52 protein-coding genes and 1 pseudogene (2 of these 53 cut by a window edge) are annotated in these 57671 nt (G+C 58.1%); 8 read left to right on the top strand and 45 right to left on the bottom strand.

Features of this window, described 5'->3' with window-relative positions:
- The 3 genes in view from B5G42_RS03350 to B5G42_RS03360 are tightly spaced (at most 53 nt apart) and all read right to left on the bottom strand, a layout consistent with a single transcriptional unit that may run on beyond the window.
- A protein-coding gene (locus B5G42_RS03350; protein ID WP_087266598.1) for a hypothetical protein crosses the window boundary here: on the bottom strand, window positions 1-368 show its 5' portion. Its footprint begins 196 nt before the window's first position; the window shows 368 of its 564 coding nt (coding positions 1-368); the start codon lies at window positions 366-368; its stop codon lies beyond the left edge, outside the window.
- A 53-nt stretch (window positions 369-421) separates the two neighbouring features.
- Window positions 422-7915, bottom strand: a complete 7494-nt coding sequence (locus B5G42_RS03355) for an LPD11 domain-containing protein (RefSeq protein WP_162611030.1) — start codon at window positions 7913-7915, stop codon at window positions 422-424.
- A gap of 50 nt (window positions 7916-7965) precedes the next feature.
- Window positions 7966-8322, bottom strand: a complete 357-nt coding sequence (locus B5G42_RS03360) for a TnpV protein (RefSeq protein WP_087266599.1) — start codon at window positions 8320-8322, stop codon at window positions 7966-7968.
- Window positions 8323-8515: 193 nt separating this feature from the next.
- Here B5G42_RS03360 and B5G42_RS03365 point away from each other — a divergent pair, with 193 nt between their 5' ends.
- Window positions 8516-9079, top strand: a complete 564-nt coding sequence (locus B5G42_RS03365; RefSeq protein ID WP_087266601.1) for a hypothetical protein — start codon at window positions 8516-8518, stop codon at window positions 9077-9079.
- Between the two features lie 95 nt (window positions 9080-9174).
- Here B5G42_RS03365 and B5G42_RS03370 read toward each other — a convergent pair whose 3' ends face one another.
- From B5G42_RS03370 to B5G42_RS03415, 10 genes and pseudogenes are all read right to left on the bottom strand, one after another.
- The gene (locus tag B5G42_RS03370) at window positions 9175-9831 is read right to left on the bottom strand and encodes a YodL domain-containing protein (RefSeq protein WP_087266603.1); all 657 of its coding nucleotides are present in this window, start codon (window positions 9829-9831) and stop codon (window positions 9175-9177) included.
- Entirely contained in the window at window positions 9828-10427 is a 600-nt protein-coding gene (locus B5G42_RS03375; protein WP_087266606.1) for a hypothetical protein, read from the bottom strand. Before B5G42_RS03375 ends, B5G42_RS03370 begins: the two co-directional genes overlap by 4 nt.
- Before the next feature lie 2 nt (window positions 10428-10429).
- Window positions 10430-11233, bottom strand: a complete 804-nt coding sequence (locus B5G42_RS03380; protein ID WP_087266608.1) for a hypothetical protein — start codon at window positions 11231-11233, stop codon at window positions 10430-10432.
- Window positions 11234-11291: 58 nt separating this feature from the next.
- Complete coding sequence (locus B5G42_RS03385; protein ID WP_087266610.1) at window positions 11292-11609, bottom strand: hypothetical protein; 318 nt, start codon at window positions 11607-11609, stop codon at window positions 11292-11294.
- 1 nt (window position 11610) lies between these two features.
- Window positions 11611-12552 (bottom strand): ParB/RepB/Spo0J family partition protein, encoded by a 942-nt coding sequence (locus tag B5G42_RS03390; RefSeq protein ID WP_087266612.1) that lies wholly within the window; start codon window positions 12550-12552, stop codon window positions 11611-11613.
- The gene (locus tag B5G42_RS03395) at window positions 12509-13318 is read right to left on the bottom strand and encodes a ParA family protein (protein WP_087266614.1); all 810 of its coding nucleotides are present in this window, start codon (window positions 13316-13318) and stop codon (window positions 12509-12511) included. The genes B5G42_RS03390 and B5G42_RS03395 overlap by 44 nt, the downstream gene beginning before the upstream one ends.
- A 241-nt stretch (window positions 13319-13559) precedes the next feature.
- On the bottom strand, window positions 13560-13988 hold the full coding sequence (locus B5G42_RS03400; protein WP_207757853.1) for a replication initiator protein A: 429 nt from the start codon (window positions 13986-13988) through the stop codon (window positions 13560-13562).
- A gap of 381 nt (window positions 13989-14369) precedes the next feature.
- A pseudogene (locus B5G42_RS03405) lies at window positions 14370-14567 on the bottom strand (RNA polymerase subunit sigma-70); the annotation flags it as partial.
- Between the two features lie 71 nt (window positions 14568-14638).
- Window positions 14639-15787, bottom strand: a complete 1149-nt coding sequence (locus tag B5G42_RS03410) for a transglutaminase domain-containing protein (RefSeq protein WP_087266618.1) — start codon at window positions 15785-15787, stop codon at window positions 14639-14641.
- Between the two features lie 114 nt (window positions 15788-15901).
- Window positions 15902-16708: a MerR family transcriptional regulator gene (locus B5G42_RS03415; protein WP_087266620.1), complete on the bottom strand. Its 807-nt coding sequence runs from the start codon at window positions 16706-16708 to the stop codon at window positions 15902-15904.
- A gap of 75 nt (window positions 16709-16783) precedes the next feature.
- Here B5G42_RS03415 and B5G42_RS03420 point away from each other — a divergent pair, with 75 nt between their 5' ends.
- Window positions 16784-18130 (top strand): MATE family efflux transporter, encoded by a 1347-nt coding sequence (locus tag B5G42_RS03420; protein WP_242961117.1) that lies wholly within the window; start codon window positions 16784-16786, stop codon window positions 18128-18130.
- Between the two features lie 50 nt (window positions 18131-18180).
- On the opposite strand, the gene B5G42_RS03425 is transcribed toward B5G42_RS03420, so the two are convergent.
- From B5G42_RS03425 to B5G42_RS03495, 15 genes are all read right to left on the bottom strand, one after another.
- Window positions 18181-19008 (bottom strand): Cof-type HAD-IIB family hydrolase, encoded by an 828-nt coding sequence (locus B5G42_RS03425; protein ID WP_087266622.1) that lies wholly within the window; start codon window positions 19006-19008, stop codon window positions 18181-18183.
- On the bottom strand, window positions 19005-19952 hold the full coding sequence (locus B5G42_RS03430; protein WP_087187983.1) for a transketolase family protein: 948 nt from the start codon (window positions 19950-19952) through the stop codon (window positions 19005-19007). Before B5G42_RS03430 ends, B5G42_RS03425 begins: the two co-directional genes overlap by 4 nt.
- A gap of 3 nt (window positions 19953-19955) precedes the next feature.
- Window positions 19956-20801, bottom strand: a complete 846-nt coding sequence (locus B5G42_RS03435) for a transketolase (protein ID WP_087187982.1) — start codon at window positions 20799-20801, stop codon at window positions 19956-19958.
- A 239-nt stretch (window positions 20802-21040) separates the two neighbouring features.
- Entirely contained in the window at window positions 21041-22003 is a 963-nt protein-coding gene (locus B5G42_RS03440) for a phosphotriesterase family protein (RefSeq protein WP_087187981.1), read from the bottom strand.
- A 1-nt stretch (window position 22004) separates the two neighbouring features.
- Entirely contained in the window at window positions 22005-22889 is an 885-nt protein-coding gene (locus tag B5G42_RS03445; protein ID WP_087266624.1) for a 3-keto-5-aminohexanoate cleavage protein, read from the bottom strand.
- Between the two features lie 104 nt (window positions 22890-22993).
- A complete protein-coding gene (locus B5G42_RS03450; RefSeq protein WP_087187979.1) occupies window positions 22994-24007 on the bottom strand; it encodes an enoyl-CoA hydratase/isomerase family protein in 1014 nt (337 codons plus the stop codon).
- Window positions 24008-24047: 40 nt separating this feature from the next.
- A complete protein-coding gene (locus B5G42_RS03455) occupies window positions 24048-25064 on the bottom strand; it encodes an enoyl-CoA hydratase/isomerase family protein (protein ID WP_087266626.1) in 1017 nt (338 codons plus the stop codon).
- 47 nt (window positions 25065-25111) lie between these two features.
- Entirely contained in the window at window positions 25112-26284 is a 1173-nt protein-coding gene (locus B5G42_RS03460; RefSeq protein WP_087266628.1) for a thiolase family protein, read from the bottom strand.
- A gap of 1 nt (window position 26285) precedes the next feature.
- The gene (locus B5G42_RS03465) at window positions 26286-26936 is read right to left on the bottom strand and encodes a CoA-transferase (RefSeq protein ID WP_087266630.1); all 651 of its coding nucleotides are present in this window, start codon (window positions 26934-26936) and stop codon (window positions 26286-26288) included.
- 13 nt (window positions 26937-26949) lie between these two features.
- On the bottom strand, window positions 26950-27603 hold the full coding sequence (locus tag B5G42_RS03470; protein ID WP_087266632.1) for a CoA transferase subunit A: 654 nt from the start codon (window positions 27601-27603) through the stop codon (window positions 26950-26952).
- Between the two features lies 1 nt (window position 27604).
- Window positions 27605-28834 (bottom strand): L-lactate MFS transporter, encoded by a 1230-nt coding sequence (locus B5G42_RS03475; RefSeq protein WP_087266634.1) that lies wholly within the window; start codon window positions 28832-28834, stop codon window positions 27605-27607.
- Window positions 28835-28845: 11 nt separating this feature from the next.
- A complete protein-coding gene (locus B5G42_RS03480) occupies window positions 28846-29808 on the bottom strand; it encodes a 3-hydroxyacyl-CoA dehydrogenase family protein (RefSeq protein WP_087187973.1) in 963 nt (320 codons plus the stop codon).
- Window positions 29809-30076: 268 nt separating this feature from the next.
- Window positions 30077-30361, bottom strand: coding sequence for a hypothetical protein (locus B5G42_RS03485; RefSeq protein ID WP_087266636.1), 285 nt, complete (start codon window positions 30359-30361; stop codon window positions 30077-30079).
- The gene (locus tag B5G42_RS03490) at window positions 30342-31622 is read right to left on the bottom strand and encodes a DUF362 domain-containing protein (protein ID WP_087266638.1); all 1281 of its coding nucleotides are present in this window, start codon (window positions 31620-31622) and stop codon (window positions 30342-30344) included. The genes B5G42_RS03485 and B5G42_RS03490 overlap by 20 nt, the downstream gene beginning before the upstream one ends.
- Window positions 31623-31651: 29 nt before the next feature.
- Complete coding sequence (locus tag B5G42_RS03495; RefSeq protein ID WP_087266640.1) at window positions 31652-32923, bottom strand: MFS transporter; 1272 nt, start codon at window positions 32921-32923, stop codon at window positions 31652-31654.
- Between the two features lie 198 nt (window positions 32924-33121).
- Between B5G42_RS03495 and B5G42_RS03500 the strand changes: the two genes are divergently transcribed.
- The gene (locus tag B5G42_RS03500; protein WP_087266642.1) at window positions 33122-34075 is read left to right on the top strand and encodes a LysR family transcriptional regulator; all 954 of its coding nucleotides are present in this window, start codon (window positions 33122-33124) and stop codon (window positions 34073-34075) included.
- A 68-nt stretch (window positions 34076-34143) separates the two neighbouring features.
- On the opposite strand, the gene B5G42_RS03505 is transcribed toward B5G42_RS03500, so the two are convergent.
- From B5G42_RS03505 to udp, 16 genes are all read right to left on the bottom strand, one after another.
- Complete coding sequence (locus B5G42_RS03505) at window positions 34144-35481, bottom strand: MATE family efflux transporter (protein ID WP_087188949.1); 1338 nt, start codon at window positions 35479-35481, stop codon at window positions 34144-34146.
- Between the two features lie 160 nt (window positions 35482-35641).
- Window positions 35642-37039, bottom strand: a complete 1398-nt coding sequence (gene gltA, locus B5G42_RS03510; protein WP_087188950.1) for an NADPH-dependent glutamate synthase — start codon at window positions 37037-37039, stop codon at window positions 35642-35644.
- A 15-nt stretch (window positions 37040-37054) separates the two neighbouring features.
- Window positions 37055-37912 (bottom strand): sulfide/dihydroorotate dehydrogenase-like FAD/NAD-binding protein, encoded by an 858-nt coding sequence (locus tag B5G42_RS03515; RefSeq protein ID WP_087266644.1) that lies wholly within the window; start codon window positions 37910-37912, stop codon window positions 37055-37057.
- Window positions 37913-38101: 189 nt separating this feature from the next.
- Complete coding sequence (locus tag B5G42_RS03520; protein ID WP_087266646.1) at window positions 38102-39022, bottom strand: sensor histidine kinase; 921 nt, start codon at window positions 39020-39022, stop codon at window positions 38102-38104.
- Window positions 39023-39091: 69 nt separating this feature from the next.
- Window positions 39092-39838: a hypothetical protein gene (locus tag B5G42_RS03525; protein ID WP_087266647.1), complete on the bottom strand. Its 747-nt coding sequence runs from the start codon at window positions 39836-39838 to the stop codon at window positions 39092-39094.
- A 24-nt stretch (window positions 39839-39862) separates the two neighbouring features.
- Entirely contained in the window at window positions 39863-40618 is a 756-nt protein-coding gene (locus tag B5G42_RS03530; protein ID WP_087266649.1) for an ABC transporter permease, read from the bottom strand.
- A complete protein-coding gene (locus B5G42_RS03535) occupies window positions 40611-41531 on the bottom strand; it encodes an ABC transporter ATP-binding protein (protein WP_087188955.1) in 921 nt (306 codons plus the stop codon). Before B5G42_RS03535 ends, B5G42_RS03530 begins: the two co-directional genes overlap by 8 nt.
- Window positions 41532-41631: 100 nt before the next feature.
- Window positions 41632-42321, bottom strand: a complete 690-nt coding sequence (locus B5G42_RS03540) for a response regulator transcription factor (RefSeq protein WP_087266651.1) — start codon at window positions 42319-42321, stop codon at window positions 41632-41634.
- 24 nt (window positions 42322-42345) lie between these two features.
- The gene (locus B5G42_RS03545) at window positions 42346-44070 is read right to left on the bottom strand and encodes an Rqc2 family fibronectin-binding protein (RefSeq protein WP_087266653.1); all 1725 of its coding nucleotides are present in this window, start codon (window positions 44068-44070) and stop codon (window positions 42346-42348) included.
- Window positions 44061-44474 carry a Mini-ribonuclease 3 gene (locus B5G42_RS03550; RefSeq protein ID WP_087188958.1) on the bottom strand — a complete coding sequence of 138 codons (414 nt, stop codon included), beginning with the start codon at window positions 44472-44474 and terminating at the stop codon, window positions 44061-44063. Before B5G42_RS03550 ends, B5G42_RS03545 begins: the two co-directional genes overlap by 10 nt.
- A 61-nt stretch (window positions 44475-44535) precedes the next feature.
- A complete protein-coding gene (locus tag B5G42_RS03555; RefSeq protein ID WP_087266655.1) occupies window positions 44536-45078 on the bottom strand; it encodes a hypothetical protein in 543 nt (180 codons plus the stop codon).
- A 105-nt stretch (window positions 45079-45183) separates the two neighbouring features.
- Complete coding sequence (locus tag B5G42_RS18060; protein WP_158094694.1) at window positions 45184-45330, bottom strand: hypothetical protein; 147 nt, start codon at window positions 45328-45330, stop codon at window positions 45184-45186.
- 175 nt (window positions 45331-45505) lie between these two features.
- The gene (locus B5G42_RS03560) at window positions 45506-47395 is read right to left on the bottom strand and encodes an ABC transporter ATP-binding protein (protein ID WP_164475008.1); all 1890 of its coding nucleotides are present in this window, start codon (window positions 47393-47395) and stop codon (window positions 45506-45508) included.
- Window positions 47385-49127, bottom strand: a complete 1743-nt coding sequence (locus B5G42_RS03565) for an ABC transporter ATP-binding protein (RefSeq protein ID WP_087266657.1) — start codon at window positions 49125-49127, stop codon at window positions 47385-47387. Before B5G42_RS03565 ends, B5G42_RS03560 begins: the two co-directional genes overlap by 11 nt.
- A gap of 78 nt (window positions 49128-49205) precedes the next feature.
- The gene (locus B5G42_RS03570) at window positions 49206-49640 is read right to left on the bottom strand and encodes a MarR family winged helix-turn-helix transcriptional regulator (protein ID WP_242955454.1); all 435 of its coding nucleotides are present in this window, start codon (window positions 49638-49640) and stop codon (window positions 49206-49208) included.
- Between the two features lie 224 nt (window positions 49641-49864).
- The gene (gene udp / locus B5G42_RS03575; protein ID WP_087266660.1) at window positions 49865-50635 is read right to left on the bottom strand and encodes a uridine phosphorylase; all 771 of its coding nucleotides are present in this window, start codon (window positions 50633-50635) and stop codon (window positions 49865-49867) included.
- Window positions 50636-50883: 248 nt separating this feature from the next.
- Here udp and B5G42_RS03580 point away from each other — a divergent pair, with 248 nt between their 5' ends.
- The 5 genes from B5G42_RS03580 to B5G42_RS03595 all read left to right on the top strand — a co-directional run bounded on the left by B5G42_RS03580 (window position 50884) and on the right by B5G42_RS03595 (window position 56901).
- On the top strand, window positions 50884-51573 hold the full coding sequence (locus B5G42_RS03580) for a hypothetical protein (RefSeq protein ID WP_087266662.1): 690 nt from the start codon (window positions 50884-50886) through the stop codon (window positions 51571-51573).
- A complete protein-coding gene (locus B5G42_RS18065) occupies window positions 51561-51749 on the top strand; it encodes a hypothetical protein (RefSeq protein WP_162611031.1) in 189 nt (62 codons plus the stop codon). The genes B5G42_RS03580 and B5G42_RS18065 overlap by 13 nt, the downstream gene beginning before the upstream one ends.
- A 53-nt stretch (window positions 51750-51802) precedes the next feature.
- Entirely contained in the window at window positions 51803-53194 is a 1392-nt protein-coding gene (gene trkA / locus B5G42_RS03585; RefSeq protein ID WP_087266664.1) for a Trk system potassium transporter TrkA, read from the top strand.
- Window positions 53191-54627, top strand: coding sequence for a TrkH family potassium uptake protein (locus B5G42_RS03590; protein ID WP_087188965.1), 1437 nt, complete (start codon window positions 53191-53193; stop codon window positions 54625-54627). Before trkA ends, B5G42_RS03590 begins: the two co-directional genes overlap by 4 nt.
- A 132-nt stretch (window positions 54628-54759) precedes the next feature.
- Complete coding sequence (locus tag B5G42_RS03595) at window positions 54760-56901, top strand: sodium-translocating pyrophosphatase (RefSeq protein WP_343286686.1); 2142 nt, start codon at window positions 54760-54762, stop codon at window positions 56899-56901.
- A 46-nt stretch (window positions 56902-56947) separates the two neighbouring features.
- Here B5G42_RS03595 and B5G42_RS03600 read toward each other — a convergent pair whose 3' ends face one another.
- Window positions 56948-57671, bottom strand: partial view of an ABC transporter ATP-binding protein gene (locus B5G42_RS03600; protein ID WP_087266667.1) — the 3' portion only. The gene runs 1079 nt beyond the window's last position; the window shows 724 of its 1803 coding nt (coding positions 1080-1803); its start codon lies beyond the right edge, outside the window; its stop codon occupies window positions 56948-56950.

Below are 57671 nucleotides of genomic sequence, written 5' to 3' on the forward strand. Positions count from 1 at the left end.
ACAGCCTCCAGGTCGTGAAGCAAATTCTCCTTCGTGTTCAGGCCATACTGGAAGATGGCCTCCAGCTCCTGGCTGTTAAATCGAGTGAGATAGCGGCTCATGAGACGGAATGCCGTTATCTTGCCACTATCATTCCGCACTGGCTCATACCGCTGGGGCGTTCTGAGATACATTCCGTCCATCCCGGCCCCACCGATGTAGAAACCGTTCTCATCCTTTTCGCTCTCCAAAAGGGCCGTACCATCCGTGAGCAAGTACCCCGCCTCCATGCGGGGCTGGATCAGACCACAGGGGACACCTATTTGCCGGATAGCAATGATCTCTGCGGGCACTTCATCCAGGGTCATGGTGTATCTGCCGTCATCCATATCCAAACCTCCTTTCGATAAGCGGCACCCATGTCACTGGGTGCCGCTCATATCTAACGCTCCACCCCACGGCTGCGGCGAGGGGCGTTCCGGTCGTTCTGTTCTTCCATTTCCTCAGCCGATGGCTCGGCCATTTCATTGTCCCGCTGATCCATGTTTAGCAGGGCGTTCAGTTCCTCCAGACGGGCGGACTTGGTGGCCAGCTCCTCCTCCTGGGCAAAGGGCTTTTCCACCTCCACCTTGGCGGTTTCCAGCTGGGCCTTGGTGTCCTCCAGGGCTTGCTCATAGTCCTTCAGACGGCTCTCCAGGCCCTCCAGGGCGTTGTCTATACGCTGGAGGTTGCCATAGGTGTCCGTGCCCAATGTGACCGTGTGGCGCAGCTCATGGCACAAGGCAAGCTGGTATTCCCGCCGGAAGGTGTCAAAGGACAACTCCATGGTGAAGCCACGGTAGGCACCAATGACAACGGCCTCCGGGCTGGTCATGGCTTTACACGCTTCTAGGATCGCTGTGCCAGCGCCCTTTTTCTCGGTATATTCTGTTCCCTGAATCACCATGGGTGAGAAACCATCCGGGTTGGGCTTTGTTTCTTCGGCCAGGTGTGCCATGTCTTTTTTATAACCGGCAATCTGCTGTTCCAAACTGGCGATGCTCTTGGGGAAGCTCTTTAGGATCTGATCCTCCAAGCTGTATTTCTGACTGAGGTGGTTGGCCTTCAGTAGCTTCAGCCGCCCCACGTCAATGTCCAGATCCATCTTCTCCTTGATGTAGGGGTTGCCGGTACACAGGGCCTTGATTTCCGCATAGCTGAGGGCCGTTTCATCAATGTCATCGGCAGAGCGGACAGGGGATTTGCTGGTCATGATCTGGCCGATGAACTTCTGCTTGCTCTCTACCAGCTGGTAGAGATAGCTGTCAAAGGTGTTCTCCGTCACATAGGTGTAGATTTCAACCTCCTTGTTCTCGTTGCCCTGGCGGATGATGCGGCCCTCCCGCTGCTGGAGATCTGCCGGACGCCAGGGGCAATCCAGATGGTGTAAGGCCACCAGCTTCTTCTGGACATTAGTTCCGGCCCCCATCTTTGCAGTGCTGCCCAGCAGTATTCGGACTTCTCCGTTACACACCTTGCCGAACAGTTCCTTTTTCTGCTGCTCGGTGTTGGCGTTGTGGATGTAGGCGATCTGCTCGGCGGGGATGCCTTTGGCAATCAGTTTGTCTCGCAGATCATCGTACACGTTGAAGCTGCCGTCGTTTTTGGGAGTGGAGAGGTCACAGAAGGCAAGCTGGGTGGACTTCCAAGCAGCGGTGCGCTGCCAGATCTCATAGATGTTGTCGGCGCAGGCGCTGACCTTGCCAGTATCGCTGTCCGGCAGCAGCGGATTAACCAGCCGCTGATCCAGCGCCAGTTTACGGCCATCGTTGGTAATCATGAGCATATTGTCCTGGCTGCTGTCCACCATCTTATTGCGGACACGCTCGGCCCGCTCACTGAGGTCTGCCACCATCTCCTTTTGATGTTCGGAGGGTTTCAGCACCACATGGTGGTAGTTGGCCTTGGGCACGGGGAGATTGAGCATATCAGCCGTTTGAATATCTGCGATTTCTTTGAACATACTCATCAATTCCGGCAAATTGTAGAACTTGGCAAACCGGGTCTTGGCCCGGTAGCCGGTGCCCTCCGGGGCCAACTCTATGGCGGTCACTGTCTCGCCAAAGGTGGAGGCCCAGGAATCAAAATGCAGAAGATCATTCCCTTGCAGGGTATCGTGCTGGAGGTATTTCTGCATGGTATACATCTCCACCATGGAGTTGGAGATAGGGGTGCCGGTGGCAAAGACCACGCCACGGCCCCCGGTCAGCTCATCCAGGTAGCGGCACTTCATGTAGAGGTCGCTGGACTTCTGTGCTTCCGTCTGGCTGATGCCGCCCACATTACGCATTTTCGTGTAAGCGGCCAAATTTTTGTAATTATGTGCCTCGTCGATGAAAAGCCTGTCCACACCCAGCTCCTCAAAGGTCACGATGTCATCTTTGCGGCTCTGGTCGTTGAGCTTATCCAGCTTGGCCTTCAAGCCCTTTTTGGTGCGTTCCATCTGCTTGATGGAGAAGTTGTCCCCGTTGCTCCGCTTCAGGTCACTGATGCCGTCTAAAACCTCCCTCAGCTGCTCCTCCAGGATAGCCCGCTGCCGCTCCAGCGACATAGGGATTTTCTCCAGCTGGGAGTGCCCGATGATGATGGCGTCGTAGTCGCCGGTGGCAATGCGCCCGCAAAACTTCTTGCGGTTTTTCGGCTCAAAGTCCTTTTTTGTGGCCACGAGAATGTTGGCAGAAGGGTAGAGCTGGAGATATTCAGCGGCCCACTGCTCAGTCAGATGGTTGGGGACGGCAATGAGAGATTTGCTGCACAGCCCTAGCCGCTTGCTCTCCTGTGCGGCGGCAACAATTTCAAACGTTTTTCCAGCCCCCACTACGTGTGCCAACAAGGTATTCCCACCGTAGAGAATGTGGGCGATGGCGTTCACTTGGTGCCGCCGCAGGGTGATTTCGGGGTTGATACCCACAAAGTTCAGGTGACTGCCATCGTACTCACGGGGCCGGATGGAGTTAAAGGTTTCATTGTAGAGCTTGCAGAGCCGTTCCCGGCGCTCCGGGTCTTTCCAGATCCAATCGGCAAAGGCTTGTTTAATCAGCTGCTGCTTGGACTGAGCGATGGCGGTTTCCTTTTTATTGAGCACCGCCGTCTTATGGCCATCAGCGTCCTCCACATAGTCGAAGATCCGCACATCTTTCAGATTGAGGGTTTCCTCGACGATCTTGTAGCCGCTGATGCGGTTGGTGCCGTAGGTGTTGTTGGCCTTGATACTGGAGCGGTCGTAGCTTTTACCCTCGATGTTCCAGTTGCCGGTCATCTTGAAGTAATGCACCTTGATGTTGAAGCGGGCATAGTTGGGGGTGTCGAACAGCTCAAACATGAACCGTGCTACATCTTCCGGCGGGAGCCAGGTGGCACCAAGGCGCACGGAGATCTCACTGGCGGTAAGATCCACCGGCTGCACGGCTTTCAGGGCCTTGGCATTGACACGGAACCGGCTGTCGGCTTCCGCAGCCTCCTCCGCCTGCCGCAGCTTCTGCCGGACATTGCCGGAAAGGTATTCGTCCGCTGTCACATAGATAGGCTTCCCCTCATCATCCACCTTGTCGGGAAGCTGAAACATCACCCCATGAAGTTCTTCCACCAGGGTTGCCTCGTCTTTTCCGGTCAGGTTGGTCATATAGGGGATGTCAATGCAGGCTTTTTCTGCCAGAGACAGGGCCAGAGCCTCCGATGCGGTGTCCACCCGGCTGACATTGACCTTTTGCTTGATGGTGCGCTTGGTAAACATATCCGCTTTGCGGATGAAGTTGCCGTCGCTGTCCGTAACCTCCAGAGAGGTCAGGAGGAAATAGGAGTTATCCGAGTGGAAGGCGGAGTTATTGGCCCGCTGGGAGATACGGCCATACCTCTCCACAAAGGTGTCATATAGGCCGTTCAGCCGCTGCTGCTCGGCGCTGATGACGTAATCCGGGTAATCCTCGGTCTGGTACTCAATGAGCTGCCGCACACAGTCCCGCAGGCCGATCAAGCCTTTGATGCGCCCCAGGGCGGTGGTGGACACCTCCACCGGATTCATGCGGCTGTTTTCTCGGTAGTAGACCTCTCCATCCACGATAGTATAGGAGAAGTTGCGCACGGTGGGGTCTGCCGGGATGGAGCGATCCTCCTCCAGCTCGTCCGCCTCCTCACGCTCATACTCCTGGATGGAGCCGCCAATGTTGCCGATGGCAGAAGTCAGCAGGTCGGAGAGTTCCTGGCCCTCGAAGGGGATACAGGCCGTCTCAGGCCCATAGGGGCCGCTGACCTCCTGCATCTCACCCAGAATCATTTCCGGGTGGTCAATGAAATACTGGTTCATCTTGAGGCCGTTTTCATTGACACCAAGATGCACCCAGTCGGGTTCAATATCTATGAGAGAATCTCTCTTTTGCAGGAACAGAATATCAGACGTGACCTCCGTGCCAGCAGCGCCCTTGAAGGTGTCATTGGGCAGGCGGATGGCACCCAGCAGGTCGGCCCGCTGAGCGATGTATTTGCGCACCGCAGGGTTTTCCTTGTCCAGGGTGCCTTTGCTGGTGATGAAGGCCACGATACCACCGGGGCGTACCTTGTCCAGGGTCTTGCCAAAGAAGTAGTCGTGGATCAGAAAGTTATGCTTGTCATAGCGCCGGTCGGCCACCTTGAAGTTGCCAAAGGGGATGTTGCCGATGGCCACATCAAAGAAGCTGTCCGGCAGGTTGGTCTTTTCGTAGCCCTGGATGGTTACAGAGGCGGTCTGGTAGAGCTGCTGGGCAATCCGTCCGCTGATCTCGTCCAGTTCAACGGCATAGCGCCTGGAGCCAGACATACGCTCCGGTATCATGCCCAGGAAGTTGCCGGTGCCGCAGGACGGCTCCAACACGTTTCCTGTCTCAAATCCCATCTGCTCCAGGGCCTGATACATGGAACGGATGACCACCGGGGGCGTGTAGAAGGCGGTCAGGGTGGATTCTCTCGCTGCCTCGTATTCCTCCGGGGAAAGCAGGTTTTTCAGCTCCAGGTAGTTGCGGTTGGTTTCTTCAAAGCAGTCCGCCAGTCCGCCCCATCCCACATACCGGGAAAGAACCTCCTGCTCCTCCGGTGTGGCCAGCCGCTCCTCGCTCTCAAGCTGCTTCAAGAGCCGGATGGCGGCGATGTTGTTCTGGTAGCGTTGGCTGGGTGTCCCAACCCCAAGGGCATCATCTGTGATGTGGTGGTCATGGCGGTCTGTTTGCTCCGGGTAGAGGACATTGGAAAGTGCTGCGGTACGGGATTTTTTGGGTTCCTTGGGCGGCTCCAGCGGGGCCGGATTTTCCAGGTAGGCCCGGATAGTGCCGATGTACTCCATTCGCAGGATGGGAAATCCCGCCGACTGCGAAAAGGTCAGGTCGGTCAACTCCACCTGATTGGTGGCAAGATCTACGCTGTGTACCCGGTATCTGCGCCCATCCTGCTCAAATTCAGTTTCACCGGGGATCAGGTTGGCCTGGGCGTATTCCTCATTGGTCAATTCGTGCTGAACCGCAGGAGCCGCCTGGGAAAGCTGGCCCTTTTCATCCAGGGCCGGGTGAAGGATAGCTTGTACCTGTTCCCGAAGGCCGGGAGTATCCTTCAGCTGCGCCTCGTTGATCCACTCATACGCCTCATCCCAAGTCTTAAAGACTGATGGGTACCCAAATTCCCCTGCGGAAAATGTGATCTCCGATCTTCCTTCCCATAGGGTGAACAGGAAACCGGCGGTTTCCATGGCCTGAACGATAATTTTCTCCCTGTCTGAGAGGGTATCAATGACGGCCTGTTTTTTTGCGGCCTGTTCCGCCTCCCACGCCTTTACCTCGGCTTCCAGGTCGGGAAGCGGCTCCGCTTGTCCCTGCTCCGGGACTAGATGCTCCAAAGCGTTTTCCCTGACCTGAGCGTGTGCTGCCGGGTCAGGGTACTCTCCGATAATGCGAAGGTAACGCTCCTCCTTCAGGTCATAGACAGCAGCACCGTCATAACGAAAGCCATCATCCTCCATGGTGCCGTCCACATACCCCTGGGCCACTCGCTCCGCTTCTTCCAGGGTCTGATAATCCAACCGCTCATCAAAGCCGTTCTCAAAGTGGTGGTAGACAGCCACCTGATACCGGGCGGCCATGCGGTCGGCGTAATCCTCGATCTGCTCCCTGGTGAGCCAGTTCGGTTTTTCGGGCAGAGCATCGTACAACTCCCGCATTTTGTGGATCTGTGCGGACACATTTCCGGCCCATAGGTGCTTCTCGTTTCGATGGCCTTCTCCCAGAAAATACTCACAGTCGGTGCGCAGCCGGTCAAGCAGGCGATAGTTGCCGCTGTAATCCCGTGTATCAGTGGGCTGTGCCTGTTCCTGGGGCATATCAGGCAGGAAATATTGTTCGTTGAGTGGATTTTCCTCCAGTTTCCGATCAAAGTCAGCACGGGGGAACTCTTGGGTGAACAGCGGAAATTCCGGGTCGTAAAGCGTGACGGTAGTTTCCCCAAGAGACTGCATCTCATAGGGTTTTGTGCCGATGTAGACCGTACTGCCCAAGGGAATCTGATACCGGCGGGGGCCGCTGAACCGCTCCATGACTGTTTCACGGCGCTCCGTTGCCCCTGCGGGCAGGGAGGAAACAAGGACATCATGGTTGCGCCGCATCCGGTTGGTGTAGTGCTCCAGCCGGTGAGCGGGAAGGCCGCACATTTCCACTCGGCCAACCCCAGGGACGGGGCGGGTGGTCAGGGTCAGTCCCAGCTCCGGCGCAAGGGCCTTGGCATCCTCTCCATACAGCTCATAGAAATCTCCCACCTGAAACAGCACCACATGGTCGGGGTATCGCTCCTTGACGGCGTTGTACTGCATGGGGGTAGGCTCCTGGCCCTCCGGCACCTTCTGGCTGACAAGCTCATCTTCATACTCCGCCATGGCCTCCGGGGAGAGGTAGCGGTCTTTGCGCACCAGATTCTCAATACGGTGAGCGACTTTCACCCAGGAGAGATTGATTTCCGGGCAGTTTCGTTTGGTGAAGCGGATACCCTTACTGTCGTAGTCCTCATGGCTGTATCCAGACCTGGACAGGGCGTGGGAATTACTGCCTGTACCGTACTCCTTCCGCAGAAAGTCCGCCTTTTCCTTGGTGTCGTGCGGCTCCTGAAAGAAGCCGTAGATCCGCTTCGGCCCGCCCTCAAAGTGGCTTCCGCCAGAAAGGGCCTCGTCAATCTCGTCCTCCGTGATAAAGGGCATGATGGCGGGCAGTTCCGTCAAGGTGGTGCTGAAGGTCTTGCGGGGCAAGTCCAGTTCCTCCAGGCGGTTCAGCACACCACGAAAATCGTGGTAGTGAAAGCGCATGATAGAGCGATCTTCCTGATAGGCGGCAAGAAATGTCCGGTATTCGTTCAGCAGAGTTTTTCGGAAGTCCGGGTCTGCCAGAAGGTCGGAAAGGCGGGGTTGATCTTTCGGAAAGTCCAGCCATTTTGCTCCGTCGGTCAGGCAGGGAAGGAAATCATTCGGGTGATCTTCCCGGTTTAGGTCACGGTACAGATAAATCAGACTTTCCGCCAAAAGGCTGCGCTCATACCCGTCGGCCTCCAACAGCTCCACGTTGCTGGCAAACTGACCGGCCTCCAGCAGCTCTCCGATGCGCTGGGCCACACTCTCCCAGGGGATGACCTGGGCGTTGGCTTCATATCTGGCCCGATCTCCATTGGCAAGGTGGATGCCGTCCTCGTCATACCATGCGGCCATGGGGCCGTGCTCCGTGGTGATGCCGTTGCCGCCGTGATAGAGGGCCTGGAGGCGGGTGATCATAAGGGGCAGGGGAATGTCCATCTGAAACAGATGGATCACCCTCATCCGCAGCTGATCCGTATTGCCGCCGTAGCGCAGGAACTGGTCAACCGCTTGCTGTCCAACAAAAAAAGCGGAGGATGTAGGCAATACATTCTCCGCTTCCGTAGGTGCGTTATGAACTTGTTCCGCTGGGGGGATTAGCTGTAAATCAGCTGCCGGAGTACCACTTCCTCCGCCGATGCCTTGAAGTTGTTCATGGCCTGTACCCACGCCATCTGATTGGTGGCCTTCATCTCCTCGTCCACCCGGTTCTGCTGTGCCAGCTCTCTCGTCAGCTGCTCTACCATCTCGGTGGCCCTCCGGTCGATGTCCATCAGGTGCCCGTCCAGCTTGCCCGCCAGCAGCAGCCGGTCGTACAGCATCGGCTTGTTCTCCTTCAGGTACGTCTTGTGTAGCATCCCGTACTTGCCCATCGGGGCTTCCTCCGTCTCTGGCAAGGTCAGGTCGGGATACAGGTACTCCCCGATCTGTGTATAGGTCAGTTCCTCGGTCATAGATTTCATTCTCCTTTCGTGCCGCCCTGGGTTGTTCTTCTGTGGCTCTATCATACACAGGGTTTCGCTGCTTGGCAAATTTTGCAGTGCGCTCCTGCTGCTGAATGGTGCGCCCAATCTCCAGCAGCACCATTTTTGAGATGGAATTGGAGGCGTTGCCCAGAACAGATACCGTTTCATAGGTAGAGAAATCGTGGATGAATTCAAAATCCGTCTCATCGAAGTAGCGGTCTGCGTCATAGCCACAGCGGGTCAGCACCGTATAAGCAAGGCTGTTTGCCAGCAAGGTTTTCAGCCGCACGGAGAGATTCAGGTCATCCAGATCTTCCAGAAAACTGTCCTCCCTGATGTTGCACAGTTCTTCCAGGTAATCGGTCAGATTGTCCTCCGCAATCGCCTGGCTCATGGAACAGATCTGTTCCTCGAAGGAGATGCCGGGTTCTCGCTCTACCTCAAAGCTGTTGCTGATAGATTCCAGCACGGCTTCCTCATAGGCGGGTTCCATCTGCCAGAGCTGCGGCTCCTGGGGGCGGTGACGCCCAGGGTGCGTGTCAGATACATCAAAGACATACTTGAGCCGGGTCTTGTGGCCGGAGTCATCCAACAGGGCAATGCCCCTGCTGCCCCGGTTTACCCAGCGATCCATCCGACTGTTCCAGAACTCAATGGTGGCACAGGCGGTGGCGTCGGGACGCTGGGCGTGGATCAGAAGCTGATCCCGGAAGGGGTACTTATAAATCCTGGCGGCAGTTTTTAAGTACCGCTGCCAGTTTCCACGCGCAGAGGCCAGTTCCAGGGTTTTCTTCTGACTGAACTCCGTGACGATTTGCAGCTTGCTCGCCATGTTTCCTCCTATCGTTCAAATTCATGCTTGTGCTTGTTCTTTTCCGGCTTGTCCTGCTGGGAAAACTGCGCCGCAAAGCTATCGGGCAGCTCCTGGAATTTTTCGGCCTCCACATAGTAGGCGGCCTGCTTGCCACTTTGATTGACCAGCAGAATGTCGCTGTCACAGAGAGAGCGGAGGGTGCTGCCTCCGGGCCGGTGCTCCATGCTGTGCTTTTTGCGAAGATCCTCCAGCGTCGTTCCAGGGCCGAGGTTGCAACGATACACACAGCGGTAATCGGCGGGCCTGATCCGCCCCTTGGCTCGGTCGTAGGCACAGCAGAAGTAGTCTGTTTTGATGACATCTTTGAGCTGGTAGAGTGCGTAGGTGTCGCAGCAGTCCTTCTCTCTCGGATGCTCAGGCAGATAGGTGTAGCCGTTACGCCACGCCATTTCCGCAAACTCCATGATGTGGAAGCCGCACTGCCCAATGTAGATGTGATAATCGTCGATGTAGGAGCACTGGTGCTTCATCTGGGTGCCGTCCGGCTTTGTCATAATGATGCTGCTGTGATTGGGCAAAAGAAAGAGCGTATTGTAGTTGCAGTCTACAAACCGCATATCCCGTACTCCATTTGGATTGGGAAAGGCGCATACGCCCGCAATGTTGATGGGTTCCTGGCTCATCGTTCATGCCCTCCTCTCGCTTTTTTCGGCGGGGTGCGGTCATGCTCCTTCATCTTTTCCTGCGCCCAATCGGGCAGTTTGGTGAGATCTGCAATCCCCAGGACATCCGAGGCATCCCACCGGCACCGCTCACCAGAAAACAGCTCCTGAAAGTACACGGCTCTGCCTCTTGCTCCTGAGCTGCACCCAAAGCCGCCGACTGCGTACCCAAGCTGGCAATCTGCCGTGCGGTACTCAGCCGCCAAGCTGGTCGGTCTGAGAATCACAAGTTTGCCCTCCAGGGATTCTTTCTCGCCACGCTCACGACAATGCTCGGCTCCTAGCACCTCAATGGGTACAGCACGCTTCTCCCGGAATTCCGCCACCGCCTTTTGCTGCTCCTGCAAACGATTCAGAAAAATTTGCATGATCTCGATATAACTGTCACCGGCAACAGCCTGGGGAAAGATTTTCTCACCCAGCAGGTTATATTGCTGATAACAGGTCATGTAGGGCGTTTCCTTGTCCCTGGGATTGTAGCCCAGAAGCATCATGCGCCCGCCCAAACGGATGGACTGGAGGATTTCGTAATCCCCCGCCATTTCGGGGACAGCCATCTTTAACGCTCCCTTCCTGTGGAATCTTTCTGTTTATGAGTTTCCCGCCGCAAATGGCGATGCAGTGCGTAAAGCATGGTAACGTGTGTTTCAAAGCATTTCATGGCTTCTGCGTACTCTGTAAAGCTCGTATGTGCAGGATTTGGCTTGTGATTTGGTTGCCAGTCCCAAACAGCATACTGGTGGGAATCCTGAGAGTGGAACCCCACTGCAATTTCACGATCTTCCATGCTCACAGATGCCATCATCGTGTAGCCTTTATATTGTTCCGTGGTATGATGGAAAGAGCCGTTCCCCAGGTACAGGGTATAGCTTCCGTTTTGCCCTTGCTGATAAGAGACGGGGATCATAAGCTCTCCTGTGACCAAGTTGGGGTGGTAGGTGTAACCCAGCCGTTCTTCCATCATCATCTTGGGCATAGAGGAAAAGTCGATGTAATAGGCATCCGCCCCCATGATGTGGTAGGTGTGAAGTTTCCCCTTCACTGGGAAATAGGTGGACAAGACGGGATGTTTGATGTGGCCGGTGATGGCAACGCTCTTTTCCTTGGATGCCCTGTCGAGATAGAACTGGGGCTGTGCGCCGGGGACATCCCAGCCGCACATGGAGCCGCAGATCATGGCTTCCAGCTGCGCCAGTGTGATCCCCATGCGGCTGTTGGTGAAGTCCGCAATGTTTTTGTTTTCCTCCCGACTGTCTGTGTTCCACTCGCTGCGGTAGTACCCACGCTCGCCTCGCTTAATCACAATCAGTTCCCCGGTGCTGGGCAGGATAGAACAGCATTGTTCCGGTAGTGCTCCGCTCATTTTGACCTCCTTTTAGGCAACAAAAAACGGCCCTACGAGCCGCTTATCACAACTTGATTTAGTTTTCCGGCTGGTGATTTTCCGGTGCCGGTTTTCCCTGACATGGGGTTCTGTGCAGTATATAACGCACTCCGCTGATATGCCCTTCCGGACTGTATTCCCGGTGCCGCTCCACATAGCCGGCTTTCTCCAGCTCACGAACGGCATTGCCAACCGCCTCGATCCCATCCCGGCTCAGTTCTGCCAAATTGCGGACAGTGAAATTCCAGGTCGGTTCCTGAAGCAGCATGATAGAGAATAAACCCTTTGCCTTCAAGGAAAGGGTTTCGTTCTCTAAATGATGCTCCCGCATAAGAATCTGATCCATCTCGTTCATATCATCGCTCCTGTTCCCGCATTTTCTTTCTCTGCCACTGATCCAGGAGCCGGATAATTACTTCTTCCATCTGCTTGGGGGTATAGCTGGGCGGGAAGTATTTTTGCAGGCGATCATTTTTTAAGGTCACTTTCCGGGCCAGGGACTTGTCCTCCCGAAGAAGCACCTCCATGACATTGGCATCCAGCTTTCCCTCCTCACTCAGTTCCTTAAGACGCTTGGCCTGTCCCAGGCTGGGAGATACCTCATCCCGTTCCATGATGACCAACAGGGCAGTTTGCTCTTTTTCGCTCAGATGGGAAATGTAGTCCGCTGCGGGCGTGACCTTCAAAATCCCGTTGTCCACCTGCTCCAGCAGGGGAGGGATCAGCTTTGTTAGATTTACATACCGCTGTATTTGGGTTGCGCTTTCGCCAACTTGCTCAGCTAAAATATCCTTCGATTTTCCACGGATAAAATGGAGTCCAACTTGGCCCCCATTTTCTTTTGAGGGTCGTCCGGCCTGTCGCTTCATGGCCTCCAACTTCAGGCTGTACGCCCTGGCCTTTTCACTGGGCAGCAAGTCCTCACGGGTGATGTTATAGTCCACCACCAGAATGTCAGCCTCATCGTCCGTGTACTCCCGGATGATAACCGGCAGGCTTTCCAGACCCACCGTCCTGGCGCAATAGTCACGGCGATGGCCGGAGATAATCTCGTAGCCGCCCTCCGTCCGGGGGCGGACGATTAGCGGTTCCGCAACCCCCACCTGCTCGATGCTGTCCATAAGCCGAACCAGATCCGGCGTGGGCCGCTTGATGGAGTATGGCTGTCTGGCATAGGGGTAGATCTCACCGACGGGTATGTTCAGGATGCGCTCGTGGGTGTCCTGCTGCCGTTCCTGCTCACTTTTGAACAGATCATCGAGTGAGGCCAGGCCCATGTTTTTGACGTTGCCTGCCAAGGTTCATCACCTCCCTGGTAAAAGATTCATATGCGCTTGCTACCCGTCCCTCCTTGTCGTGTTCAAAGATGTTTTTGTGCTCCAAGCTGATCTCAGCGGCACGGATAGAACGGGGAATTTCGCTGTGGAACACCCTGCCTCCATAGGCTACCCGGATTTGCTCAATAACGCCACGGGAAAGAGTGGTGCGGCTGTCAACCATCGTCATCAGGATGCCGCCGATCTCCAGTCCGGGATTCAGCTGACGCTTTACCCGCATTACGGTTTTAAGTAATTGCTCTAAGCCCTTGGCGGGCAGGTAGTGAGCCTGTACCGGGATGATAACGCTGTTGGCTGCTGTCAGTGCGTTGATGGTCAGCATCCCCAGGGAAGGCATACAGTCCACGATGGCATAGTCGTAGTCCCTCTGGACGGTAGAGAGATATTGCCGCAAGACCGTCTCCCGGCTCATTGTGTTGACCAGCGTTACCTCGGTGGCGGACAGCTCTATGTTGGCAGGCATCAGATCCACGCCGTCCTGATGGTGCAGAATGCCATCGTGCGGCTCAATGGGCTTATCGGTGATGATCTTCCCCATGACCGTTGCCAGGGTAGGGTTCAGCTCGTCCGGCTGCTCCCAACCGAGAAGTTGGGTGAGATTACCCTGAGCATCTGCGTCAACTAGAAGAACTTTTTTACCTTGCCGAGAAAGACCAATGGCCAAACTTGCTGCCGTGGTGGTCTTGCCGACGCCGCCTTTTTGATTGGCCAGTGCGATTGTGTGCATTTATAACACCTCCGTTTCGATTGTCAGCTTGCCCTTTTGAAGGGCAGGCTCTCTTATTCTTTTTTCGGTATGTATTCTTTCTTTACTCCAGTCAGTATCACTATACTCAGTCTTATTACCCTCGGTTTTTCCGAGGTCTTGACCTCTGATTTCCCGAGGTTTAGAGTTCTGCTTTTCGGAGGTCTTGACTTCTGTTTTTCGGAAGTCTTGACTTCTGTTTTTCCGAGGTCTTGACCTTCGATTATCCGAAGTCTTGACCTCTGTTTTTCCGAGGTCTTGATTTCGGTCTTTCCGAAGTCTGTTTTTCTCCGGCGAAGTTTTTGACGTAGATCAGGGAGGCCCGTCCTTGACCTTGCCTTACCCGCTCAATCAGACCAACTCCTTTCTTGGTGTCCAATTCGTTGAACAGCTTGATTGCCTTCTCTGTCTTGTACCCAAGCGTCTCCGCAACGTCATCCAGGGTAAATATGATATATACCCGGCCTTGCTCGTCGTGCCACCCGTTCTTCATGGACAGGCTCATGCGGTCAAGCAGGATGCCGTAGAGCAGCTTGGCATCTGTCGATATGCCAGCAAACCGGCTGTCTGTAAAGAGCAGCTTGGGGATACGGTAAAATGAAAACTGTTCTGCTTCATAACCGTAATAATAAGAAAGCTCCACGGAAGCCATAACGATCACCCCCTATCAAAAAAGGAGAGCGTATTCAAAACGCTCTCCTTGAACAAATAATATGATACTGATATATTCGATTTGAAATTCATCGCTCAAGCAAAGGTGATACCATGATTGATGCAGTGAGCGATGTGTGATACAAGGGCCAAAGCAACTTTTCCACAAGCAAAGCCAAGAACCCTTGTCCCACAATGGATTCTCGGGCTTGTCCATATAAAATTCATGGGGGCATCTCCAGCTCTGTATCATGCAGGCAACAAGATACTGGCCTCATAGAGGATGTCCAAATGCCGGTTATAGCCATCCACTCGCACTGAGCCTGACAGTAGCTTTGCACCGCCGCTACACTCGGATTTGTCGTTTGCTTCAACCGTTATTAACAATGTGGGCCACCAGGCGCAGATTGTGCTCGATCAATTTGTTGCGGGCCTCCAGATCGCCCTGAGCAGCCTGTTCCAGATACCGGCGTTCCTCTTCCGCTTTCAGCGGTCGGGGAAAGGAGCCGTTTCCCCCGCCGGACAGGCGAAGGGTAAAGAAAACCTGATTGAGCAGCAGCAGGATCCATGCAGGAATCATTTGTCACACCTCCATGGTCCCACTGTATTCCGACAATGTTTGTCCCTATACAGCAAAGCCTTGTCCCAATCTTATGATTGGGTCAGCCCCTGTATCAGCTCCTTCTGGCCGATTCCCCAGAAATGATCCTGGGAGATTTCCTCTTCCGTTCGTCCAAAATACCTCCACTGGCTCTCATCCGGGCGTCCCGCGTCCCAGGTCGTATCAAAGTAGCGGTATTCACCATCCAGCAGAGCGCAATTCCACATATGCTCCTCCCCTGCTCCGGTACCGGTGACGTTCCAGCAGGGGATGCCGGCCTCTTCACAGAGCACACGAAATGCCCAGGAAAACCCGCCGCAGATGTCCGTTCCGTTCTGCAATGGTCCGAAAGCTGTCCTGGATTCATAGGGCAACGTGTCCGGGCTCTGATAATATCGGTAGTCATACGTGGTATTTTCCACAGTAAAGCGATAAATAGCCTTAAGCTTTTCCTCATCATCCATGGTATCGGTCAGGATTGTCGCCGCAGTCTCTTTTGCGATACTCTGGATCTCCTGTATCTTCCCAACACTCTGCTCAATCGTTTCAGAATCGCTTGGAAAAGTTTGGATTGCCGTGGCGTCGCTGTTGAGCGTATACAATATATAGCCATACCCCGCCAACTGCAGGGCCCGCTGCATATCATCCACCACCAGCTCCGGGTCCCGGATCACAATAGAAATCTCTTCCTCACTAAGAGCGGCGTCCGCCGCCTTCACCAATTCCGCAAGGGTATTGATTTCCACGGCTCCCTCCGGTTTGCCGTCCGGATACCCCAGTTTATACGGCATATACGAAATCTTACAGACTGTCCCATCCACTCCTTCCGTACATTCCAGGGCGTAGGCATATTTCAGCTCCGGCCGGGCGCTCAACACCTCATTGGACGCGTTCTGGAGCAGAATGGAACGCTCCTGAAAGGGCAGGTCTTCCTGCGTAAAGCGGAAGGGCACTTCCTGCACAAATCCTTCATATGCCCGCTCCAGGATCTGAGTTGCCTTCTCCTGGGTACTCACGGGATAGATCTCATCCATTGGCTCCGGCGAGGCTGGCGCTTCACTTTGCAACGGAGTGGGGGATGGTGTCTCAATGCTGGGACTGTTGGTATCCACGGCATCTGGCTGAGCCTGTGAACAGCCGCTCAGGCACATTGCAGATAAAAGCGTCAGGACAACAGCAGTCGTACCAATTCTTTTCATGTGTATCTCCTCCTGCCAAACGCTGCATCTGACGGGAGTCCCGTCATGTCATAGACGTGCTGCTGCTGTAAAAAGTTTCTTGTCCTGCCTTGATGCACCATATCAAATCCAGGGTCACAGGGCACAGACCCGCACCTGAAGTTCGGTGACGTACTCCTCCGGGCGGTTGGTGTCATGGGCGTCGATGCGGTAGAGCTCCAGCGGCGCCCCCTCTGGTATCCGCCCAGCCTCCTGGATTCCCGTCAGCAGCGTTCCCAGATGCTCCTCCATCCGATCATATTCGCCCCGATAGTACAGCCGGGCATATTCACCTCCGGGCAGTATATCATCGTAGGGCAGTCCAGAGCTGGTGAGGAAAAAGACCCGAGAAAAATGATTGAAGATCCCTTTTTTCAGACTTTCCTCGTCCACCTGGGCCCCCATACATTGGCTGCCAATGACCTGGATGTAATCCTGATGCCGCTGCTCCAGCCGCTTGAGCTGGAAGTCCACTTCCTTCTCCAGAATAAAATCCTTTTCCAGAAAGACGTAGGGCCGCTCCGGCTCCCGGACAAGCTCTACATATCCGGCCTCCACCATGCGGTAGCGCTCCAACCGTGCTCGACGCTCTGCCGCCTCCTTCCGTGCAGCCTCCAATTCCTCCATCCGACGCTTGAGCAGCGTCTCCTCCCGGTCCAGCAGCTCCAGGGTCTCCCCTACGCTCCGCCGCTCCAGATAAGCTCCGATCTCCCGGGTGGGCAGATCCAGCTCCCGCAGTGAGCGAATGATATTCAGAGTACACACATCCTGGATACCGTACATTCGGTAACGGTTCTCTCCCCGCACCGGGTGGAGCAGCCCCTTCTCCTCATAATAGCGCAGAGTATCAGGACACAAGTCGAATAATTTGGCCAACTCATGGATCTGATAAAATTCTTTCAACTTTTTTGCCTCCCTCTCTTGACTTTCGGATGGTACGAGGGTTTATCATATCCCCAGTAAGAGGAGGTTTTACCCGTGAATCTGGTCGCCAAGTTTTTCAAGTTTACCATTCCATCCATCGTCTCTATGTGGATCTTCTCCCTGTACACCATGGTGGACGGCATTTTCGTTGCTCACGGCGTGGGCAGCCACGCTCTGGGGGCAGTGAATCTGTCCATGCCATTCGTGTCGCTCATCTTCACCATCGGCATCCTGCTGGCCACCGGCACCTCCACCGTCCTGTCCCTGGCGCTGGGACAGGGAGATGAGGAGAAAGCCCGCAACTACTTCAATCAGAACCTGGCAGTGGTCATTGTTCTGTCTCTGGTCCTGACGGCAGTCGTGCTGCTCAACCTGGAGCGCGTAGCTCTGTTCCTGGGCGCCACTGGGGACCTGCTGCCGCTGGTAAAGGAATATGTAGGTATTATCGCCTGCTTCTCCGTCTTTTTTACCGTGTCTTACAACCTTGAGGTTCAGGTGAAGGCAGACGGCGCCCCCCACGTCAGCACCATCGGCGTACTGTCCTGTGCCATTATGAATGTGGTGCTGGACTATGTGTTTGTGATGCACTTCCACTGGGGCGTGTGGGGTGCGGCTCTGGCCACCGGCTTGTCTCAGGTCACCTCCACTGTGATCTTTGTCATCTACTTCGTGCGCCACCCCAACCCTCTGCGCTTTGGCCGCTTCAAGCCCGACTTCGGTGCCTACCGCCGGATCATTCCTCTGGGCACCTCCGACGGACTGAGCGAGTTCTCCAACGGCCTGGTCATTTTTCTGTTCAATCAGACTATCCTGCAGGTGTCCGGCGAGGCCGCCCTCACCTCGTACACCATCATCAGCTATGTCAACACTCTGGTGCTCATGACCATGATCGGCACTGCCCACGGGGTCCAGCCTCTGTCCAGCTTCTATCTTGGCGCGGGACAGCGGCCCCTGTGCCACAAATTCCTGTCTTACGGCATCAAGCTGGTGGCAGTGGCAGGAGTAGGCTTCTTCATCATCTGCCAGCTGCTGGCCGGTCCCATTGTAGGCCTGTTTCTGGAGCCGGCCGATCCGCTCTTCGGATACACCGTCAATGCGCTCCGGCTCTATGCTCCCGCCTTCCTGCTTATGGGCTTCAACGTCTTGATCTCCGGCTTCTTTACCGCCATAGAGCACCCCTTCCCTGCTCTCACTATTTCCTTTGGCCGGGGCCTGGTGCTCATCTCCGGCTGCCTGGTGGTCCTGTCCAAAGTGCTGGGCGATACGGGCATCTGGCTCTCTCCCCTGTTCTCCGAGGGAATCTGCCTGCTTATTACCCTGTTCTTCCTGCTGCGGTACCTTCATAAAATCCGTCAGACCGAACCGGAACAGCAGCCCGATTTTTCTTCTGTCGCCCGCTAAAATCAACTATGAGGAAAAACGGCGCATGACAATGGTCATGCGCCGTTTGATTATGCATTCAGCAGATACTGTTCCACAGCCATACCGACGCCGCCCTCCCGGTTGGTGCCGGTGAGGTAGCGGGCGGCGGCCCTGGCCTCAGCACTGGCATTGGCCATGGCAAAGGACCAGCCCGCCCAGGCCAACAGCTCCAGGTCGTTGCCCGCGTCGCCGAAGGCCATCACCTGGTCCGGCTCCAGCCCCAGCTTTTCGCACAGGGCCTGAACCGCCGAGCCCTTGTTGACACCGGGGGCGGTAAGCTCCATATTCTCCCCGAAGGAGGTAGTCACCGCCAGGGGGCCGCAATCCTCCACCACATCCAGCAGCTCCTGCCGGCGCTCCGGGGGTACGCGGAAGATATGGATCTTCTCCACCGCCTTGCCCTCCAGGGCGGCGTTCAGATCCTCCGGGAAGTGAGAGACCGAACGCAGTACCTGAGCAAACTCCGGGGACAGGGCGCTGCCCACCACCTGCTCGGTACGGTCGGCCTGAATATAGTTTTCTCCCTCGCAGTAGACCTCAAAGGGCAGGCCCCAGTCCAGCAGCAGGGTGAGGATGGTACGGCGGGCAGCCGGGTCCATGGGCCGGCGGTAAATCCACTCCCCCGTGGCCACATCCAGCACCGCCGCGCCGTTGGACAGCACGGCGTACCGGGTAACGCCAATCTGGGCGTCCACCGCCCGCAGCAGGGACCAGGCCCGACCGCTGGCGATGGTCACCGCCGCCCCCCGCTCTGCCGCCGCCCGGAGAGCGGCCACATTTCTGGGGGGCACGGTGGCGTGGTCGTCGTCCAGCAGGGTGCCGTCCATATCCAGGCAGATCAGTCGGATGTCACTCATTTCTTCAGCTTCAGGGCCTGACGTACCTTCTCGATGATACCTTCGGTGGTGAGGCCGTAGGCCTCCAGCACCGCCTTGGCAGCGCCGGAGCGACCGAACTCATCGTTGACGCCATGACGCACCACAGGCACCGGGCAGTGCTCGGCCAGGAATTCCGCCACTGCGGAGCCCAGGCCGTTGAGGACAGTATGCTCCTCAGAGGTGACAATGCAACGGGTCTCCAGGGCAGCCTTCAGCACAATCTCGCCGTCCAGAGGCTTGATTGTGTGCATATCGATGACCCGGACGGAGATGCCCTCCTCCGCCAGCTTTTCAGCGGCAGCATAGGCCATCTGGACCATCATGCCGGTGGCAATGACGGTGACGTCGGTGCCATCCCGCAGCAGAGAGCCCTTGCCCAGCTGGAAGGAGTAGCCGGGCACCTCATCAGTGATGCTGTCTACCGCCAGGCGGCCCAGCCGCAGATAGGCCGGTCCGTCATAGTCCAGCAGAGCCTTTACCGCCAGACGCATTTCGGGGCCGTCGCAGGGAGAGACCACCATCATGTTGGGGATGGTACGCATGAGGGCGTAGTCCTCGATGCACTGATGGGTGGCGCCGTCCTCACCCACGGACAGTCCGCCGTGGGAACCCACGATCTTCACGTTGAGACGGGGATAGGCCACGGAGTTACGGACCTGCTCATAGGCTCGACCGGTGGCGAACATGGCAAAAGTATGGGTATAGGGCATTTTGCCGCAGGTAGCCAAACCGGCAGCCACGCCGGTCATGTTGGCCTCAGCAATGCCCATGTTGTAAAAACGCTCAGGGTGGGCCTTGGCAAAAAAGGCGCTCTGGGTGGAGCCGGACAGGTCGGCGTCCAGCACCACCAGGTCGGGATACTGGTCGGCCAGCTCGGCCAGGGCCTTACCATATGCCACGCGGGTGGCGATCTTTTCACTCATGGCTTACTTTCCCTCCAGTTCCGCCAGCGTCGCAGCCAGCTCCGCATGGGCCTTTTCATACTGCTCATCATTGGGCGCCTTGCCATGCCAGCCGTAGTCTCCCTCCATAAAGGAGACGCCCTTGCCCTTGATGGTCTTGGCCAGCAGCACGGTGGGCTTGCCCTTGCAGGCAGCAGCGGCGTTAAACGCCTCTTCCAGGGCGTTGAAGTCGTGGCCGTCCACATGGATCACATTCCAGTTGAAGGCCTCAAACTTCTTGTCCAGGGGCTCGGAGGGCATGACCTCAGCCGTGGGTCCGTCGATCTGCAGGCCGTTGACGTCCACAATGGCGCACAGGTTGTCCAGGTGGTACTTGGCCGCAGACATGGCGGCCTCCCACACCTGGCCTTCCTCGATCTCGCCGTCGCCCAGCAGAGCATACACACGATAGTCCTTCTGATCGGCCTTACCCGCCAGAGCCATGCCCACAGCGGCGGAGATGCCCTGACCCAAAGAGCCGGTGGACATATCCACGCCCTTAATGTGATGCATTTCGGCATGACCGGACATCTCGCCCTTGATGGAGCGGAAAAGTTTCAGATCTTCCACGGGGAAAAAGCCCTTCAGAGCCAGATTGGGATAGAGTGCGGGGGTACAGTGTCCCTTGGACAGCACGAAGCGGTCCCGGTCAGGGTCCCGGGGATTGGCGGGATCTACCCGCATCACATGACCGTACAGGGTGGTAATGATGTCCATGGAGGACAGGGAGCCGCCGATGTGGCCGGAGGCCGCGTCATGCACCATGTCCATCGCCAGCAGGCGGGCACGGGCGGCTGTGACAGCCAGTGCGTGGACCTTTGACTGTTCCATTTGATTCACCTTTCCATTCTGTGGGCCCGAAGGGCCATATTCTCTGACCTTTAGTATACATTAGAAAACCGTACGTTTCAACCATCGGTTCACACAAAAAGACAGATTGGACCCCTCCCGTCCTTGAGCGTTTGGTACTTTTATCCGCAAAAAAGCGGCAGGCACGGGACCGTGGCTCCGGTCCCGTGCCTGCCTGATGAGGGAAAGGATTTAGTAAGGGGGAAAATAAGGAACAATCATTAGTGACTGGAAGTTCCTTCAAAGAAGGTTCTGGGATTGGCCGTCAGCAGGCCGTCCACCACGGCGGGCTCCAGGCCCCGCTCCCGCAGAGCGGGCAGTACCCGACGGTGGATGAAGGTGAAGTCCTCCTCCAGATGGAGGTAATCGCTGTTTTTGGTGGTCTCCCAGCTGTCCCAGAAGGCCAGATAGGCGGCCAGATCGTGGCTGAGGAGCAGTTTGTTCCCCCAGCCCATTTCGCACAGCCGGGCAATGGTGTCCACCCGGGGCTCCAGCCCCAGGTCCCGGTCGCAGAAGCCGAAGCGGTCCATGCCCAGCCAGCAGCCCCGCTCCAGCATGGCGGTGAGGTATTCCAGCTCGGTGGTGTCGCCGCTGTGACCCAGGATCACCCGGTTTGCGGGCACGCCGCAGCTCTCGAACAGGTCCAGAATCTCCCCGCCGCTGTGGACAGAGGGATCATGGTGGCAGAAGATGGGCAGCCCGGTCTCGGCGGCCACACGGCCGGTGGCGTGGAGTACCTTGTGGAGCAGAGGCGTCACCCCGGCCCGGGCCACGCCCGCCTTCAGGATGCCCGGCTTGCTGTCGGTACCCTGAATACCGTCGGTGCAGTCGCCCATCAGCAGGTCGTAGATCTGCTCCTCGTCCCGGAAGCCCAGCCAGGGCTCCTCCTGATAGTAGAAGCCGGTGGAGGCGATGATGTTCAGTCCTGTACGGCGGGCCACATCCCGCATCAAGTGAATGTCACGGCCCAGGTTTACAGGCGTGCCGTCCACCACGGTGGCCACACCCTGCTGTGCTGCCTTGCCCAGCATTCCGCAGGACATCTCGGTAACCTTGTCCGCTTCATAGAAGCGGGAACCGAAGTTCATCCGCATGGACCAGTCGGCACAGGTCAGATGCTCGTGCATCAGCACCTGGCCCAGTTCCGACGTGTCCACCGGGCCCAGTACGCTCTGGATCTTCATATCAGTCGATCCCCAGAGCGGCGCGGACCTTCTCGCCGTCAAAGGCGGGGATGCCCAGGATCTGGCGGGCCTCGGCGGGGGTAGCGGGGGTATTGCCGAAAGCCTTGACAGCGGCCACGGCACGCTCCACCAGCATATGGTTGGTGGCCATGATCTTCTTGCCATTCTCGTCCACGCCAAAGACCACATTGTCCTCCATGCCCACACGGATGTGGCCGCCCAGGGCCAGGGCCGCGAACATGATGGGCAAATGACCCTTGCCCACACCGAAGGCGGACCAGGTGGAACCGGCGGGGATGTGATTTACCAGATAGAGCAGGTTCTCCACGGTGGCAGGCATACCGCCCAGCACGCCCAGGCAGAACTGATAGTGGCAGGGAGTGGGCAGGTGGCCCTTCTTCACAAAGTAGTCGGTAACACCCAGCATACCGGCGTCAAAGATCTCGATCTCCGGCTTGGTGCCCTTCTCCATGTACAGGTCGCCCAGCTGCTGGAGGAACTGGGGAGAGTTGATGAACACACCGCCGGGCATCCAGTTGAAGGAACCAGCGTCGTAGGAGCCCATCTCAATGCCGGGCAGCTCCTTGTGGTGCGCCATACGCTCCTCATCGGTGGCGGGATGCTGGGGAGAGGCGCCGGAGGAGGTGCAGTTGATGATGACGTCACAGTCCTTGTGGCTGCGGATCAGGCGGATGGTCTCACGGAACTTCTCCTTGTCCATAGCGCCCAGGCCGTCGTCGGCACGCATATGCAGGTGGACCACAGCGGCGCCCAGCTTCCAGGCGTCATAGGCCTCGTCGGCGATCTGCTGGGGGGCCTCGGGGATCTTGTAACCCGCGGGGGTGACCGCGCCGGTCAGCGCAGCGGTAATGATGGTCTTTGCCATTTCAGTTCCACTCCTTTTTCATGGTTCCGCGCCGGCATCCGGCACGGTTTAGGAAACAGGTATGGGAAAAAGAGGCCGGATACGGCCCCTTCTTCCCTGTTGGATTAAAATTCGTAGCCTTCCGGCTCGTTGCTGTGCTCAAAGACGAAGGGATTCTCGATCTCTCCGGCCTTGACCTTCTGCCACCACTGGTTGGCCTTCTGGGGCATGGTGCGCCAGCTCTCGGCGGTCTGGGGCTGCTCCATGTCGTGGGTGGCGTAACGCCAGTCGTTCACGCGGCTGATGTACTTCTCATCCTGCTGGGCGGAATTCTCGTCGCCCAGCTCCCCGGCGGCCACCCGCAGCAGAGAGCCATACTGCTCAGACACGGTGTGCAGCTTCAGGTCCTCCACCAGCAGCTTCTTCAGAGGACGCTTGGCCAGGTTGGACATGATGGTGCGATTCTCGTAGGGCATGGTCTTCCACATCCGGGCGATCTCCCAGGCCCGCTCCAGCACCTTACCCTTGGGCAGCACCTCGTTGACCATGCCCCAGTCCAGCATCTGCTGGGCGGTGAACTGGCGGGAGGTCATCATATAGTAGTTGCCCCGCTTGGTGCCGAAGAAGTGCTGGCACATCAGGCCCATGCCGTCGCCGGGCACCAGGCCGCCCTGAGCGTGAGGCACCTCCATCTTGGTGTCCTCGGAGCACAGGGTGATGTCGCACAGCATGGCGGAATCCCAGTGGAAGCCGGGGCCGGGGATGGCGCCGATGGTGGGCACATCCAGATCAAAGATCATGTTCTTGATCAGGTTGGTGTCGTCAAAATACTGATGCTGGAACCGCTCGGTGGGCAGCTTGGAGTAGGTCTCCCAGCCGTTGGCGTCCGACTCGATCATCCAGTTGTCGCCGATGTGGGTATAGATGATGATCTCGTTCTTATAGTCCAGGCTCAGCCAGCGGGTCAGCTGGCTCATGGCCCGGTGGGACATACCGCTGTGGTGCATGGGGCCGTCGTTGGTCTTCCAGGTGACCTGGACGATGCCGTCCTCACGCTTCAGATCGGCGAAGTCTTTAAACCACTCTTTATACTCGTCAAACTCAGGCAGCTTGACGTAATCAGCCATAGGCTTTCCCATTACAGTAACCTCCAATACTCAAATCATGCCGGGGTTTGGCTTACTTCTCGTCGGGGCGATAGGGCTTCACCGGACGGCTGGGATCGAAGGGGTTGACCTCCCGACCGGCCTCCACTTCCTTGAACCACTCGATGGGCTTGGTACGGAAGCCGGCCCAGCTCTCCCGGGTGGGAGGCTGCTGCATCCAGTCGTGGCAGTAACGCCAGTCGTTGGTCTGGCTGATGTACTTCTCGTCCTGCTGGGCGGCGTTGCGGTCGCCCATGTCGCCGGCGGCGATGCGCAGCAGAGAGCCGTACTGCTCGGACACAGTGTGCAGCTTCAGATCCTCCACCAGCAGCTTCTTCAGAGGACGCTTGGCCAGGTTGGACATGATGGTGCGGTTCTCGTAAGGCATGGTCTTGAGCATCCGGGCGATCTCCCAGGCGCGGGCCATAACCTGATCCTTGGGCACCACTTCGCTGACCATGCCCCAGTCCAGCATCTGCTGGGCAGTCCACTGACGGGCGGTCATCATGTAGTAGTTGCCCCGCTTGGTGCCGAAGTAGTGCTGAGCCATCAGGCCCATGCCGTCGCCGGGCACCAGGCCGCCGTGGGCGTGGGGCACCTCGATCCAGGTATCATCGGAGCAGATGGTGATGTCGCTGAGCATGGCGGAGTCCCAGTGGAAGCCGGGGCCAGGCAGCACACCGATGGTGGGCACATCCAGATCGAAGATCATGTTCTTGATCAGGTTGGTGTCGTCAAAATACTGGTGCTGGAACCGCTCGGTAGGCAGCTTGGAATAGGTCTCCCAGCCGTTGGGATCGGACTCGGTCATCCAGCTGTCGCCGATGTGGGTGAAGATGATGATCTCATTCTGGTTGTCCAGGGACAGGATGCGCACCAGCTGGCTGATGGCCCGGTGGGACATACCGCTGTGGTGCATGGGGCCGTCGTTGGTCTTCCAGGTCACCTGCAGGATGCCATCCTCACGGTACAGGTCCGCGAAATCCTTGAACCACTCCTTGTACTCGTCCAGCTGGGGGAGCTTCACATAATCGGCCAAAGGCTTACCCATAATCAATACCTCCATAAAATGGTCAATATAATAATTGTTGTGTCAATTTATTCCGCTTTGAAGATACCGGCCGCGCCCATGCCGCCGGCAATGCACATGGTCACCAGGGCGTACTTGCCGCCGGTGCGGTGCAGCTCAGAGATGGCCTTGCAGGACAGTACCGCGCCGGTAGCGCCCAGAGGATGGCCCAGAGCCATGGCGCCGCCGTTGGGGTTGACCTTGGCGGGATCCATGCCCAGCTCCTTGATGCAGGGGCTGACCTGAGCGGCAAAGGCCTCGTTGAGCTCGATCACGTCCATATCGTTCACGGTGAGGCCAGTATACTCCATCACCTTGGGCACGGCGTAGATGGGACCCAGACCCATATAGGCGGGGTCCAGACCGCCCACGCAGAAACCCAGGAAGGAGGCCAGAGGCTTGATGCCCAGCTCAGCGGCCTTGTCCCGGCTCATGAGCACCAGGAAGGCAGCGCCGTCGCTGGTCTGGGAAGAGGTGGCGGCGGTGACCCGGCCATTCTCCCGGAAGCAGGGCTTCATGGAAGCCATCTTCTCCATGCTGGTGTCACGGCGGATGCCCTGGTCCTTGTCAAAGACGATGGGATTGCCCTCGGCATCCACGCCGGGCAGAGGGATAATCTGATCGTCAAAGTAACCGGCGTCCTGGGCATGAGCCGCCTTCTGATGGCTGGCCAGGGCCAGAGCGTCCATCTCCTCCCGGGTGACGTTGTACTTCTCAGCCACATTCTCAGCGGTCTCGCCGTTGGAGATGTACTGATTGGGGTCGTGCTCCAGCAGCCAGGGGTTCATGTCGCCGCTGCGGTCCAGAGTCATGGGCAGAGCCGTCATGGACTCAATACCGCCGGCCACGATGCAGTCGGCCTGTCCGGCCTCAATCTGCCAGGCAGCCAGGGCCACAGCCTGGAGAGAGGAGGAGCAGAAGCGGTCCACGGTGAGGCCGCAGGCGGTGTAGGGCAGTCCGGCACGGGCGGCCACCAGGCGGGCAGGGTTGAGGCCCTGCTTGGCCTCGGGGATGGCGCAGCCCAGGATCACATCCTCCACCAGAGCGGGGTCCAGCTGGGGGATCTTCTCCATAACACCCTTCAGCACCAGGCCGCCCATGTCGATGGGATGAAGCTGACGCAGAGCGCCCTTCTTACCGGATTTAGCTACAGCGGAGCGGCCGTAGGCCACGACCACTGTTTTGCTCAGCGGTTTTGCCATATCAATCTTCCTCCATTTCAATCAGATCGGGGGCCACCAGGAGCTTGGGCTCCACAGCGGCCTGAATTTCTTCCACAGTATGACCCTTGCGGATCTCAGCCAGCACCAGGCCCTCCGGGGTCACGTTGATGACGCAGCGGTCGGTGACAATATGGTCCACGCAGCGGATGGCGGTGAGAGGCATGGTACACTGGTTCACCACCTTGGGCGCGCCGTTCTTGGCCACCAGATCCATGGCCACAATCACCTTCCGGGCGCCGTTGCACAGGTCCATGGCGCCTCCCATGCCGAAGGCCCGGCCGGGAGAGGCCCAGTTGGCCAGATCACCGTTGGCGGATACCTGAAGGCCGCCCAGCACGGTGGCAGCCAGCCGACCGGACCGGATGACACCGAAGGACATGGCCACATCGAAGGCGCTGGCGCCAGGGACAGGGATAAAGTTTACGCCGCCGGCATTGACGAACCGCTCGTTCATCATCAGGCCCTCATTCACTGTGGCGCCGATGCCGATAAAGCCATTCTCGCTCTGGAAGAGCACCCCTTCGGCGGCATAGCTGCCGCAGAGGCTGGGGATACCGATGCCCAGGTTGACCACGTCGCCGGGTTTGAAGTAGGCAGCAGCCCGCTTGGCGATAAAGTTTCTGTTGTCCATCTGCTCCCCCTCCTTACACCAGAATCATGTCCACGAACATACCAGGCACCTTTACTTCATCCGGGCCGATCTCACCCAGATCGCAGAAGTGATCGCACTCCACGATGGACAGGTCGGCGCAGGTGGCGATGACCGGGTGGGAAGCATGGCCGCTGCTGCCCCGATAGGCCAGGTTGCCCAGAGGGTCGGCCTTCCGGCAGCGAGTCAGGGCCACGTCGGCGTGGAGCGCGGTCTCCAGCAGGTACTTCTGACCATCAACCTCGATGATCTGCTTGCCCTCCTCCACCACGGTACCCAGGCCGGTCTTGGTGAGCACGCCTCCCAGGCCCATGCCGCCGCAGCGGATGCGCTCGATGAAGGTACCCATGGGGATAAGCTCGGCCTTCAGGGAGCCGTCCTGAATACGGGCGTTGGTACGGGGATTGGTCCCCACATGGGTGGTGATCATTTTGTCCACCCGCCCGGCCTCAATGATGCGGCTGATGCCCATGCCGGGGTCGCTGGAATCGATGGAATACACCGTCAGATGCTTGGCCCCGCTCTCCAGCACGCAGTCAATGAGCCGCTCCGGCATATAGTTGTTGGTCTGACCACCAATGGCGATGGTCTGGCCATCCTTGAAACTGGCGATGATCTGCTCCATGGTACGTACTTTACTTAATTCCATATCATTCTCCTTTGCGGGACACAGGTTTCAGGAATCGGGAGAGGACCAGGCCAACTGCCGCCAGCACCGCGGCAGTGACATAGGCTCCGGTATAGCTTCCCCCTCCCATAGTTTTAAAGGTAGTAGCCAGGCTGGGCCCGATGAGACTGGCCAGGCCGAACACCACATACATGACGCCGTAGTTTTCCGTGATGTACCGGGGGCCGAACATCCGGGCGGTGAGGGGTGTGAGGATGGAGGCCAGGCCGCCATAGCAGGAGGCCGCCACGCCCATCAGCACCAGCACCAACACCTCCTGCCCCACCACGGCCAGCAGGCCCATGGACAGGATGCACAGCACAAAGACCGCACCAGCGGTATTGACCAGTCCCAGCTTATCCGACAGGCTGCCCCACAGAAAGCGTCCGGCCATGTTGCAGGCGGCAAACACGCTGACGAAAAGGGCCGCTCTGGAGGAGGAATAGCCCAGGGACTGCTGGAGGATGGGAGATGCCTGGCTGATGACGATGACGCCGGCCACCAGGCCGCAGGTGAACACCACAACCATCTTCCAGAAGGTTCCGGTACGCACCATCTGGCCCCGTCTCAGGTCGGCGGCCCCTCCCTTCTCCCCCCTGCTCTTGGGCGCCATAGCGGCCTGAAAACCTTCGGGCGGATCAATCAGAAGCAGGGAGGCGACCAAAATAATTACGGCAAAGAGGATGCCCAGCACCTGAAAGGCCCGGTCCATGCCCACACCCTCCATCAGCGCCGCGGCGGTAGGGGCCCACAAAATGGCGCCTGAGCCGTAGGCGGCGGTGCCCAGTCCGGAGGCCAGTCCGGATCGGTCCGGGAAGAGGCGCACCACATAGGCCATCATGCTGGGGTAGATGAAACCTACGCCCAGTCCGGAGATCACACCGTAAAACAGATAGAGCTGCCAAATCTGGTTCATCCATCCCGTCAGCAGCAGTCCGCCGCCGAAGAGAATCGCACCTACGATCACACCGGCCCGGGTGGACATACGGCGGATCAGTCCGCCGAAGATCAGAGGCGCCATGGTGGAACACAGTACCGTAATGGTATAGGCCAGGGCCACGCCGGAGTCAGCCCAGCCGAAACGAGTCACAATGGGGTTTTGCAGCACGCTCCAGGCGTAGCCGAAGCCGGCGCAGACACAGATCACCATGGCGGAAATGAGACAGACCCAGCGCCGCCGGGTAAACGCGGTAAAATCCTTCGGGAAAGTCATGAAACCTCCTCTTACAGCTTGCGGTGGAGTTTCAGCAGCTCAATGAGCATCTGATCCCGATACTTGGCGCAGTCCTCATTGGTGTGGCCGATGTGATCGGGGAAATTGGCCATCTCCTTATCCACACCAGGCTGAGCCACCTCGGCCCAGTTGTCGGGCTGATGGGTCCAGGAGGCCATGTCAGCCAGCCAGCGGTCGCCGGAGTTGCCCAGCATCTGCACCATACCGGTGAGGCCGCCGGGGTTGCCCAGCTGCATGATCATGTTGTGGCCGAAGATGGCCCAGCGCAGGCCGGGGCCGTATACCAGGGCCTTATCTGCGTCCTCTACGGAGCACACGCCCCGCATGACCAGATCCTGCACCTCACGGTAAAGGGCCAGCTGGAGCCGGTTGGCAATAAAGCCGGGGCACTCCTTGCGCAGCAGCACCGCCTCCTTGCCGATGGACTGATAGAAGTCGTAGGCCAGCTGGAGCAGCTCCGGATCGGTCTTGTCGCCGGAGGTCAGCTCCACCAGGGGAATCAGATGAGGGGGATTGTAGGGGTGGGCACCCACGCACCGCTCCGGGTGAGCCGCCTGGGCTGCGATATCACTGACCAACAGGCCGGAGGTGGAGCTGGCATAGATGGCGTCGGCGGAAGCATACTCCTCCACCTGGGCCAGGATAGACCGCTTGATCTCCAGCCGCTCAGGGCCGCTCTCCTGGATGAACTGGGCGTTCTTCACCGCCTCTTCCATGGAGGTGGTCAGCTTCACCCGGTCGGCGATCTCCTGCCGCCGCTGGGGTGTCACTGCCTTGAACTGCTCCAGGGCATCCAGGCTCTTGTGCATCTGAGCCTGACTCTTGGCCAGCTGCTCGTCATTGATATCGTACAGAACCACATCCAGGCCCTTCATGGCAAACTGAATTGCCCAGCTGGAACCGATCACACCGCCGCCCACACAGGCCACTCGCTTGATCTCTTCCGGTTTCATATGTAAATCCAGCTCCTTTCACTGTGTAACCCGGCGGCGTGCTGGCGCCGGCGGTCCGTTGGGATCCAGGTTCGAGAATAGAGTCAGAGCCCTGGAAAGACACTCTTTCAGGGCAAGCTGACTCTGTTCCCGCGCAGGGCGTCCCGTTCTTGGACTTCAAAGCCCTGCGCCCTGCCGGGGCGTGATCCCATCCCGCCCCGGCAGAACATCTGTGGAATTATAGCGGAGGCCTGTATCCGAACGGGTTCAGGCCTCCCCTTCCCCGCTCTCAGCTGCAGTGATAGCGCAGGCTGGTGGCGGCGCGCACCATCTCGTCCCAGTTGGAAAACTGGGTGCTCTCCTTGACAAAGCTGTCCAGCAGAAGGGGCGCATAGACAATGGTATCCGCCTTCCAGTTGACCATCACCGCACTGGAGAATTTGAACCCGTCAAAGTTCTCAAAGCGGGTGTTCTGCTGCATGAATTCGTCGGTAAAGATATCCTCCAGCAGCTTCATCAGTTCCGGTGCGTCTGTCAGGGTCACATAGCCCTGATTAAGTCTTGTCTGTTCCATAGAACTTCGCAGCCTCATTCTCCACATAGCCGCGCCAAGCGGGGGCGTCGATTTCCATCCGCTCGCGGATCCAGTGCATCTGCTCGGGCTTACCGGTCATAGCCTCCTTGCGGAGGATGGACATATACAGGGAGCCCTCTCCGGGGGGGCACCCCTGGAGGAAGAAGGCGTTGGGATGATCCTTCAGATGCTTGCGGGCGCAGTTGCCGTGGAGCATAATCTTTTCATCGGGAGTATCGGGAGACAGGGTGTTCTTGCCGCCGGCCACGATGACCATATCAGTGTTCTTATCGTAGACGCCGATAGCCTTCAGGGTCTCCATGTTCAGGGTGAGCAGAGCCTGGCAGCTGGAGCAGGCACCCTCGCAGTGGACCTCATACTCAGGCCAGCGGTTGCGGATGTCCTCCAGGTAGGGAACCCACATCTTGGTGGAGCAGGCGGCCAGATCGTCGCCCACGACCTCGATCTTGTCCCGCTCGGTGGTACCCAGACCGGCCTCCTGGGCTACACGGAAGTAGTCCACGCCGTCGGGATCGATGCCAACCAGCTCGCAGGCAATACGGTCCAGAGCCACGGGGTCATAGGAGCCCATGATGCAGTCCACCTCGATGGGCACGGGAGTGTGGGGGGAGTAGCCGCTGGCGGCGTGCATCACATCCATGATGTTGATGTCGGCCCGGCAAGCCCACCACACATCCATCATAGCCATGGTCAGGTTCTGCTGGTGCATCTGCACATGGACCTGATCCTGCACCACGCCCTTAATGTTCTTCAGCGCGCCGGAGAACACCATGCTGGCGTGAGCCTTCAGGATGGGCAGGTTGATGATGTGCTCGGCCTCCAGCAGCAGGCGGGGCAGCTTCACATGGCTGATGTTGGAGCGGTAGCCGCGGACAGCCACATTGATGAGGTCCTTGTCCCGCTTGATGTCGACCAGCTCCACGCCCTCTTCCTCGGCCACCTTGGCAATGCCGCAGGCCTCATAGCACTCGATGGTGTCGCAGCCAACGGCGGCGGCCTCAGCGATGACGATGCGCTTGGGATTGGCCTTCTTGACCTCGCGGATCACGGCGCGGACGGTCTCGGGGTGAGTACACACGGCAAACTCCGGGGGAGCCGCATGACCGGCGTTGGGCTTGAGTACTACAGTAGAGTTGGGCTCGATCATCTTGGTCACGCCGCCCATCATGTCAAAGACGCGGGTAACGTTTTCCTGCACGTCCTTGCCATGGGCAAGCGCCACAGTAGAGTTCTTGCTCATAGGGTTACCTCCTTTTGTATTTGGACCGCTCACTTTTTATGGGCGGCCATGTAGTCCTGGTCATACTTGTGATCCTGCAGAGCCAGAATCAGCAGGATGGAAATAAAGGCCAGTACCGCGAAAACGATGTAAGCCACGCTCAGGCTGTTGAACAGCTGCTTGATCAGGCCATTGACAGCAAAGTTGAGCATGAAGATGATGCTGGTCAGGGGGAACACCACGCTGTTGACCTTGGCGTAGCCCACCCGGCCGAACACGGAGCCGGGAACGGAGTTCATCAGGTTGGGAGCGGCAGCACCCAGGAAGCCGATGATCACCAGGGACACCCACACCAGAGGCATGATGCCGCTGACGTTACACAGCATGGCGATGATGTACAGAACGCCGGTGAGCACGCCCGCCTTCTTGATGCCAAGTTTAAACACGATGCGGCCGAAGATCACCGAACCGATGATGCCGATCACAGCGATGGCGCTCATAACGCCGGTGGCCATACCCAGATCCATGCCCACCTCCATGTTGCGGGAAACCAGCTGGGTCATAATACCCATCTGAACCAGCATCAGCAGGCCGGTGGCAAACACACACAGCCACACTTCCTTGGTCCGCAGCAGCTTGCCGGTGGTCCAGCCCGCATCGGAAACCTCGGGGGGCTTGGTGGAGTAGTTAGCCTTGAACTCGGCCTCAGTGACGTTATCGGGATACAGGCCTCGCTCAGTGGGGGTATTGCGCAGCAGGATGGCGCCGATCACGCCCACCACCACAGCCACAATGCCGCAGATCATGGAGCTGGTGCCGATGCCCATGGCGCCCACCATCACGGTGAGCAGGGGGACAAAGAGCATGGTGCCCAGATTGGAACCCATGGCCACAACGCTCATGGCCTGGCCCTGCTTCTTGGGGAACCACATGGCCACCAGGGTACCGATGCCCACAAAGGAGCCGGCGCTCAGGCCGCCGCCCACGCAGCACATGGCGATGAGATACATGGGCACGTTCACGGCGTTACCGGCAGCGATGTGACCCAGGCCCGCCAGAATCAGGCAACCGGCAGCCACCTTACTGGGGCCGATGCGCTGATTGACCTGGCCGGCCACAATGGCCACCAGAACGCCAATCACACCGGCAATGGAGTTCATGGTAAGGATCAAACTTTGATCCACGTTCAACTTTTCCGCTACCGCGGGAGAGATCACGTTGGTGCCGTCAGCAAAAAAGCCGCCGTTGCTGAAGAAGATCAGCAAACCGAAGATCAGCAGAAACCAACCCCAGGCACCAAAGCCTCGCTTCGTTTGTTCCATACTTTCACATTCCTTTTTACACATTCCATCTGGGCAGACCGGACAGCTCCGCCTGCCCTTCCCTCTTGCGTAGCATTGCCTGACGTTCCGGATCGTCTTGGAGCGATTATCAGTATAAGCTTTACAAGCATTTTTGAAAAATATATAATGTTTACAACAGTATAAACAATTCATATACTTACCAGGAGGAAACTTGGCATGGAACTTTCACAGCTTCGGTACTTTTCTGCCGTAGCCCAGTTGGGTAATATGTCCAAAGCGGCTGAGACCATGTTTGTGTCACAGCCCAATCTGAGCACTTCCCTGTCCCGGCTGGAGGAAGAGGTAGGGGTCCCGTTGTTTGAACGCAGGCGGGGCAAGATCACCCTGAATCAGAGCGGCGAGTGTTTCCTGCGCTATGTGGATCAGGCTTTGTCTGCCCTGGAAAAGGGCATACAGGAGGTACGCAACCTTAACGCCGACCGCCCAGAACCCCTGTCTATCGCCTGTATGGTGGACGATACGATCATGCTTCAGCAGTTTCTGCTGAAAAATCCAGATATCAGTTTGAATCATCAGCGTGCCGACCTGCCCTCCGTCACCGAAATGCTGGAGCGTCAGGAAGTGGATCTGGCCCTCACCGTACTGGAACCTCCGGGAGACGATCTGGCCTTTGAACGGCTGTATGAGTGTGACTTTGTGCTGCTGCTCAACCGCGCCCATCCCCTGGCCAGCTGCCAGAGTATCAGCCGTCAGCAGCTGGCGGGCGAGCACCTGGCCATCGACGGCTCCCGCGTCAACCGGACCACCTTCTGCGCCGCTGAAGAAAAAATGGGAAACAACCCCATCATCGACTATGATGTGCGGCACCTGGAACTGCTGCTCTCCCTGGTGGAGGCAAACCGCTGCATCTCCATTGTACCGTCAGTGAAATACCGGGAACTGCGGCTGCTGGGCAAGCACAACGATGTGGTCTGCCGGCCCTACTCCGACGGCGCACCGGTGGCCTATTTCGGTATCGCCTACCACAAGCGCCGTCCGCTGAACGCTCAGGGCAAGCGCTTTCGGGACTTTGTGCGCGACTATATGCAGGGTATTGACCGGGCCTATGAGGCTCTGATGGATCAGGTCCGCTCCGAGATTGCGGACGGTGTATCCCAGAGCACCATCTGACCTGAGCGCATATAAAAAGCCCCCGCTGAGGACCATTTGAGGTCCTCAGCGGGGACTTTTTCATTCTGTTATGCTACGTTCTTTGCGATTTTCCAGCGGTTGGAACGGTAGAACCACCAGCCCACCGGCACCGAGCTGGACACCGCAATGCCGCAAGCCAGATAAACACCGTAAATGCCCATAAAATGCTCCAGAATCACCGCCAGCACCAGACGGACCACGATGCAGTTGAGGAAGGAGTTCCACATAATAAACACCGTGTGGCCCGAACCAGTGGCCAACGTGTTATAGGTGTACATACCTGCATAGAAGAGCTGGCATACAATCTCAATCCGCAGGTTGATGACGGCCCAGTGCTGAACCTCCGGGTCGGGGGTGAAGATCATCACCAGCCAGGGAGCCAGGACCTCGGCCAGCACGATGATGACTGCCGCCATACCCAGGGACAGCTTCATACAGGTCTTCATCACCTGCTCCGCCCGGTCGTACATCTTGGCGCCCAGGCACTGGGCGCACATGGTGCCGGCGCCGGTGGTGAGCGCGGACAGGAACAGCTGGCAGAAATCCCGGATTTTATTGGAGGCTCCGTTACCGGCAGACACCGCCACACCGTATTTGTTCACCAGGCTCAGCACCACCAGCCAGGAAATGCTGGCGATGGTCCACTGGAGGGCCACCGGCAGACCCAGCTTCAGGGTCATACCCACCACGCGGCGCTCCGGGCGCAGGTACTTCAGCCGCAGGCCCAGGCTGTCCCTATGGATCAGGCTGAACACCAGGGCTGTTATAAAAGACACCGCCTGACCAATTACAGTGGCCATAGCCGCGCCTGCCACACCCATCTCATAGACCGCCACAAACAGAATGTCCAGGATTACATTGAGGCTGACGGACACAATGATGCAGTACAGCGGGATGCGGGAATTTCCCACCCCCCGCAGAATGGCCGACAGTGCGTTATACCCAAAGATGAACAACAGACCGATGCCGCAGATTCCCAGGTAGGCCACCGAATCCTCCATGGCAGGGGCTTTCAGCAGCGTCAGGAAGGGCCGGCCCAACAGCAAAATCGCCACGGTAAACAAAATACCGGTGATAACGCCCACCGTGAAGGTATTACCTGCCGCTTTCTTGCGCTCCTCGTCCGCGCCGCTGCCAAAGTAGCGGCCCACCAGGATGTTGCCGCCCACCGTCAGGCCTATGGCCACCTGGGTCAGCATATTCATGATGACGCTGGAGGTGTTGATGGCGGAGATACCGTTATCTCCGATGAAATGACCGGCGATGATAATGTCCGTGATGGAATAGATGGCCTGCAGCAGGCTGGATGCCACCAGGGGCATGGCGTATCGAATCAGCTTGCGGCTGACACTCCCCTCGGTCAGATTGTTCTGAAGGGCGGGCATACCCATCCTCTCCTTTTCTCTTTCTCATACATGGTATAGTGTACCGCGCCGTCCTTCTCCCTGCAATCCCCACCTTTTGCTCAGTCACTTTCTTTTTAGTAACCAATTTCATATCAAATAAAGCGGGGCCCGCCGGAATCCGGCGGGCCCCGCTGAACTTTTATTTGCTGTGCTTTTTGGTCAGGTATTCGTGCATGGAGGCGGCAGCCTTCTTGCCAGCGCCCATGGCCAGGATCACAGTGGCTGCGCCGGTAACGGCATCGCCGCCGGCATAGACCCCTTCCCTGCTGGTAGCCATAGTCTCCTCATCCACCTGGAGACAGCCCTTCTTATTGGTCTCCAGACCGGGGGTGGTGGACCGGATCAGGGGGTTGGGGCTGGTGCCCAGGCTCATGACCACAGTGTCCACGTCCATCACGAAGTTGGAGCCCTCCACCACCTTGGGGGCACGGCGGCCGCTCTCGTCGGGAGCAGTGAGGCGCATCTTGACGCACTCCAGGCCGCCCACCTTGCCGGTGCCGTCGTCCAGTACCCGCACAGGATTGGTGAGCAGCATGAACTCGATGCCCTCCTCCTTGGCGTGGTGGACCTCCTCCTTACGGGCGGGCATCTCCTCCTCGTCCCGGCGGTAGAGCACATAGACGTGCTTGGCGCCCATGCGCTTGGCGCAGCGGGCGGCGTCCATGGCCACGTTGCCGCCACCGATGATAGCAGCGGAGCCGGAGATCTTCAGGGGGGTGTCGTATCCCTCCCGGTAGGCCTTCATCAGGTTGATACGGGTCAGGTACTCGTTGGCGGAGTACACGCCCGCCAGGGTCTCGCCCTCGATGCCCATGAACATGGGCAGGCCGGCGCCGGAGCCGATGAACACGGCCTCGTAGCCCTCCTCAAACATCTCGTCGATGTCGAAGGTCTTGCCGATGACCATGTCGGTCTCCAGATCCACACCCAGGGCGGACAGCTTGTCCACCTCATTCTGCACGATGGCCTTGGGCAGGCGGAACTCGGGGATGCCGTACACCAGCACGCCGCCGGCGGTATGGAAGGCCTCGAACATGGTGACCTGATAGCCCAGCTTGGCCAGATCGCTGGCGCAGGTCAGGCTGGCAGGACCGGAACCCACCACCGCCACCTTGATGCCGTTGCTCTGGGGCTTCTCAGGCATGGCGTTGATGTTCTCCCGGTACCAGTCGGCCACAAAGCGCTCCAGGCGGCCAATGGCCACAGGCTCACCCTTGATAGCACGGACGCAGCGGGCCTCACACTGGCTCTCCTGGGGACACACACGGCCGCTGACGCTGGGCAGGGCGTTGGTGTCGGAGATGATCTCATAGGCGGCCTTGAAGTCACCCTCGGCCACCTTGGCAATAAACTCAGGGATGCGGATATTCACCGGGCAGCCGCCCACGCAAGGCTTGTGCTTGCAGTTGAGGCAGCGACCGGCCTCCTCCATGGCCATCTCGGCAGTGTAGCCCAGAGAGACCTCCTGGAAGTTATGGTTGCGTACATTGGGGTCCTGCTCCGGCATGGGGACCTTCTTCAAACTCATATTAGGCATTGTATCAGTCTCTCCTTACTGGATCATTTCCTTGGCAAGCTGGTCCATACGGCAGGCGTGGCGCTCCTTCTCCTCCGCCTCCTGAGCACGGTAAACCGCATTGCGGTTCATCAGCTCGTCAAAATCCACCTCGTGGCCGTCAAAGTCGGGGCCGTCCACACAGGCAAACTTCATCTTGCCGCCCACGGTGACACGGCAGCCGCCGCACATACCGGTGCCGTCGATCATGATGGGGTTCAGGGAGACGATGGTCTTGATGCCGTAGGGCTCGGTGGTCTTGGACACAAACTTCATCATGGGGATGGGGCCGATGGCGATGACAGCATCATAGTGGATGCCGGAGTCAATGAGCTCCTTCAGCTTGACGGTAACGAAGCCCTGCTCGCCATAGGAGCCGTCGTCGGTCATAATGTAGCAGTGGTCGCTGACAGACTTGAACTCGTCCTCCAGAATGACAATATCCTTGGAGCGGAAGCCGGCGATCACGTCCACCTCCAGGCCCTCGGCATGGCAGGTCTTGGCCTGGGGATAGGCAATGGCGCAGCCCACGCCGCCGCCCACCACGCAGACGCGCTTGGCGCCCTCAGGCAGCTCGGTGGGCAGGCCCAGAGGACCCACAAAGTCCTGGATGTGGTCGCCCTCATTCAGGTCGGCCAGCAGCTCGGTGGTCAGGCCCACCTTCTGGAAGATGATGGTGATGGTGCCCTTCTCACGGTCATAGTCGGCAATGGTCAGGGGGATGCGCTCACCCTGCTCATCCAGCCGCAGAATGATAAACTGTCCCGCCCGCGCCTTCTTGGCGATCAGGGGGGCTTCAACCTCCAGCAAGGTAACGCTGGGGTTCAGCACCTTCTTGCGTACGATCTTTACCATAGTATTCAACCTCTTCTTCTCAATAACAATCTGCGGCACGGTTTCCCGTCACGGCCGCTTCCGCCATTTTTATGACTGCCCAGTTTAGAAAACCTTACAGCCCCAATGGTTTGCGGCCTTCCAGTCATACGGATAAACGATATCAGTTTTCCCTTACTTTGTCAAGCGGCAATCACCGCCTTTGGCACATCATCCAAAGCTTCGCCCCTGCCAAAGGGGCCACTGTACCCGAATGGCAAACATACCGTTTTCCAGTTCAGCGGTCAGTTGGCAGCCCATCTGCTCCGCCAGAGTTTTGACAATGGCCAGGCCCAGACCGGTGTTGCGGCCGGTGCGCATTTTATCGGAAGTAAAGAAGCGATCGAAGATATGGGGCAGGTCCTCCGCCGTCAGCTCATCGGTCTCGTTGGCAAAGAGGCTCACCACCTTGTCCCCCTCCTGCCAGAGCCGGACGGTCATCTTCCCCTGTCCGTGGTCCAGGGCATTGCGGATCAGATTGGTGAATACCCGCAGTACGCCGCCGTTGTCTGCCTGCACCGGCGGCAGATGCTCAGACAACTCCACCGTCATATCAAAGTGCCGGTCGGTAAAGTCGTTGTAGAAGGCGGCCAGCAAACCGGACAGGCTGGTATAGAGATTCACCGGTTCCTGCTCCAGAGGATACTCTCCCCCTTCCAGCCGGGACAGGTCATAAAAGCCGGTGATGAGACTCTGCAATGCCTTGGCCCGGCTCTCCACCACCGCAAGGTACTCCCTCCGCTCTCCCTCCGGCAGCGAAGGGTCCTCCAGCAGCTGAAGATAGCCCAGGATGGAGGTCAAAGGAGTACGCAGGTCGTGGGACACGTTGGCAATCTGCTGGCGAAGGGAGCGCTCCCGCTCCAGCCAGCGGGACTGGTCCTCCCGCCGCAGCTCCAGCAGGTGGTTGACCCCCTCCAACAGTTCCTCCGCCTCCCGGTTGGGTACCGCCATCCGCAGCCGTGCGGTGCTGTCTCCCTGGGTCAGCTCCCGCAGTTGCTCCGCCGCCTCTTTTAACGCCCGGTACTGTGTCCAAACCCACAGGCCCAGTCCGGCGCATACTGCGGCCAGCAGGATACAAAGGATGATTGTCATGGTCCCATCTCCTCTCCAGCCCAAGCGGGCGTGCCGCAGGAAGCGGCACGCCCGTGGAAAAGTTTCTTTTTACTTGATCTCCCGCCGCCGGAACCAGAGCAGGCCCAGCGCTGTGGTAAATACCAGCCAGCCTATCCCTACAGCCCAGCACCAGAACTGGTACTCCCAGGTAAGCCAGCCGGACAGAAAATCAGGCATCAGCAGGGATGCTGGCATTAAAATCGCCTGAATCAAACTGCCGACCCGGCCCTCGGTACCCATGGCCGCCAGGGCCACCAGCACAGGCTGTCCGAAGAAGCTGAGGATATAATAGAACGCCATCCATGCCGCCGTGCTGGGGATGAGCAGGGCCATCATGTGGCACAAGCTATATATCCCGCACCAGACGGGAAGGGCCCCCAGCAAAGAGAAGCCTACCACCGCCAAAGCAACCAAATCGGCCTCCCGGGAGTAGTGAGGCAGGGCCAGCCAGCCCACCAGCAGGTAGCTTCCCAACAGCAGCAGGCACAGCACCAGCCCCAGCATCAATCCGGCCAACAGCTTGCCCCAGTAGATCCGTCCCCGGCTCAGCCCGAAGGACACCTCATTTTTTAAGCTCCCCAGGGCCTTGCCGTCCACGATCTGGGTAAGCAGCGGGGCAACCAGCATCCCCAGCAGCATGGTAGTGGAGGCAGCGGAGGCCATTTGGGAAAAGTCGTCAGCCTCCAGCATCATAAAGGCGAACAGAGCGGTACACAGTCCCAGGAAAAGGGCCAGACCGTAAATTCCCTTGTGCCGGAAGGCCTTCCACAGCTCCGCCTTGATGTAGTTGAGCATATGTCTCCCTCCCGGCGCTGTCTGTCAGCGAATCTCTTTTTTCCGAAATGCCAGCAGGCCCACCAAAATGGAACCCGCCAGCACCACCATGCCAACGATCCAGCAACGGCCCACATAGTCCCACTGGAAGGCATAGAGATGCAGCTGCTCCAGCATAACGGCGGGCATAAATTGCCGGATCATTTCAAAGGTCGGATGGATGAGCAGACCGCACAGTTGGAGGATGGAGGGCACCACACCCAGCAGGGCCACCGCCACAAAGGCGGCCAAGGTGGTGTTGCGCACCAGGAAATAACAGGCCAGTACCACGCCCTGGGCTCCCAGCCACAGGGGGAGCGCACCGGCGAGGGTGTAGCCCACCAGTGCCAGACCGGTCTGGTCCAGTTCATTGTGGGGCAGCAGCACCCAGCAGCCTGCCATATAGAGGGCCACCATCACCACCGCCGCCAGCAGTGCCACCAGGGTAGCCACCGCCAGCTTGCCCAGGTAGATCCGCACCCGGGACACGCCGTAGGACACCTCATTTTTCAGAGTGTTGTGCTTATACTGCTCGGAAAAGACCATGTCGCCGGTGAGGATGGTGGCGTACAGTCCGACACTCAGCATCATGGGGATCATGATGACAGCGGAATAAAAGTCCATTTGCGTGTTGCCGTTGGACCAGGTGAACCAGAACCCCCACAGCATCAGCCCCTCCAGGGCCAGCACCACCAGCAGGGTCAGGTAGAGATACTTTCTCCGGAATACTTTATAGCATTCAGCGGCCAGATAGTTACGCATGACGGACACCTCCGATCATGGACAGGAAGTAGTCCTCCAGGTTGGCCCCCCGGCTCTCCAGGGAGCGCAGGGCTACGCCGCCCTCCACCAGCACCTTTGCCACTGTCTGTGGCTGGTCCAGGAAGCTGTACAGCCGCAGGATACCGCCGGAGAGCACCTCGTAGTCCCGGGTGCCCAGCTTCTGCTCCAGCACCAGGGAGGCGGCGGAGGGGTCCTCCACTCCTACCTCGATGCAAGCCCGGCACTTCTCCTCCAGATCCCGGGCGGTGATCTGCTCCAGCATGACCCCGTTGTCGATGAAGCCGTAGCAGGTGGCCAAGTTGGCCAGCTCCGGCAGGATGTGGCTGGAGATCAGAATGGTGGTTTGCCGCTCCCGATTGAGCTTGAGCAGCAAGTTGCGGAACTCCACAATGCCCTCCGGGTCCAGTCCGTTGATGGGCTCGTCCAGCAGCAGGAAGTCGGGCCGGTTCATCAGCGCCAGGGCCAAACCCAGCCGCTGCTTCATGCCCAGGGAAAAGTTCTTAAAGATCTTTTTCCCGGTGTTGGCCAGGTCGGTCTCCTCCAGCACCTGGTCCACCGTTCCCTTGCCGGGGATGCCACGCTGGATGCGATAGTATTCCAGGTTCTGCCGGGCGGTAAGGTAGGGGTAGAAGCTGGGAGTCTCTACCATGACCCCGGTGCGGGCACGCACCTTCATCAGGTCCTTACCCGTGGCCCCGAAGAGGGAGAGCTCCCCCGCCGTAGGCACGGTCTGGCCGGTCACCATGCGGATGATGGTGGTCTTTCCGGCGCCGTTGCGGCCTACCAGGCCATAGATCTGGCCCTTCTCCACCGTCAGCTCCGCCCGGTCCACCGCAGTGTGGGCCCCGTACCGCTTGGTCAGGCCCTTTGTGTGTAATACGGTATCTGTCATAGGGCATCAGCCTTTCTCTTGGTTTGTGATGCCAGTATACAGGCAAGTCAATAACCGGGCTTTAAGCAAAGGTGAAGAATGTTTAAAGTTGGGTGTGATCTTATAAATCGTTCAGTTTGAAGCCGATACCCCACACCGTTTTGATGTACTCCGTGGGGCTGGCCTTGGCCAGCTTGGACCGCAGATTGGAGATGTGGACGTTTACCGTATTGTCGTCCCCCATATACTCCCCGCCCCACACCTGCTGGTAGAGCTCCTCACGGGTAAAAACCTTCTTGGGATGCTCCATCAACAGGGCCAAAATGCGAAATTCCCGGGCGGTGATGGTCACCGGCTTGCCGCCGGCAGTGACGGTGACACCCTCCTTGTCCAGCACCAAGTCCCCGTGGGTAAGCACAGCCCCGCCGCTCCCCCGGTCAAACTGTTTGTACCGGCGCAGCTGGGCCTCTACCCGGGCCAGCACCTCGGCGTTGTCGAAGGGCTTGGGGATGAAGTCATCCGCCCCCAGCCGCAGCACGTTCACCCGATCCTCCAGCCCCGCCTTGGCGGAAAGGACGATGATGGGCATGGTTTTACGCCGGCGGAGCTGGGCAATGAACTCCTCCCCGGTCATACCGGGGAGCATCAGGTCCAGCAGCACCAGATCATAGTCATACTGCTCCGCCCACAAAGCGGCTTCACTTCCGGAATAGGCAGGCCGGCAGTCGTAGCCCGCCCCGGTCAGGATCTTGCACAGCAGGTTATTGATGTCCTGGTCGTCTTCCACCACCAGGATGTGGCAGGTCTCCATATATGATCTCCTCCTGGTCCCCGGTTATTTCACCCGCAGCCGCTTAGCCAGCTCGTGGTCCGGGTCCACCACGGCGGTCTGATAGGTGGTATACACCACCATACCCGGCCGGGCCCCGGCGGGCTTTTTCACATACTTTACCGGGGTGTAGTCTACCGGCACCCGGGTGCTGTCCCCCGCCTGAGAGAAGGTAGCCGCCAGAATGGCCGCCTCGGTGAGGCTCTGGGCGTCGGCCTCCCCTCCTTCCAACCACAGGATCACATGGGAGCCGTGGATCTTCTGGGTGTGGAGCCAGATATCGCTCTTATAGGCCATCTTGGTGGTGAGCTGGTCGTTCTGGCTGTTGTTCTTGCCCACAGTGATGCGTAGGCCGGTGGTGGAGCGGAACTCCATGGGCTTGCCCGCCACCCGCTTCTCCCGCTTGGCGGCAGTCTTGGCCCGGCGGAGATAGCCGGTGTCAGTGAGCTCCTGGCGGATCTCCCCCAGGTCCCGCTCCCCCTCCGCCAGGCGGATGTTTTCCAGCACGCTGTTCAGGTATTCCAGTTCTTTCTCGCCCTTCTCGATCTGGATGGTGAGCATCTCCTCCGCCTTTTTGGCCTTGTTGTAGTCCTTATAATATTTGGCGGCGTTCTGCTGAGGGGTGAGCAGTGGGTCCAGCTTAATGTCGATCTCGCCATAGTCCGGGTCATAGAAGTTCTGGGCGTGGAGTACCGCCATCCCCTTCTCCATCCGGTGGAGATTGGAGGTGATGATGTCCCCCTGCTCCCGCAGCTTTTCCCGGTCAAAGGTGGCAGTCAGCTCCTTCTCCTGGTTGGCCAGCTTGCGGGCGGTACGGTCTCGGGCGTTGGTCACCGCCTTCACCAGATCCTGGCCCCGCTGCTTGACCCGCTCCGCCGCCTCCCGGCGCTCATAGAAGCCGTCCAGCAGAGCGGAAAAGCTGTCCTGCCGGATACTCTCGGTCTCCGGCCCGTACTGGAGGATGGGCAGGAAAGAGAAATCCACCGGTTTGCCTTCCCGCACCAGCAGATAAGCTGTAAAGCTATTTTGCTGTACACTATTTCGCAGCTTGAGCAGCTCCTGAACCAGGCCCTCCTCCCCTCCGGCCCGGAACACGATTTCCCGGGCAATCAGGGGTGAAAGGCCAGTAAAGGTATCCATCAGCAGCTTTTCCGGCTCTTTTCCCATGGGATTATCTAGGGCCGCCCTCAGCCCGTCCTCATCCAGTGTAAAGGGATTCAGCTTGGCAGGCGGAGCAGGGAGCCGATAGAACAGGCCGGGCAGCACCTGGCGCTGTCCTCTGGACAGGTCGCCGTCAATGCGGCGGATACAGTCAATGATGCGCCCCTCCCCGTCCAACAGGATCAGGTTGGCGGAGCGGCCCATGGCCTCCAGCACCAGACGGCGCTCCACCCGGTCCCCCAGTTCGTCAATAGTCTCCAGCTTGAAGTCCAGGATACGCTCCAGGGGGGGCTGGTTCAGCTCCAGAATGCGGCCGCCCAGCAGGTGCTTGCGCAGCAGCATACAGAACATGGGGGGCTTGTCCGGATTCTCCCGGTTCAGGGTGGTGAGGTGGGCCCTGGGGTGGCCGGGATTGGCGGAGAGCAGCAGCTTCAGATTTTCGCCCTGCCCCCGGAGGAAGAGCACGATCTCATCCCGGGTAGGCTGATAGATCTTGTCGATCTTCCCCCCTACCACGGCCCGGCGAAGCTCCTCCGCCACGGCGGTCAGGCACAGTGCGTCTAACGGCATTCCTCTTCCTCCATCATTACAGCAAACAGTTCATTGAGCCGGTCGGTGCGACCCTGAAGCCACAGCCATCCGAACAGAGCCTCCAGGCCGGTAGCAGCCTGGTAGTCCGCCCGACTGGCATTCTGGGGCACACTGTGAGGGCTGGTATTGCGGCCCCGGCGGAACACGTCCTGCTCCGCCTCCTCCAGCAGGGGGAGGATCTTCTCCACTGCTCTGGCCTGGGCGGGAGCCGCCACATAGCGAACAGTGGCCCGATGGAGGCCCTTGGAGGTGGCCTTGCCGTGGAGACACAGCCATGAGCGCACCATCAGCTCAAACACACCGTCCCCCAGATGGGCCAGACCCAGGCTGCTGATCCCCTGGATCAGTTCCGGCTGGGCATTCAGATGAAAATAATCGGTCATAGTTCATTCCTCATTTGTAAATAGGATCTCATTTTGTCAGTATAGCGCAAACAAAGTGAAATTACAACAGATCGTCCAGCCGGGGGCAGCCGCCGGGCCGGAAGGGAAAACAGAGATAATCCCGCCCCTCCAGCGTTTCCAGCCGTGCAAAGCAAAACAGCGGCGTCAACGGAAAAGGCCGGTCTTTCCGATACAGATAGGCCAGAAGAAAGCCACGCTCGTCCCGACAGATCAGAGCCGGACCTTTGGCGGCAGCGGCCAGTAGCGGCTCCCCCATCAGCCGGCCGGGATTGTCTTCCCGCTGCCACCCTGCCGGAAGCTTCTCTGCTCCATCAAAAGAGAATGCCAGTACGGCCTGACCGCCCTCCGGCGGCCAGACACCCTGCCGCTCCAGCTCGCTGATCGTCAAGGTACGCTCCAACCGCAGGACGCCGCCCTGGGGCACAAAGGTGCCCAGCAGGGCTTTTCCTCCCCCTCCGGTAAGCCAGCACTTGTACAGTCCCTTGCCGTCGTTAGGCAACTGTGCGGCACACACCGCCCGGTTCTGCTCCTCCCGCACCGTGAGCCAACCCTGGCCCTCCCACAGTGAAAACCGCCGCTCCATACCCCGTCCCCCCTTTCTGCCATTCTATGCGCTCCGGGGACCGGACAGACGAACCGGGGGGATGCCTTGTTTGGCATCCCCCCGTTTTTTTCTATGGGTATGGACTCAGCAGCAGCTGTTTCCGCAGCCGCAGTTGTTGCCACAGCTATTACCACCGCCGCAGCAGCAGCACAGCAGGATGATGATCAGAATGATCCACAGGCAGCTACCGCCGCCAAAGCCACAGCCACAACCATTATTGCACCCCATCATAGAAGTACCTCCCGGTTTAAATGTTAGAAACCTGGAGCTGGCGGCGGAGCTTCCCGCTGTCCGGCCCGGTCTCATTCCATACTATGCCGCGCTCCGGAGGTGGTGCGTGTTGAAGGAAAAAATAGCGGGCCGCCCCGGTATAACCGGGGCGGCCCGCCGCAAAGAGAGGGTTTGCTTACTCCAGCTCAAACGCGCCGGTGTACAGCTGATAGTAGAGGCCCTGCTGAGCGATCAGGTCCTCATGGTCGCCTCGCTCCACAATACGACCGTGATCCAGCACCATAATGGCGTCGGAGTTGCGCACGGTGGACAGGCGGTGAGCAATGACAAAGACGGTGCGCCCACACATAAGGGAGTCCATGCCCTGCTGGACAATGGCCTCAGTACGGGTATCGATGGAAGAGGTTGCCTCGTCCAGGATCATCACCGGGGGATCGGCCACGGCGGCCCGGGCAATGGCAATGAGCTGCCGCTGGCCCTGGGACAGGTTGGCACCGTTGCCGGTCAGCATGGTATCGTATCCCTGAGGCAGCCGCCGGATGAAGTCATCGGCGTTGGCCAGCACAGCGGCAGCCTCCACCTCTTCATCGGTGGCGTTCAGGTTGCCGTAGCGGATGTTCTCCCGAACGGTACCGGTAAACAGGTTGGTATCCTGAAGCACGATGCCCAGAGAGCGGCGCAGATCGGGCTTCTTGATGTCGTTAATGGAGATGCCGTCATAGTGGATCTTGCCGTCGGCAATGTCATAGAAGCGGTTGATCAGGTTGGTAATGGTGGTCTTGCCTGCGCCGGTGGCGCCCACGAAGGCCAGCTTCTGGCCAGGCTTGGCAAAGAGGCTGATGTCGTGGAGGATGGTCTTGCCCTCCTCATAGGCGAAGTCCACATGGTCAAAGCGCACATCACCGGCCAGCTTCACATACTGGACGGAACCGTCCTCCTGAGGCACCTTCCAGGCCCACAGGTTGGTATGCTCGTCGGTCTCATGGAGGGTACCATCCTTGTCAAAGGCCACATTCACCAGAGTCACGGTGCCGTGGTCCTCCTCGGCAGGCTCATCCATCAGATCAAAAATACGCTGGGCGCCGGCCAGAGCCATAACCACCGAGTTGAGCTGCTGGGAGATCTGGCTGATGGGGTTGGACAAGCTCTTGGACAGCTGGAGGAAGGTAGCGATGACGCCCAGGGTGATGCCGGGGCCAATGCCGCTGAGGGCCAGAGCACCGCCGGCCATGGCGATGATGACATACTGGGCATTGCCGATATTGATCAGGATGGGCATGAGGATGTTGGCGTACTTATTGGCCTTGTCGGCGCTCTCGAAGAGGGCGTCGTTTACCTTATCAAAGCCCTCCTGGGCCTCCTCCTCATGGCAGAAAACCTTGACTACCTTCTGGCCGTTGATCATCTCTTCAATATAGCCGTTCAGATCGCCCAGCTTCACCTGCTGGCGAATGAAGTAGCGGCCGCTGCGGCCGGCCAGGAACCGGGTCACCAGCAGCATACCGATGATGCAAAGAATTACCACGCCGGTAAGCAGCAGATTGGTGAAGATCATGCCCACAAAGGCCACCACAATCATCATCAGAGAGTTGATGACCTGGGGGATACTCTGGGAAAACATCTGACGGAGGGTATCCACGTCGTTGGTGTATACACTCATCACGTCGCCGTGAGCGTGGGTATCAAAATACTTGATGGGCAGGGACTGCATATGGCTGAACAGATCGTCCCGGATCTTTTTCTGTACGCCCTGAGAAATGGTAACCATCAGACGGTTGTAGGCAAGGGCACACAGGGCACCGGCAAGATAGAGGCAGCCCATAAGAATAAGGGCATGGAGCAGGCCATCAAACACCGGGTTATCCATGGCCAGCAGATCGGTGATATACACGTCGATGAGGGAGCCCAAAAATAGCGAGCCGGACACCGAGGCGATGGCGCTGATCAGGATGCATACCAACACCAGCAGGAACCGGAACCCGTATCCCCGCTTGACGTACTGCATCAGGCGGCGTATCGTGCGGGAGCGGTTCACAGGAGGCTTCTGTCTCATATCAGGTTTCATCTTCGCCGCCTCCTTTGGTCTGGGATTCATAAATCTCGCGGTAAATTTCGCAGGTCTTAAGCAGTTCCTCATGGGTACCCATGGCGGAGATCTTGCCGCCGTCCATCACCAGGATTTTGTCGGCGTCCTCAATGGAGGAGATACGCTGGGCAATGATGAACTTGGTGGTGTCGGGGATCTCCTCCCGGAACGCCTTGCGGATCAGGGCGTCGGTCTTTGTGTCCACTGCAGAGGTGGAGTCATCCAGAATGAGGATCTTGGGCTTCTTCAGCAGAGCCCGGGCAATACACAGGCGCTGCTTCTGGCCACCGGACACGTTGGAACCGCCCTGCTCGATGTGGGTATCGTACTTGTCTGGGAACTCCTGGATAAAGGGATCAGCCTGGGCCAGCTTACACACCCGGACCATCTCTTCGTCGGTGGCCTCCTTGTTACCCCAGCGCAGATTCTCCTTAATGGTACCGGAGAAAAGCACATTCTTCTGGAGCACCATGGCCACCTGCTCACGCAGAGCCTCCATATCGTAGTCCCGCACATCCACGCCGCCTACCAGCACGCGGCCCTCAGTGGCATCGTACAGACGGGGGATCAGCTGGACCAGGGTGGTCTTGGAGGTACCGGTACCACCCAGAATGCCCACGGTCTCGCCGGACTTGATGGTGAGATTCACGTCCTTCAGACACTCCTTGGTGGGGTCCTTGGCGTAGCTGAAGCTGACGTTCTCAAAGACCACGGAACCGTCCTTCACCTCATGGATGGGATCGGGGCCGTTCTTCAGGTCGCTCTCCTCGTTGAGCAGTTCCACGATTCGCTCGGCAGAAGCCCGGGCCAGAATGATCATCATCAGCACCATGGACAGCATCATCAGGCTCATGAGGATCATCATGATGTAGCTGAACATGCTGGTCAGCTGTCCGGTGGTCAGCTCGCCGCCCACCACCAGGTTGGCGCCAATCCAGGACACAGTGAGCATACAGGCATAGACACAGATCTGCATCAGCGGCATATTGAATGCCACGATCTTTTCCGCCTTGGAGAAGTCCATATAGATCTCATTGGACACCTTGCCGAACTTCTCCTTCTCATGATCCTCCCGCACAAAGGACTTCACAACACGGATGCCCAGCAGGTTCTCCTCCACCACGTTGTTCAGCCAGTCATACTTCTTGAACACACGCTCGAAGACAGGGTGGGCCGATTTCATAACGAGCAGAATACCCGCTGCCAGAATAGGAATGACCACCAAGAAGATCAGCGCCAGCTTGGGATTGAGGGTGAAGGTAAGGAACCAGGCGCAGATCAGCATGATGGGGCAGCGCACCGCAATACGGATAATCATCATAAAGGCCATCTGCACGTTGGTCACATCAGTGGTCAGACGGGTAATGATACCGCCGGTGGAGAATTTATCGATGTTGGAAAAGGAAAACTTCTGTACGTTCTGGTACATCTCACGGCGCAGATTGCGGGAGAAGCCGGTGGAGGCCCGGGCCGCGAACCGGCCGGACAGGCCGCCCAGCAGCAGTGCCATCAATGCCATGGCTACAACCAGCAGGCCGTACTGAATGATCCGGCTCATATTGCCCGCTTTGACGCCCTCGTCCAGCAGCTTGCCGGTCATCATGGGAATCAGTACATCGAAGGCCACCTCTCCGATCACGAAGATGGGTGTAAGGATGGTAGCCGTCTTGAATTCCCCAATGCAGCTGATTAAGCCGCGTTTCTTCTTCATAGGGTTCCCTCCTTAGGATTTGCGCGTAAACCACAGTCTACGCAGGAATGACGCACTGTAAGCCGCCACACGGACGGCTTACATCAGATTCTGCTTCAGTTTTTCCACCGTGCTGAGGAATTGCTCCACCTCCGCCTGACTCAGCCCCTGGGTCAACAGGTCTTCCACACTGTTGATCCGATCGATGATCTCCTGATGGAGCGCATCCGCCTTGGCAGTGGTGGTCACCCGCTTGAGCCGGGCGTCCCGTTCCACTGACTGCCGCACGATAAAGCCTTGAGCCTCCAGCCGCTTGAGCAGCCGGGATGCCGTAGACCGCCGGATATAGAAGGCTTCCTCAATATCCTTTTGGCAGATCTCCTGGTCCCGATTATGACACAAAAAACCCAGCAGCTTCACCTGCATCTCGGTAAAATCGTCTCCTTCCGGTGTGCAGGTCATCTCCAAAACCTTTCGCCGCAGCAGATTGGACAGGGCTTTGATCTCATAGCCCACATGGCGCTCCTGCCGCATCACGTCATCTCCTTTTTCTGTACTATGTTTAGTTTAGTTTGTCTGCTAACAGTTGTCAATGCACAACATTAACAAAACACATAAGTTGATCTCCCCGTAATTCTGTTACCGAATTTGCTACGATATCCGGTATATTGTCAGACAAACATACCCGTTTGGGGAGCGCTGTACAGCAGCAAAAAAGGGCCCGCCGCATATTGCGGCAGGCCCTGATGCAGGCATTTTCAGTTTTTCTCCCTGTCGGCCTCGATCAACAGCTTGACCGCCTCGATACCAACCTCCAGAGCGGCGGACAGGTCGTGGCTCTCGGTCTGATCCAGGCCGGCGGCCTCCCGCTCCTGATTCCAGATTACATGGAAGCAGGAGCCGCACCGCACGCCCAGTGCGGCGGCGCAGCAGAACAAAGCCGCCGACTCCATCTCAGAGGCCAGCACGCCAAGGCGCTTCCAGGCCTCCCACTTATAAAGCAGTTCCTGAGCCACCGGCATCCGGGCCGGACTGTGCTGCCCATAGAAAGAGTCCTTGCACTGGACCACGCCAGCGTGCCACGGCTTCCCCAGGTTCTTGGCCGCCTGGACCAGAGCGGTCTGGACTTCATAATCGGACACAGCGGGGAATTCAATGGGCGCGTACTCCCGGCTGGTACCCTCGTGGCGCACCGCGCCGGTAGCAATCACCACATCGTCGCTTTTGACAGGCAGAGCAATACCGCCGCAGGTACCCACACGAATAAAGGTATCCGCCCCGATGTTATGTAGCTCCTCCATGGCAATCACAGCGGAGGGACCCCCGATGCCGGTGGAGCATACGCTCACCTTTTCGCCCAACAGCGTGCCGGTATAAATGGTATATTCCCGATTACTGCCGATCTTCACCGGATTATCAAAATAAGCGGCTATCTTCTCGCAGCGGCCCGGATCACCAGGCAGAAAGCAATAGCGGCCCACGTCGCCCTGCTTACATTTTATATGGAACTGCAATTCATGTTCATGCATCTCGGATACCTCCTCGGTGTCGCATACATCCCTTTCATCCCCGGATCAGACCGGGTATGGTCCACGGATTGGCGTACTGTATTATATCAGTTTCTGCTCCCCTTTGCAAGGTGCACAAATATCTCTCCTTTTTGTAACGTTTTGTTGTTGTATTTTTGTTTCATCCGTTTTAGAATAGTTCTGCTGAAGGACAGGCTGCATTTTTACCTGGTCCGGCAGACATCACGATTTAAAAGGAGGCGGCGAATGTGAAGCGGGCAGCCCTAATGACCGTACTGGCTCTGCTGTGCGGACTGGTTCTGGGTTCTATGGTGGGACTGTCTCTCTCTTCCTCTAATAACTCCACTGCTGTCTCTTCCTCCATTCCTACTGTCGCCTATAATCAGCATATCTACGCCTCCGCTGTCCCCACGGAGCCACCCCTGGATGTCAACGACAATACGCTGCTCCTGGAGCGTGCCAGTCAGGTATTGGAGGCACTCAAGCAGGAAGATTATTCCGCGCTCTCCCAGCTGGTCCATCCCAGGCGGGGGGTCACCCTGACGCCTTACTCCACCGTGGACCATTCCTGCGACAATGTACTCTCGCAAGATCAGGTGGCCGGTTTAGCGGAAGATAAACAGCTCTACACCTGGGGTCTGGCTGTGGGCTCCGGCTCCCCCATCCGCTGCACCTCCAAGGACTATTTTGCCCGCTATGTTTTTAACGCCGACTATACCGAAGCTCCCCAGATGGGGATTGATACCGTGCTAATCAGTGGAAACGCCCTGGAAAACGTGGCTGATGCCTATCCCAACGGTCGTTTTGTGGAATACCACTTCCCTGGTATCGATCCCGCGCTGGAGGGCTTTGACTGGTGCTCTCTCAAGCTGGTTTTTGAGATCTGGAACAACGACTGGTACCTGGTGGGCATCATCCACGGCGAATGGACCAGTTAATCATCCTGCCGCCGCCCAATCTGCCGGTCACAGACCGGCAGATTTTTTGTCCGGGAAATCTTTCTTTTGTTTTCCCGAAGTTTGTCGGAATGATGAAAGAATACTTGCATCTACTGACAGATTGCGTTAAGATGGAGGCTACAATCATACATCATGAATGGACCGCTCTCGCCTGATTTATATAGAGCGTCTACAAAGGGACCCTGATCCCTGAAAGGATGGATATTACTTGAAGATCATCATTGTGGGGGATGGAAAGGTTGGTTTTACACTGGCGGAACATCTGTCTCAGGAGGAGCACAACGTCACGGTAATCGACACCAATGACGACGCCCTGCGCCACGCCTCGGAATCTCTGGACGTGATGTGTGTCAAGGGCAACGGCGCCTCCATCTCCGCCCTGAAGGAATCGGGTGTTGAGTCGGCAGACGTGCTCATTGCCGCCACCAGTCTGGACGAAGTCAACATGGTCTGCTGCCTCACCGCCAAACAGCTGGGCGCCAAATTTACCATCGCTCGGGTACGCAATGTGGAATATGCCATGGAGCTGTCCCGCATGAAGCGGGAGCTGGGCATTGACCTGGCCATCAATCCCGAAAACGCCACCGCCGTGGAGATATCCCGTCTGCTTCGCTTCCCCGGCGCCGCCAACATCGAGACTTTCTGCCGGGGCCGGGTGGAGCTGATCGGCTTCCGAGTACGGGAGGGAGACTTCCTGGCCGACCAGCCTCTGTCCGCCCAGACCAGCAAAATCCGGGAGCTGCCCATGCTCCTGTGCGCGGCGGAGCGGGAAGACGGCGAGGTCATCATTCCTGACGGCACCTTTATTCCCCGGGTAGGCGACCGGCTCTATCTGGTGGGTCAGCCCGCCGGCCTGACCGCCTTCTTCCGCCTGCTGGGACGGCACATTCCCAAGCTGCATTCCGCCTTTATCATCGGCGGCGGACGCATCGCCCATTATCTGACCAGCATTCTGCTCAAGATGGGAATGCAGGTCAAGATCGTGGAGCGTAACCCGGAGCGCTGCCGTCACCTCAGCGATGTGCTTCCCCAGGCCCTTATTATTCAGGGCGACGGCACCGACCAGGAGCTGCTGGAGGAGGAAAACGCCAGCGCTTCCGATGCCTTTATTGCCCTCACCGACCGGGACGAGGACAATATCATCATCTCCCTCTACGCCATGCAGCAGGGTATCAAAAAGGTGGTGGCCAAGTCCAACCGGCAGAACTACGCCAGCATCGCCCACGCCGCCGGTCTGGACAGTGTGATCTCCCCCAAGCTCATCACCGCCAGCCACATTCTTCAGGTGGTCCGCGGAATGCAGAATTCCAAAGGCAGCGTGATGAACGCCCTGTACAAGATCTGCGACGGACACGCGGAAGCTCTGGAGTTCATCGCCAATGAGACTACCCACAATCAGGGTGTGCCGCTGAAGGATCTGCGGCTGAAAAAGGGCATCCTCATCGCCGTGCTGGTCCACCAGGGCAAGATCATCATTCCTGATGGCTCCAGTTCCATTTCCGCGGGCGATACGGTGATTCTGATCTCCCGCAACCACGGCATTCTGGACCTCAATGATATCTATGAGGACTCTCTGCTGGATCTGGGGGCGGCGCAATGAACTTCAGACTGGTATTTAAAGTAGCCGGAAAGACCCTGATGGTGGAGGCTATCACCATGCTGCTGCCGCTGCTGGTGTGTCTGATCTATCAGGAGGACCCCACCCCCTTCCTCTTCACCATACCGCTGGTCATGGTAATCGGCTTCGCACTTTCCCTTCTGCCCAGCGACGACCACTTCTTTACCCGGGAAGGCTTTTTCGCGGTGGCGCTGATCTGGCTGCTGGTAGGCGCCTTCGGCGCGCTTCCCTTCTATTTCAGCGGCTATTTCTCCTCTTACATAGACTGCTTTTTTGAAGCTGTCTCCGGCTTTACCACCACCGGTGCATCCATTCTGACCGCAGTGGAGCCGCTGCCCCGCGGCATTTTGTTCTGGCGCTCCTTCATCCACTGGCTGGGCGGTATGGGCGTGCTCATTCTTACCATCGCACTGCTGCCCAGTCTGGGGTCCCGCACTCTCCACCTGATGAGGGCCGAAAGTCCCGGCCCTGTAGTCAGCAAGCTGGTCCCCAAGAGTAGCCAGTCCTCCAAGATCCTGTACGGGATCTACTGCGGTCTGACCGCCATTGAGATCATCATTCTGAAGATCGCCGGGATGCCCTGGTATGACAGCATCGTTCACTCCTTCGCCACAGCAGGCACCGGCGGCTTTTCCACCAGAAACATCTCCATTGCCGCCTACGGCAGTCCCGCCATTGAGATCATCATTACGATCTTTATGCTGCTGTTCTCCGTGAACTTCTCCCTCTACTTCTTGCTGCTCTGCGGAAAGGTGAAGCAGGTACTGAAAAGTGACGAGTTGCGCTTCTTCCTGATCGTAGTCTTTGCCAGTATCACGCTGATCTCCATCAATATCTGGAATCTTTACCCCACCGGCGGAGAATCCATCCGCCATGCCGCCTTCCAGGTCGGTTCCATCATCTCCACCACTGGCTTCGCCAGCACGGATTTCAACCTATGGCCGGAGTTCTCCAGAACCCTGCTGGTGCTGCTCATGTTTATCGGCGCCTGCGCCGGCTCCACCGGCGGCGCTATCAAGTGTTCCCGTGTCCTGCTGCTGGGCCGTTGCATCAAGCGGGAGATCCGCCAGGTTATCCATCCCCGGGCCGTCAACGTGGTCAAACTGGACGGTCGTGTAGTGGACGAGACCGCCCTTCGTTCCGTCCAGATCTTCTTTGCTGCCTATATCTTTATCACCCTGGGCGCCACACTCTTGGTCTCTGTGGACAACAACTCCTTCGGTACCACCTTTACTGCGGTGGTCTCCTGCATCGGCAACATCGGTCCCGGTCTGGAATTGGTAGGCCCCATGGGCAACTACGCTTTCTTCTCCGGCTTCTCCAAACTGGTGCTTTCCCTGTGCATGATTGTGGGCCGCCTTGAGGTTTTGCCCATTCTGGTGCTCTTTAGCGGAAATGCATGGAAACGGTCTTAAACTGTCCATTCGTTTTTGTCCAAAGCGTCAAATCCTCGGATTTGACGCTTTCTTTTTTGAATACTCTTGCCAAACAGATGTATTTTGAGGTATTATAATGTTGTCTGTAAAACCGGAAACCCTTGCGCTACAATGGTTTCCGAATTAAAGGAGTTGGGTAAGATGATCGAAAACCTCTTTTGGCTTGGTCTAGTAGGCGCTTTTATCGCGCTAATCTTCGCCGTAGCCCAAGCAAGGAAGGTGCTAAAGTTTTCCGAAGGCACTGAACTGATGCAAAAGCTCGCCGCCTCTATCCGCAAAGGCGCTAACGCTTACCTTAAGCGCCAGTATACCACTGTCGCAAAGATCTTTATTGTAGTCTTCGTGATTTTACTTATTCTGGCAGGAGTGGGTATGCTGGATAACTGGTTTATCCCCTTCGCCTTCCTCACCGGCGGTATCTATTCCGGCCTGGCTGGTTTTATTGGCATGAAGATCGCCACCTCCGCCAACGCCCGTACCGCCAACGCCGCTCATGAAAGCCTGAACCAGGGCCTCAACGTGGCTTTCTCCTCCGGCGCCGTCATGGGCTTCACCGTGGTGGGTCTTGGCCTGCTGGACGTGTCCATCTGGTTCCACATCCTGAAGTACATTGCTCACTTTGAAGCCGCCAAGATCGCCCAGACCATGGTTATGTTCGGCATGGGCGCCTCCTTTATGGCTCTGTTCGGCCGCGTGGGCGGCGGTATCTTCACCAAGGCCGCCGACGTGGGCGCCGACCTGGTGGGTAAGGTTGAGGCCGGTATCCCCGAGGATGACCCCCGTAACCCCGCTACCATCGCCGACAACGTGGGCGACAACGTGGGCGACGTGGCCGGCATGGGTGCCGACCTGTACGAGTCCTACGTGGGTTCCATTCTGGCTACCTTCGCTCTGGGTGCTGCCGCTTATGCCAGCGACAACATGACCTGGAACGCCATACTGCTGCCCTTGGTTATCGCCGTGGTGGGCGTGATCTGCTCCGTGCTGGGCAGTTTCCTGGTCCGTACCAAGGAGAACGCCACCCAGAAGTCCCTGCTGGCCACCCTGCGTAAGGGCACCTATACCGCCGCTGTTCTGGCCGCCATCATCGCCGCCCCCATCACCTATTTTATCATGGGTTCCTGGGGCCCCTATATCGCCATTCTGGCCGGTCTGGTTGCCGGCTGCGCCATCGGCTATTTCACCGAGTACTACACCTCTGACACCTACAAGCCCACCCAGGGCCTGGCCGACTCCACTGAGACCGGCGCCGCCACCACCATCATCGGCGGTATTTCCCTGGGTATGCTCTCCACCGCCGCTCCCATCATCATCATCGGCATCGCCATCATCGTCTCCTTCCTGGCTGCCGGCGGCTCCCTGACCACTGCTGATGCCGCCCTGTATGACGCCGCCTTCTCCAAGGGTCTGTATGGCATCGGCATCGCCGCCGTGGGTATGCTGTCCACCCTGGGCATCACCCTGGCCACCGACGCCTACGGCCCCGTGGCCGACAACGCCGGCGGCATCGCCGAGATGAGTGGCTTGGGTGAGGAGGTCCGCAACCGCACCGACGCTCTGGACTCCCTGGGCAACACCACCGCCGCCACCGGCAAAGGCTTCGCCATCGGCTCCGCCGCCCTCACCGCTCTGGCTCTGCTGGTCTCCTATGTGGACGTGGTTGAAGGCAAGGTGCAGGAACTGGATCTGTCGATCACTAATCCCGCCGTGCTGGTGGGTCTGTTCGTGGGCGCCATGCTCACCTTCATCTTTGCCGCCCTCACCATGAGCGGCGTGCAGCGTGCCGCCCAGTCCATCGTGGTGGAGGTTCGCCGTCAGTTCCGTGAGATCTCCGGCATCATGGAAGGCAAGGCTGATCCCGACTACGCGTCCTGCGTGGACCTGTGCACCAAGGGCGCTCTGCATGAGATGGTTATCCCCTCCCTGCTGGCCATTATCGTCCCCGTCATCGTGGGCCTGATCCTGGGCGCTGAGGCCGTTGTGGGCCTGCTGGGCGGCGTTACCGTCACCGGCTTCGTGGTTGCCGTGTTCATGTCCAACGCCGGCGGCGCTTGGGATAACGCCAAGAAGTACATTGAGGCCGGCCACCACGGCGGCAAGGGTTCCGATTGCCACAAGGCCGCCGTGATCGGCGACACCGTGGGCGACCCCTTCAAGGACACCTCCGGCCCCTCTCTGAACATCCTGATCAAGCTGTGCTCCACCGTTTCCATCGTGTTCTCCGGCCTGATCACCACCATTCACCTGTTCTAATCCAGCATAAAAAAAGGACGCCTGACGGCGTCCTTTTTTTATGGTTTTAGCTTAGTTCAAACATACCGTTGTACAGCTGATAATATTCTCCCTGCTGAGCCAACAGGTCCTCGTGGCTGCCCCGCTCCACGATCTGACCCTGTTCCAGCACCATAATAGCGTCAGCATTACGGACCGTGGACAGCCGGTGAGCAATCACAAACACCGTCCGCCCCTCCATCAGCTGGTCCATTCCCTTTTCGATGAGGGCCTCGGTGCGGGTATCAATGCTGCTGGTTGCCTCGTCCAAAATGAGTACCGGTGGGTCAGCCACTGCCGCCCGGGCAATGGCAAGTAGCTGCCGCTGGCCCTGAGACAGATTGGCTCCGTCTGCCGTCACCATAGTGTCGTAGCCCTGGGGCAAGCGGCGGATGAAGGAATCAGCGTTGGCGATTTTGGCCGCCTTCTCCACCTCCTCCATGGTGGCATCCAGCTTGCCAAAGCGGATGTTATCGGCAATGGTACCGGTAAAGAGGTGGGTATCCTGAAGCACCATGCCCAGGGATCGCCGCAGATCATCTTTCCGGATGTCCTTCACGTCAATGCCGTCATAGGTCACCCGCCCCTTTTGTACATCGTATAAGCGGTTGATCAGATTGGTGATCGTGGTCTTGCCCGCGCCTGTAGAGCCTACAAAGGCGATCTTCTGGCCAGGCTTGGCAAAGAGGCTGATGTCTTTCAGAATGGGGTGACCGGCATCATAACCAAAGGTGACACCTTCAAAGCGGACA

Source organism: Flavonifractor sp. An91 (genome assembly GCF_002159225.1).
GTDB classification, from domain to species: Bacteria; Bacillota; Clostridia; order Oscillospirales; family Oscillospiraceae; genus Flavonifractor; species Flavonifractor avicola.

What these genes read in the sequence shown, in the direction of transcription:
- B5G42_RS03555 (WP_087266655.1), bottom strand. Translation starts at nt 45,078, where the DNA reads ATGGAGCGGCGGTTTTCACTGTGGGAGGGCCAGGGTTGGCTCACGGTG.
- B5G42_RS03385 (WP_087266610.1), bottom strand. Translation starts at nt 11,609, where the DNA reads ATGAACGAGATGGATCAGATTCTTATGCGGGAGCATCATTTAGAGAAC.
- B5G42_RS03480 (WP_087187973.1), bottom strand. Translation starts at nt 29,808, where the DNA reads ATGAAACCGGAAGAGATCAAGCGAGTGGCCTGTGTGGGCGGCGGTGTG.
- udp (WP_087266660.1), bottom strand. Translation starts at nt 50,635, where the DNA reads ATGCATGAACATGAATTGCAGTTCCATATAAAATGTAAGCAGGGCGAC.
- B5G42_RS03540 (WP_087266651.1), bottom strand. Translation starts at nt 42,321, where the DNA reads ATGGAGACCTGCCACATCCTGGTGGTGGAAGACGACCAGGACATCAAT.
- B5G42_RS03455 (WP_087266626.1), bottom strand. Translation starts at nt 25,064, where the DNA reads ATGGGTAAGCCTTTGGCCGATTATGTGAAGCTCCCCCAGCTGGACGAG.
- B5G42_RS03460 (WP_087266628.1), bottom strand. Translation starts at nt 26,284, where the DNA reads ATGGCAAAACCGCTGAGCAAAACAGTGGTCGTGGCCTACGGCCGCTCC.
- B5G42_RS18060 (WP_158094694.1), bottom strand. Translation starts at nt 45,330, where the DNA reads ATGATGGGGTGCAATAATGGTTGTGGCTGTGGCTTTGGCGGCGGTAGC.
- B5G42_RS03505 (WP_087188949.1), bottom strand. Translation starts at nt 35,481, where the DNA reads ATGCCCGCCCTTCAGAACAATCTGACCGAGGGGAGTGTCAGCCGCAAG.
- B5G42_RS03490 (WP_087266638.1), bottom strand. Translation starts at nt 31,622, where the DNA reads ATGAGCAAGAACTCTACTGTGGCGCTTGCCCATGGCAAGGACGTGCAG.
- B5G42_RS03430 (WP_087187983.1), bottom strand. Translation starts at nt 19,952, where the DNA reads ATGAGTGAAAAGATCGCCACCCGCGTGGCATATGGTAAGGCCCTGGCC.
- B5G42_RS03440 (WP_087187981.1), bottom strand. Translation starts at nt 22,003, where the DNA reads ATGAAGATCCAGAGCGTACTGGGCCCGGTGGACACGTCGGAACTGGGC.
- B5G42_RS03375 (WP_087266606.1), bottom strand. Translation starts at nt 10,427, where the DNA reads ATGGCTGTCCCCGAAATGGCGGGGGATTACGAAATCCTCCAGTCCATC.
- B5G42_RS03360 (WP_087266599.1), bottom strand. Translation starts at nt 8,322, where the DNA reads ATGACCGAGGAACTGACCTATACACAGATCGGGGAGTACCTGTATCCC.
- gltA (WP_087188950.1), bottom strand. Translation starts at nt 37,039, where the DNA reads ATGCCTAATATGAGTTTGAAGAAGGTCCCCATGCCGGAGCAGGACCCC.
- B5G42_RS03380 (WP_087266608.1), bottom strand. Translation starts at nt 11,233, where the DNA reads ATGAGCGGAGCACTACCGGAACAATGCTGTTCTATCCTGCCCAGCACC.
- B5G42_RS03520 (WP_087266646.1), bottom strand. Translation starts at nt 39,022, where the DNA reads ATGACAATCATCCTTTGTATCCTGCTGGCCGCAGTATGCGCCGGACTG.
- B5G42_RS03470 (WP_087266632.1), bottom strand. Translation starts at nt 27,603, where the DNA reads ATGGAATTAAGTAAAGTACGTACCATGGAGCAGATCATCGCCAGTTTC.
- B5G42_RS03515 (WP_087266644.1), bottom strand. Translation starts at nt 37,912, where the DNA reads ATGGTAAAGATCGTACGCAAGAAGGTGCTGAACCCCAGCGTTACCTTG.
- B5G42_RS03475 (WP_087266634.1), bottom strand. Translation starts at nt 28,834, where the DNA reads ATGACTTTCCCGAAGGATTTTACCGCGTTTACCCGGCGGCGCTGGGTC.
- B5G42_RS03425 (WP_087266622.1), bottom strand. Translation starts at nt 19,008, where the DNA reads ATGAGTGACATCCGACTGATCTGCCTGGATATGGACGGCACCCTGCTG.
- B5G42_RS03400 (WP_207757853.1), bottom strand. Translation starts at nt 13,988, where the DNA reads ATGGCTTCCGTGGAGCTTTCTTATTATTACGGTTATGAAGCAGAACAG.
- B5G42_RS03370 (WP_087266603.1), bottom strand. Translation starts at nt 9,831, where the DNA reads ATGAGCCAGGAACCCATCAACATTGCGGGCGTATGCGCCTTTCCCAAT.
- B5G42_RS03565 (WP_087266657.1), bottom strand. Translation starts at nt 49,127, where the DNA reads ATGAAGAAGAAACGCGGCTTAATCAGCTGCATTGGGGAATTCAAGACG.
- B5G42_RS18065 (WP_162611031.1), top strand. Translation starts at nt 51,561, where the DNA reads ATGGACCAGTTAATCATCCTGCCGCCGCCCAATCTGCCGGTCACAGAC.
- B5G42_RS03530 (WP_087266649.1), bottom strand. Translation starts at nt 40,618, where the DNA reads ATGCGTAACTATCTGGCCGCTGAATGCTATAAAGTATTCCGGAGAAAG.
- B5G42_RS03550 (WP_087188958.1), bottom strand. Translation starts at nt 44,474, where the DNA reads ATGACCGATTATTTTCATCTGAATGCCCAGCCGGAACTGATCCAGGGG.
- B5G42_RS03495 (WP_087266640.1), bottom strand. Translation starts at nt 32,923, where the DNA reads ATGGAACAAACGAAGCGAGGCTTTGGTGCCTGGGGTTGGTTTCTGCTG.
- B5G42_RS03590 (WP_087188965.1), top strand. Translation starts at nt 53,191, where the DNA reads ATGAACTTCAGACTGGTATTTAAAGTAGCCGGAAAGACCCTGATGGTG.
- B5G42_RS03570 (WP_242955454.1), bottom strand. Translation starts at nt 49,640, where the DNA reads ATGCGGCAGGAGCGCCATGTGGGCTATGAGATCAAAGCCCTGTCCAAT.
- B5G42_RS03525 (WP_087266647.1), bottom strand. Translation starts at nt 39,838, where the DNA reads ATGCTCAACTACATCAAGGCGGAGCTGTGGAAGGCCTTCCGGCACAAG.
- B5G42_RS03465 (WP_087266630.1), bottom strand. Translation starts at nt 26,936, where the DNA reads ATGGACAACAGAAACTTTATCGCCAAGCGGGCTGCTGCCTACTTCAAA.
- B5G42_RS03445 (WP_087266624.1), bottom strand. Translation starts at nt 22,889, where the DNA reads ATGGCAAAGACCATCATTACCGCTGCGCTGACCGGCGCGGTCACCCCC.
- B5G42_RS03395 (WP_087266614.1), bottom strand. Translation starts at nt 13,318, where the DNA reads ATGCACACAATCGCACTGGCCAATCAAAAAGGCGGCGTCGGCAAGACC.
- B5G42_RS03560 (WP_164475008.1), bottom strand. Translation starts at nt 47,395, where the DNA reads ATGAAACCTGATATGAGACAGAAGCCTCCTGTGAACCGCTCCCGCACG.
- B5G42_RS03500 (WP_087266642.1), top strand. Translation starts at nt 33,122, where the DNA reads ATGGAACTTTCACAGCTTCGGTACTTTTCTGCCGTAGCCCAGTTGGGT.
- B5G42_RS03535 (WP_087188955.1), bottom strand. Translation starts at nt 41,531, where the DNA reads ATGACAGATACCGTATTACACACAAAGGGCCTGACCAAGCGGTACGGG.
- B5G42_RS03545 (WP_087266653.1), bottom strand. Translation starts at nt 44,070, where the DNA reads ATGCCGTTAGACGCACTGTGCCTGACCGCCGTGGCGGAGGAGCTTCGC.
- B5G42_RS03595 (WP_343286686.1), top strand. Translation starts at nt 54,760, where the DNA reads ATGGTTTCCGAATTAAAGGAGTTGGGTAAGATGATCGAAAACCTCTTT.
- B5G42_RS03410 (WP_087266618.1), bottom strand. Translation starts at nt 15,787, where the DNA reads ATGAAAAGAATTGGTACGACTGCTGTTGTCCTGACGCTTTTATCTGCA.
- B5G42_RS03450 (WP_087187979.1), bottom strand. Translation starts at nt 24,007, where the DNA reads ATGGGAAAGCCTATGGCTGATTACGTCAAGCTGCCTGAGTTTGACGAG.
- B5G42_RS03485 (WP_087266636.1), bottom strand. Translation starts at nt 30,361, where the DNA reads ATGGAACAGACAAGACTTAATCAGGGCTATGTGACCCTGACAGACGCA.
- B5G42_RS03435 (WP_087187982.1), bottom strand. Translation starts at nt 20,801, where the DNA reads ATGGAACAGTCAAAGGTCCACGCACTGGCTGTCACAGCCGCCCGTGCC.